General features: G+C 60.0%; 58 protein-coding genes and 1 pseudogene (2 of these 59 only partly in view). 16 read left to right on the plus strand and 43 right to left on the minus strand.

Going from position 1 to position 56,269, the window contains the following annotated elements:
* The 17 genes from I6E51_RS08865 to I6E51_RS08945 all read right to left on the minus strand — a co-directional run.
* Positions 1-173, minus strand: partial view of a DivIVA domain-containing protein gene (locus I6E51_RS08865; protein ID WP_197105531.1) — the beginning only. 643 nt of this gene lie to the left of the window's left edge; 173 of the gene's 816 nt are visible here — the first part of the coding sequence; the start codon lies at positions 171-173; its stop codon lies beyond the left edge, outside the window.
* 126 nt (positions 174-299) lie between these two features.
* Positions 300-593 (minus strand): YggT family protein, encoded by a 294-nt coding sequence (locus I6E51_RS08870; protein ID WP_197105530.1) that lies wholly within the window; start codon positions 591-593, stop codon positions 300-302.
* Between the two features lie 44 nt (positions 594-637).
* Positions 638-1,099: a cell division protein SepF gene (locus I6E51_RS08875; protein ID WP_197109999.1), complete on the minus strand. Its 462-nt coding sequence runs from the start codon at positions 1,097-1,099 to the stop codon at positions 638-640.
* A 36-nt stretch (positions 1,100-1,135) separates the two neighbouring features.
* Positions 1,136-1,822 (minus strand): YggS family pyridoxal phosphate-dependent enzyme, encoded by a 687-nt coding sequence (locus I6E51_RS08880; RefSeq protein ID WP_197110000.1) that lies wholly within the window; start codon positions 1,820-1,822, stop codon positions 1,136-1,138.
* Between the two features lie 5 nt (positions 1,823-1,827).
* On the minus strand, positions 1,828-2,985 hold the full coding sequence (ftsZ, locus tag I6E51_RS08885) for a cell division protein FtsZ (protein WP_197105527.1): 1,158 nt from the start codon (positions 2,983-2,985) through the stop codon (positions 1,828-1,830).
* Positions 2,986-3,162: 177 nt separating this feature from the next.
* Positions 3,163-4,164 carry an FtsQ-type POTRA domain-containing protein gene (locus I6E51_RS08890; RefSeq protein ID WP_307783885.1) on the minus strand — a complete coding sequence of 334 codons (1,002 nt, stop codon included), beginning with the start codon at positions 4,162-4,164 and terminating at the stop codon, positions 3,163-3,165.
* Entirely contained in the window at positions 4,151-5,596 is a 1,446-nt protein-coding gene (murC, locus tag I6E51_RS08895; RefSeq protein ID WP_197110002.1) for a UDP-N-acetylmuramate--L-alanine ligase, read from the minus strand. Before murC ends, I6E51_RS08890 begins: the two co-directional genes overlap by 14 nt.
* Entirely contained in the window at positions 5,593-6,687 is a 1,095-nt protein-coding gene (locus I6E51_RS08900; protein WP_197110003.1) for a glycosyltransferase, read from the minus strand. Before I6E51_RS08900 ends, murC begins: the two co-directional genes overlap by 4 nt.
* A complete protein-coding gene (ftsW, locus tag I6E51_RS08905) occupies positions 6,684-8,081 on the minus strand; it encodes a putative lipid II flippase FtsW (protein WP_197105523.1) in 1,398 nt (465 codons plus the stop codon). The genes I6E51_RS08900 and ftsW overlap by 4 nt, the downstream gene beginning before the upstream one ends.
* A complete protein-coding gene (gene murD, locus I6E51_RS08910) occupies positions 8,038-9,582 on the minus strand; it encodes a UDP-N-acetylmuramoyl-L-alanine--D-glutamate ligase (RefSeq protein WP_197110004.1) in 1,545 nt (514 codons plus the stop codon). Before murD ends, ftsW begins: the two co-directional genes overlap by 44 nt.
* Positions 9,567-10,664: a phospho-N-acetylmuramoyl-pentapeptide-transferase gene (gene mraY, locus I6E51_RS08915; RefSeq protein ID WP_197105521.1), complete on the minus strand. Its 1,098-nt coding sequence runs from the start codon at positions 10,662-10,664 to the stop codon at positions 9,567-9,569. Before mraY ends, murD begins: the two co-directional genes overlap by 16 nt.
* Complete coding sequence (murF, locus tag I6E51_RS08920; RefSeq protein ID WP_197110005.1) at positions 10,661-12,064, minus strand: UDP-N-acetylmuramoyl-tripeptide--D-alanyl-D-alanine ligase; 1,404 nt, start codon at positions 12,062-12,064, stop codon at positions 10,661-10,663. Before murF ends, mraY begins: the two co-directional genes overlap by 4 nt.
* A gap of 36 nt (positions 12,065-12,100) precedes the next feature.
* Positions 12,101-13,834, minus strand: coding sequence for a penicillin-binding protein 2 (locus I6E51_RS08925; protein WP_197110006.1), 1,734 nt, complete (start codon positions 13,832-13,834; stop codon positions 12,101-12,103).
* Positions 13,835-13,862: 28 nt separating this feature from the next.
* On the minus strand, positions 13,863-14,471 hold the full coding sequence (locus tag I6E51_RS08930) for a hypothetical protein (protein ID WP_197110007.1): 609 nt from the start codon (positions 14,469-14,471) through the stop codon (positions 13,863-13,865).
* The gene (rsmH, locus tag I6E51_RS08935; RefSeq protein ID WP_197110008.1) at positions 14,468-15,421 is read right to left on the minus strand and encodes a 16S rRNA (cytosine(1402)-N(4))-methyltransferase RsmH; all 954 of its coding nucleotides are present in this window, start codon (positions 15,419-15,421) and stop codon (positions 14,468-14,470) included. The genes I6E51_RS08930 and rsmH overlap by 4 nt, the downstream gene beginning before the upstream one ends.
* 99 nt (positions 15,422-15,520) lie before the next feature.
* Entirely contained in the window at positions 15,521-15,952 is a 432-nt protein-coding gene (mraZ, locus tag I6E51_RS08940) for a division/cell wall cluster transcriptional repressor MraZ (protein ID WP_129071303.1), read from the minus strand.
* A 244-nt stretch (positions 15,953-16,196) separates the two neighbouring features.
* Positions 16,197-16,580, minus strand: coding sequence for a DUF3040 domain-containing protein (locus I6E51_RS08945; RefSeq protein ID WP_197105516.1), 384 nt, complete (start codon positions 16,578-16,580; stop codon positions 16,197-16,199).
* A 73-nt stretch (positions 16,581-16,653) separates the two neighbouring features.
* Between I6E51_RS08945 and I6E51_RS08950 the strand changes: the two genes are divergently transcribed.
* On the plus strand, positions 16,654-17,772 hold the full coding sequence (locus I6E51_RS08950) for a polyprenyl synthetase family protein (protein ID WP_197105515.1): 1,119 nt from the start codon (positions 16,654-16,656) through the stop codon (positions 17,770-17,772).
* 54 nt (positions 17,773-17,826) lie between these two features.
* Here I6E51_RS08950 and I6E51_RS08955 read toward each other — a convergent pair whose 3' ends face one another.
* Entirely contained in the window at positions 17,827-18,168 is a 342-nt protein-coding gene (locus I6E51_RS08955) for an Rv2175c family DNA-binding protein (protein ID WP_197105514.1), read from the minus strand.
* 203 nt (positions 18,169-18,371) lie between these two features.
* On the opposite strand from I6E51_RS08955, the gene I6E51_RS14225 reads away from it, so the two are divergent.
* Both I6E51_RS14225 and pknB read left to right on the plus strand, forming a co-directional pair.
* Entirely contained in the window at positions 18,372-19,826 is a 1,455-nt protein-coding gene (locus tag I6E51_RS14225) for a LysM peptidoglycan-binding domain-containing protein (RefSeq protein WP_231599706.1), read from the plus strand.
* A 58-nt stretch (positions 19,827-19,884) separates the two neighbouring features.
* Positions 19,885-21,858, plus strand: coding sequence for a Stk1 family PASTA domain-containing Ser/Thr kinase (pknB, locus tag I6E51_RS08965; protein ID WP_197110009.1), 1,974 nt, complete (start codon positions 19,885-19,887; stop codon positions 21,856-21,858).
* A 115-nt stretch (positions 21,859-21,973) separates the two neighbouring features.
* On the opposite strand, the gene I6E51_RS08970 is transcribed toward pknB, so the two are convergent.
* Together I6E51_RS08970 and I6E51_RS08975 are read right to left on the minus strand one after the other, a co-directional pair.
* Positions 21,974-23,344 carry a class II 3-deoxy-7-phosphoheptulonate synthase gene (locus tag I6E51_RS08970; RefSeq protein ID WP_307783887.1) on the minus strand — a complete coding sequence of 457 codons (1,371 nt, stop codon included), beginning with the start codon at positions 23,342-23,344 and terminating at the stop codon, positions 21,974-21,976.
* 141 nt (positions 23,345-23,485) lie between these two features.
* Positions 23,486-24,169, minus strand: a complete 684-nt coding sequence (locus tag I6E51_RS08975) for a 1-acyl-sn-glycerol-3-phosphate acyltransferase (protein WP_197105512.1) — start codon at positions 24,167-24,169, stop codon at positions 23,486-23,488.
* A gap of 161 nt (positions 24,170-24,330) precedes the next feature.
* On the opposite strand from I6E51_RS08975, the gene I6E51_RS08980 reads away from it, so the two are divergent.
* The gene (locus tag I6E51_RS08980) at positions 24,331-26,154 is read left to right on the plus strand and encodes a long-chain fatty acid--CoA ligase (protein WP_197105511.1); all 1,824 of its coding nucleotides are present in this window, start codon (positions 24,331-24,333) and stop codon (positions 26,152-26,154) included.
* A 141-nt stretch (positions 26,155-26,295) separates the two neighbouring features.
* On the opposite strand, the gene I6E51_RS08985 is transcribed toward I6E51_RS08980, so the two are convergent.
* The 3 genes from I6E51_RS08985 to I6E51_RS08995 all read right to left on the minus strand — a co-directional run bounded on the left by I6E51_RS08985 (position 26,296) and on the right by I6E51_RS08995 (position 31,630).
* On the minus strand, positions 26,296-26,787 hold the full coding sequence (locus I6E51_RS08985; protein ID WP_197105510.1) for a peptide deformylase: 492 nt from the start codon (positions 26,785-26,787) through the stop codon (positions 26,296-26,298).
* Positions 26,788-26,791: 4 nt separating this feature from the next.
* The gene (locus tag I6E51_RS08990) at positions 26,792-28,117 is read right to left on the minus strand and encodes a MinD/ParA family protein (protein WP_197105509.1); all 1,326 of its coding nucleotides are present in this window, start codon (positions 28,115-28,117) and stop codon (positions 26,792-26,794) included.
* A gap of 108 nt (positions 28,118-28,225) precedes the next feature.
* Positions 28,226-31,630, minus strand: coding sequence for a pyruvate carboxylase (locus I6E51_RS08995; RefSeq protein ID WP_197105508.1), 3,405 nt, complete (start codon positions 31,628-31,630; stop codon positions 28,226-28,228).
* A gap of 121 nt (positions 31,631-31,751) precedes the next feature.
* Between I6E51_RS08995 and I6E51_RS09000 the strand changes: the two genes are divergently transcribed.
* On the plus strand, positions 31,752-32,558 hold the full coding sequence (locus I6E51_RS09000) for a ParA family protein (RefSeq protein WP_197105507.1): 807 nt from the start codon (positions 31,752-31,754) through the stop codon (positions 32,556-32,558).
* A gap of 78 nt (positions 32,559-32,636) precedes the next feature.
* Here I6E51_RS09000 and I6E51_RS09005 read toward each other — a convergent pair whose 3' ends face one another.
* The 4 genes from I6E51_RS09005 to I6E51_RS09020 all read right to left on the minus strand — a co-directional run bounded on the left by I6E51_RS09005 (position 32,637) and on the right by I6E51_RS09020 (position 35,247).
* Positions 32,637-33,185 (minus strand): MerR family transcriptional regulator, encoded by a 549-nt coding sequence (locus tag I6E51_RS09005; RefSeq protein WP_197105506.1) that lies wholly within the window; start codon positions 33,183-33,185, stop codon positions 32,637-32,639.
* Between the two features lie 225 nt (positions 33,186-33,410).
* Entirely contained in the window at positions 33,411-34,109 is a 699-nt protein-coding gene (locus tag I6E51_RS09010) for a MerR family transcriptional regulator (protein ID WP_197110010.1), read from the minus strand.
* Complete coding sequence (locus tag I6E51_RS09015) at positions 34,109-34,618, minus strand: FHA domain-containing protein (RefSeq protein ID WP_197105504.1); 510 nt, start codon at positions 34,616-34,618, stop codon at positions 34,109-34,111. The genes I6E51_RS09010 and I6E51_RS09015 overlap by 1 nt, the downstream gene beginning before the upstream one ends.
* Before the next feature lie 44 nt (positions 34,619-34,662).
* The gene (locus tag I6E51_RS09020; RefSeq protein ID WP_197105503.1) at positions 34,663-35,247 is read right to left on the minus strand and encodes a CDP-alcohol phosphatidyltransferase family protein; all 585 of its coding nucleotides are present in this window, start codon (positions 35,245-35,247) and stop codon (positions 34,663-34,665) included.
* Positions 35,248-35,330: 83 nt separating this feature from the next.
* Here I6E51_RS09020 and I6E51_RS09025 point away from each other — a divergent pair, with 83 nt between their 5' ends.
* Both I6E51_RS09025 and I6E51_RS09030 read left to right on the plus strand, forming a co-directional pair.
* Positions 35,331-35,774, plus strand: coding sequence for a hypothetical protein (locus tag I6E51_RS09025; protein ID WP_197105502.1), 444 nt, complete (start codon positions 35,331-35,333; stop codon positions 35,772-35,774).
* The gene (locus I6E51_RS09030) at positions 35,774-36,181 is read left to right on the plus strand and encodes an RNA-binding S4 domain-containing protein (protein ID WP_197105501.1); all 408 of its coding nucleotides are present in this window, start codon (positions 35,774-35,776) and stop codon (positions 36,179-36,181) included. Before I6E51_RS09025 ends, I6E51_RS09030 begins: the two co-directional genes overlap by 1 nt.
* Here the strand turns inward: I6E51_RS09030 and I6E51_RS09035 are convergent.
* The 10 genes and pseudogenes from I6E51_RS09035 to I6E51_RS09075 all read right to left on the minus strand — a co-directional run bounded on the left by I6E51_RS09035 (position 36,178) and on the right by I6E51_RS09075 (position 42,102).
* Positions 36,178-37,065 carry a cytochrome c biogenesis CcdA family protein gene (locus I6E51_RS09035; RefSeq protein ID WP_197110011.1) on the minus strand — a complete coding sequence of 296 codons (888 nt, stop codon included), beginning with the start codon at positions 37,063-37,065 and terminating at the stop codon, positions 36,178-36,180. The genes I6E51_RS09030 and I6E51_RS09035 overlap by 4 nt on opposite strands.
* A 2-nt stretch (positions 37,066-37,067) precedes the next feature.
* Positions 37,068-37,661 carry a thioredoxin domain-containing protein gene (locus I6E51_RS09040; protein WP_197110012.1) on the minus strand — a complete coding sequence of 198 codons (594 nt, stop codon included), beginning with the start codon at positions 37,659-37,661 and terminating at the stop codon, positions 37,068-37,070.
* Positions 37,662-37,691: 30 nt separating this feature from the next.
* Complete coding sequence (locus I6E51_RS09045; protein ID WP_197110013.1) at positions 37,692-37,829, minus strand: hypothetical protein; 138 nt, start codon at positions 37,827-37,829, stop codon at positions 37,692-37,694.
* Positions 37,830-37,958: 129 nt separating this feature from the next.
* Positions 37,959-38,063 (minus strand): annotated as a pseudogene (locus tag I6E51_RS14230) (DUF4287 domain-containing protein); the annotation flags it as partial.
* 22 nt (positions 38,064-38,085) lie between these two features.
* The gene (locus tag I6E51_RS09050) at positions 38,086-38,571 is read right to left on the minus strand and encodes an SRPBCC domain-containing protein (RefSeq protein ID WP_197110014.1); all 486 of its coding nucleotides are present in this window, start codon (positions 38,569-38,571) and stop codon (positions 38,086-38,088) included.
* 15 nt (positions 38,572-38,586) lie between these two features.
* Positions 38,587-38,982 carry a helix-turn-helix transcriptional regulator gene (locus tag I6E51_RS09055; RefSeq protein WP_197110015.1) on the minus strand — a complete coding sequence of 132 codons (396 nt, stop codon included), beginning with the start codon at positions 38,980-38,982 and terminating at the stop codon, positions 38,587-38,589.
* A gap of 81 nt (positions 38,983-39,063) precedes the next feature.
* Positions 39,064-39,849, minus strand: a complete 786-nt coding sequence (locus I6E51_RS09060; RefSeq protein WP_197110016.1) for a thioesterase family protein — start codon at positions 39,847-39,849, stop codon at positions 39,064-39,066.
* A 76-nt stretch (positions 39,850-39,925) separates the two neighbouring features.
* On the minus strand, positions 39,926-40,192 hold the full coding sequence (locus I6E51_RS09065; RefSeq protein WP_197105495.1) for a Rho termination factor N-terminal domain-containing protein: 267 nt from the start codon (positions 40,190-40,192) through the stop codon (positions 39,926-39,928).
* A 202-nt stretch (positions 40,193-40,394) separates the two neighbouring features.
* The gene (locus tag I6E51_RS09070; protein WP_197110017.1) at positions 40,395-41,486 is read right to left on the minus strand and encodes an Rv2578c family radical SAM protein; all 1,092 of its coding nucleotides are present in this window, start codon (positions 41,484-41,486) and stop codon (positions 40,395-40,397) included.
* A gap of 52 nt (positions 41,487-41,538) precedes the next feature.
* Entirely contained in the window at positions 41,539-42,102 is a 564-nt protein-coding gene (locus I6E51_RS09075) for a TetR/AcrR family transcriptional regulator (protein ID WP_197110018.1), read from the minus strand.
* An 82-nt stretch (positions 42,103-42,184) separates the two neighbouring features.
* Here I6E51_RS09075 and I6E51_RS09080 point away from each other — a divergent pair, with 82 nt between their 5' ends.
* Entirely contained in the window at positions 42,185-42,541 is a 357-nt protein-coding gene (locus I6E51_RS09080) for a sulfur reduction protein DsrE (RefSeq protein WP_197105492.1), read from the plus strand.
* Positions 42,542-42,617: 76 nt separating this feature from the next.
* On the opposite strand, the gene I6E51_RS09085 is transcribed toward I6E51_RS09080, so the two are convergent.
* Positions 42,618-43,088: a hypothetical protein gene (locus tag I6E51_RS09085; RefSeq protein WP_231599707.1), complete on the minus strand. Its 471-nt coding sequence runs from the start codon at positions 43,086-43,088 to the stop codon at positions 42,618-42,620.
* Positions 43,089-43,284: 196 nt separating this feature from the next.
* On the opposite strand from I6E51_RS09085, the gene I6E51_RS09090 reads away from it, so the two are divergent.
* Positions 43,285-43,821: a GNAT family N-acetyltransferase gene (locus I6E51_RS09090; protein WP_307783889.1), complete on the plus strand. Its 537-nt coding sequence runs from the start codon at positions 43,285-43,287 to the stop codon at positions 43,819-43,821.
* Positions 43,822-43,859: 38 nt separating this feature from the next.
* Here I6E51_RS09090 and I6E51_RS09095 read toward each other — a convergent pair whose 3' ends face one another.
* A complete protein-coding gene (locus I6E51_RS09095) occupies positions 43,860-45,224 on the minus strand; it encodes an LLM class flavin-dependent oxidoreductase (protein ID WP_197110019.1) in 1,365 nt (454 codons plus the stop codon).
* Between the two features lie 144 nt (positions 45,225-45,368).
* Here I6E51_RS09095 and I6E51_RS09100 point away from each other — a divergent pair, with 144 nt between their 5' ends.
* On the plus strand, positions 45,369-45,956 hold the full coding sequence (locus tag I6E51_RS09100; RefSeq protein WP_231599708.1) for a flavin reductase family protein: 588 nt from the start codon (positions 45,369-45,371) through the stop codon (positions 45,954-45,956).
* Positions 45,957-45,965: 9 nt separating this feature from the next.
* Here the strand turns inward: I6E51_RS09100 and I6E51_RS09105 are convergent, their stop codons facing one another.
* Positions 45,966-46,487, minus strand: coding sequence for a hypothetical protein (locus I6E51_RS09105; protein ID WP_197110020.1), 522 nt, complete (start codon positions 46,485-46,487; stop codon positions 45,966-45,968).
* 146 nt (positions 46,488-46,633) lie between these two features.
* Here I6E51_RS09105 and I6E51_RS09110 point away from each other — a divergent pair, with 146 nt between their 5' ends.
* Positions 46,634-47,722, plus strand: coding sequence for an NYN domain-containing protein (locus I6E51_RS09110; protein ID WP_197110021.1), 1,089 nt, complete (start codon positions 46,634-46,636; stop codon positions 47,720-47,722).
* 57 nt (positions 47,723-47,779) lie between these two features.
* Here I6E51_RS09110 and I6E51_RS09115 read toward each other — a convergent pair whose 3' ends face one another.
* Positions 47,780-48,829, minus strand: a complete 1,050-nt coding sequence (locus tag I6E51_RS09115) for an MsnO8 family LLM class oxidoreductase (RefSeq protein WP_197110022.1) — start codon at positions 48,827-48,829, stop codon at positions 47,780-47,782.
* 102 nt (positions 48,830-48,931) lie between these two features.
* Here I6E51_RS09115 and I6E51_RS09120 point away from each other — a divergent pair, with 102 nt between their 5' ends.
* The 4 genes from I6E51_RS09120 (at position 48,932) to I6E51_RS09135 (ending at position 52,708) form a co-directional block, all read left to right on the plus strand.
* Positions 48,932-49,555, plus strand: coding sequence for a MerR family transcriptional regulator (locus I6E51_RS09120; protein WP_197110023.1), 624 nt, complete (start codon positions 48,932-48,934; stop codon positions 49,553-49,555).
* Between the two features lie 79 nt (positions 49,556-49,634).
* A complete protein-coding gene (locus tag I6E51_RS09125; RefSeq protein ID WP_197110024.1) occupies positions 49,635-50,585 on the plus strand; it encodes a hypothetical protein in 951 nt (316 codons plus the stop codon).
* A 43-nt stretch (positions 50,586-50,628) separates the two neighbouring features.
* A complete protein-coding gene (locus I6E51_RS09130) occupies positions 50,629-51,456 on the plus strand; it encodes an alpha/beta hydrolase (RefSeq protein WP_197105472.1) in 828 nt (275 codons plus the stop codon).
* Positions 51,449-52,708, plus strand: a complete 1,260-nt coding sequence (locus I6E51_RS09135) for a cation:proton antiporter (RefSeq protein ID WP_231599709.1) — start codon at positions 51,449-51,451, stop codon at positions 52,706-52,708. The genes I6E51_RS09130 and I6E51_RS09135 overlap by 8 nt, the downstream gene beginning before the upstream one ends.
* Positions 52,709-52,754: 46 nt before the next feature.
* On the opposite strand, the gene I6E51_RS09140 is transcribed toward I6E51_RS09135, so the two are convergent.
* Positions 52,755-53,267: a hypothetical protein gene (locus I6E51_RS09140; protein ID WP_197110025.1), complete on the minus strand. Its 513-nt coding sequence runs from the start codon at positions 53,265-53,267 to the stop codon at positions 52,755-52,757.
* Between the two features lie 196 nt (positions 53,268-53,463).
* Entirely contained in the window at positions 53,464-55,830 is a 2,367-nt protein-coding gene (locus I6E51_RS09145) for a phosphoketolase (RefSeq protein WP_197110182.1), read from the minus strand.
* Positions 55,831-56,065: 235 nt separating this feature from the next.
* Here I6E51_RS09145 and I6E51_RS09150 point away from each other — a divergent pair, with 235 nt between their 5' ends.
* Positions 56,066-56,269: the 5' portion of a DUF1294 domain-containing protein gene (locus tag I6E51_RS09150; RefSeq protein WP_197110026.1), read on the plus strand. Its footprint extends 492 nt past the window's final position; 204 of the gene's 696 nt are visible here — the first part of the coding sequence; it begins with the start codon at positions 56,066-56,068; its stop codon lies off the right edge, out of view.

Consider the following 56,269-nt stretch of genomic DNA (forward strand, 5'->3'; position numbering starts at 1 on the left):
CGAGCCTCTGCAGCGCTCAAGCGCTGACGAAGCTCGTCGTTCTCTTGGTTAAGACGGCGCAATTCAACAACAACCTCGTCGAGGAAGTCATCGACGTCATCTTGGTCGTATCCCTCGCGGAATTTAGTTGATTCAAACCGCTTGTTGACCACGTCTTCTGGAGTCAAAGCCATTTCCGCCACCTCTAACACTTTCTTTCAACGTATACACAACGTTCAACGTTCGCATCACATCGTAGTAACGAAACCTGATTAGTTGCCGCATGCTCTCCGATAAGAGTACATCTGTCGCGGCTAGTTCTAAAAGCCCCGCAAAATGGAGGTAAGGATGATGCATACGAGCATGACCAGCATCCACGACAGATCGAGTGCTCCGTTGCCGATTCGAATCATCGGGACAACTTTGCGAACCGCCTTGATCGGAGGATCAGTGATCGTGAACACAAGCTCAGAAAGAACCAGTCCAATGCCGCTGGGGCGCCATCCTCTAGCGAAGACGACGACGAGATCGAGAATGAACCGAGCCCACATCGCGAACATGAACAAAGTGATGGCGTAGTAAGCCACCAGGGCGATAACAGAAACGGGATTCACCCCTCTAGATTAGCGGGCTTCACATCACCCGCCGTGCAGTGCGGCTACTGAGCGAAGAAGGAAGCGTCGACGTCAGACTCAACTTCAGCCTGTTCGCCGCTCACGGCAACGTGTGCCGGAGAAAGCAAGAAGACCTTGCTGGTGACGCGCTCGATCTTGCCGTAGAGGCCCTGCGAGAGTCCGCTGGCGAAGTCCACGAGACGACGAGCATCCGGCTCGCTCATCTGCGACAGGTTGATGATCACGGGGATGCCCTCGCGGAAGTTCTCAGCAATGAGCTGAGCATCCTTGTACTGGCGCGGGTGCACCGTCAAAATCTCGTTCATCTCTGCCTCCGCAGTGCTGGGTGCAGCGCGACGCAACGGAGTAACCGGGGCACGGTTAGAACTCGCTGGTGCGGGTGCTGCTGCAACAGGAGCAGCCGGCGTGGCTGGTCCCTGCTCGTACTCGTAGTCCTCATCGGCGAGGCCGAGGTAGACCATTGTCTTGCGCAGTGGGTTGGCCATGATAATCCTCCGAATGGTGAAGCTTCTGCTTCGAGATTAACCATGGTCGGGTCGTTTTCCCGTGATTGCCGTGCCAATTCGTAGGTGTGTCGCGCCTTCGGCAATAGCCTCGGCGAAGTCTCCTGACATGCCCATAGACAACGCTGCAGCCTCGGGATGGTTCAGCTGCACGCGCTCGGACAACGCCCGCAGAGCGGCGAAGGCAGGCCTTGGGTCGCCGTCGAGCGGCGCAACGCCCATGAGGCCGCGCAGCCGCAGCCCTGACGCGGCAGCGACGCGGTCGGCGAAGGCTTCCAGCTCAACGGGCACTACGCCACCGCGACCGGAATCATCGGTGAGGTTGACTTGAACGAACACATCAAGCGCAGCGTCAGCGTCGTCGTTGGCCAGCGCGGTGATCAATGAATCACGATCTACGGAGTGCACCGCCTGACAATAGGCCCGCACCTGGCGTGCTTTCTTGCTTTGCAACTGACCGACAAAGTTCCACCGCAAATCGAGGTCAGCCAACTCGGCCGCCTTCGGTTGCGCTTCCTGATGACGATTCTCGCCAATGTCACGAACGCCCAATCCGTGCAGCTCTCGGACGAGGCTCGCCGGATGGAACTTGGTGATGACGATGCGCGTGATTGACGACAGATCGCGGGATGCCGCGCGTGCGGCATCCGCGATCGTGTCGTCGACCACTGCGAGTCGTTCGCCTAACGGAGTCAGGTCGACCATTGCGACTACTTCAGGAAGTCAGGAACGTCGAGATCGTTGTCGTTCTCGTCGTCATCATCGAAACTGCGATCGATCGGTGTCGCGGGAACTGCACTCGGCTGCGACTTCCAATCGGCTTCCTTGCTCGGAGCCTTCTCGTCAGCTGCGATGTGCTCGGCCGGGGGCTCGGGAACAACGTAGTTGGTGCGGCGACCCTCAACAGGCTTAGCCGAGGGCTCTCCCCCGTCGAAGCCAGCGGCAATGACGGTGACGCGAACCTCGTCGCCCAGAGTGTCGTCGATGACGGCACCAAAGATGATGTTGGCCTCACGGTGAACGGCTTCTTGAACCAGACGAGCGGCATCGTTGATTTCGAAGATACCGAGGTTTGATCCGCCCTGAATCGAGAGCAGCACGCCGTGCGCTCCGTCAATGCTGGCTTCGAGCAACGGTGACGCCACAGCAAGTTCTGCTGCTTTTATCGCCCGGTCGGCCCCGCGTGATGAGCCAATACCCATCAGTGCAGAACCGGCACCCTGCATGACCGACTTGACGTCGGCGAAGTCGAGGTTGATCAGACCCGGGGTCGTGATGAGGTCGGTAATGCCTTGAACGCCAGCAAGCAGAACCTGATCGGCGGTCGAGAATGCTTCGAGCATGCTGATGCCGCGGTCGCTGATCTCAAGGAGGCGGTCGTTGGGAACGACGATCAGGGTGTCGACCTCGTTCTTGAGGGTCTCTACACCGATCTCTGCCTGAGACGAACGACGCTTGCCCTCGAAACCGAACGGCTTCGTGACAACACCAATCGTGAGCGCGCCGATCGACTTAGCGATGCGGGCGACGACGGGAGCACCACCGGTGCCCGTTCCACCACCCTCGCCTGCGGTAACAAAGACCATGTCGGCGCCCGCAAGCGCCTCTTCGATCTCTTCGGCGTGATCCTCGGCAGCACGACGGCCAACCTCAGGATCGGCGCCGGCTCCAAGTCCGCGCGTGAGTTCGCGACCGACGTCGAGCTTGACGTCTGCATCGCTCATGAGCAGCGCCTGGGCGTCGGTATTGATCGCAATAAACTCGACGCCTCGCAGGCCGAGCTCGATCATCCGGTTGACAGCGTTCACGCCACCGCCACCGATGCCGACTACCTTGATGACTGCGAGGTAGTTCTGGTTTGATGTCACTTTTCGGCCTCCACTGGAAACTATCAACCTCGACTTGAGGTTTAAAGTTATGCTCAGTATGTATTTCTTTTGTTGAGAGTATGCGGACAGCACCCCACACGGATGCACAACTGGCCGCGTGTCGGAAAGTGTTCTGGCAATTAGCGGCCTTGCCGCACGCTCAGCGCTCGCGAAGGGCTAGCTGGGACGGAAAATGCCATTGCTGGGAGCCGACACGTCGAACTCGCCCGCTTCATCCGACGATCGAGTAGAGATGAGTGCTTCGAGCAAAGCTGCCTTTTCGTCCGAATCGCTAGCGCTGCCCCACACCACACGCTGACCTACCCCGGTCAACACAAAGGACACGTCATCCTTGGTGGTCGCAGAAACGCTTTCGACCCGCGCTCGAAGCTCCGTTGGCAGAGATAACAAAACCTCCGTCGCCGCGGTAAAGGCAGAACTCGAGACATCCGCTCCCCCAATATCGATCAGCGGCACTCCGGGGATCCGTTCTGCTGATTCCTGGATGGTGATTCCAGCGGGATCGAGCAACGTGAACACTCCGTTGATCTTCACTGACCCAATCGGTTCGCGTTCAACAATGTGCACGAGCAAAGTATCGGGCGGCACAATTTCGGTGACATAACTGCGGATCAACGGGAAGACCGACAGTTCTTCGTTGATGGCATCAAAGTCTAGGAGCGCGAGCGGCGTTCCCTGTTGGGTCTCCACGGCAGCTTGAACCTCAGCGGGATCGATGCGGTTCGTTCCGTCAACAACTACCGTGCGCAACGCCAGAATCGGCGAGAACACAGCGACCGCGATGAGGGCGAGCAACACGGCGACGAGCCCAGAAACCGAGAGCCACACAAACTTACGCGTGCGTGCGCGACGCGTAAACCGGCGAAGCTCCGCTTTTTCTGCACGCTTGCGAGCCCGCGCAGCACGACGAAGCTGTCGCTTCGCGTGAACTTCAGGATTGGGTTCTCTGCGCTGCTTTGTGGGGCGCGGACGCGGGTCGGCCGCGGGCTTCGGCGCCGCTGTGGGCTTCGCTTCCGGCTTCGCTACGGATGGCCCGGGCTTCGGCGTGCGTGCGGATGTGGCGTCTTTCGCCGGCTGCGGCGAACGCTTTCGGCGAGACTTAGCCGGAGGCGGATCCGGCTGGGCAGCAGACTTATCGAACCCTTCAGGCCTCTTCACTCGGCACCTGATCTGCGACCGTCTCGGATGCCTCGACAACGGGATAACGATCGATCGCTGCGACAAGCTGCGGGATGATGCGATAAACATCACCACAGCTCAGGGTCATGACGATGTCACCCTCCTGAGCAATCTCAGCGACACGTTGCGCCGCCAACTCCCAGTCGGGCTGGTAATCAACCCGCGAAGGATCAACGAAACCAGACGAGACGAGTTCTCCGGTGACACCAGGAATCGGGTCCTCACGCGCACCGAACACTCCGAGAACAACGGTGTGGTCTGCCAAGCGTTCGTAAACCTCGGCAAATTCAGGTGCCATGTCGCGGGTGCGACTAAAGAGATGCGGTTGGTGCACAGCGATCAGCCGGCCGTTGCCCAACACACTGCGGGCGCCGCTGAGTGCTGCTTCGACCTCGGTGGGGTGATGAGCGTAGTCGTCGTACACGCTCACTCCGTCGACGACAGCATGCAGCTCGAAACGGCGCTGCGTGCCCGCAAAAGTGGAAACCGAATCAATGGCGGCTCCCAGTTCGTGACCAAGCCCGATCAGTACCGCAATCGCGCCTGCAGCGTTGAGAGCGTTGTGGTGCCCAGGAACAGCGAGTTGCACCCGCTCTTCGCGACCGTCGACAACGACGGTGAATGCCACGGGCCCGAGAGACGTGACGGAATGGATGCGCACGGTCGCGTCATCCGCTTCACCAAACGTCACCACGTTGTCGTGCGTGAGTCGTTTGGTCACCCGAATTGCGCCAGCATCATCGCTGGAAACGACGACGGCTTCAGTAGCCCGCGACGCAAACTCTACGAAAGCGTCATCGAAGGCCTCGTGGGAGCCGTAGTGGTCGAGGTGATCCGCATCGACGTTGGTGATCAGGGCGACAGCGGTGGAATAGAGCAAAAAGGAGCCATCAGACTCATCTGCTTCGACCACAAACAAATCATCGGTTCCTGAGCCCGAACTAGTGCCCAAGCCCTGAATTACGCCGCCGTTCACAAAGCTCGGAGACGTGCCCAGTTCGCGCAGCGCGGTGATGATCATTCCTGTCGACGTTGTCTTGCCGTGGGCGCCCGCGACGGCAACCAGACGAGTCGAGCCCACGAGCCACGCGAGAGCTTGAGAGCGGTGGAGTACAGGAATGCCACGCTCAAGCGCAGCGAGGTACTCGGGGTTATCGGGCCAGAGCGCGCCCGTGTACACCAGCGCTTCCGCTTCACCGAGGTGAGCGGCGTCGTGGCCGATCGAGATCGTTGCACCCGCTGCGTTCAGCGATGCGGTGTTTGCGTTCGCGGCCTTGTCAGAACCGGTGACCGTAATTCCGGCATCCAAAAACATCTGGGCGATGCCGCTCATACCCGCGCCACCGACACCAACGAAGTGCGCCGAACGCAATGGTCCGGGCAACGGCATAGACAAGTCGGGAAAGATCATGATGTCAATGGTAGATCGCGGCCGAGGGCCAGATCGACGAGTTCAAGCATCCGGTCGGTTCCGTCGAGGGAACCAACGCTCGAGGCGCGGGCAGCCATGTCCGCAATAAGGGCACGTTTGCGCAGCATCGGAACGAGTTCGGAACTGACCCATTGGGGCACGAATCGGGAATCCGTGACGAGCACTGCGGCTCCGGCCTCTACTGCTGTACGAGCGTTGTATTTCTGCTCGCCATTGCCGACAGGGTACGGAACGTAAATCGCGGGGACGCCGAGCCCGGTGAGTTCGGCGACAGTTGATGTGCCCGCCCGCGCAATCGCAAGATCGGCCGCCGCGAGGGCGAGCTCCATGCGGTCGCAGTATTTGACCACGATGTAGCCGGGGAGTTGCTGATCATCGACAGCGTCTCGGTACTCCCCCGTAATGTGAAGCACTTGCCAGCCCGCGCCCAAAATGCGCGTGATCGACGCGGAAATAGTGTCGTTGATGCGTTTCGCTCCCGAGGAACCACCCGTCACCAGGAGGGTTGGCTTCTTGGGATCAAGGCCGAAAAAGGCATCCGCCTCGGTGCGCGCCGCAAAGCGGTCGAGGTTCTCAATTTCGGCACGCAAGGGCATACCGACGACTACGCCGCCACGAATCGGAGTGCGGTCGAAGGCTGTGCCCACAAACTTCGTAAAGAAAGAGCCGAGACGGTTCGCGATGCCCGGGCGGCTATTGGCCTCATGGATGACGAGGGGAACCCCCGCCTTGCGCGCACCCAAGTAGGCCGGTGCCGCAACGTAGCCGCCGAACCCGACGACCACATCCACGCCGCGCTCGGCAATGATCGAGACGACCTCGTCAATAGTGGCGCGCAGCCGAGCCGGAAACTTTAGTGCAGCGCGGTTTGGCCGACGCGGAAACGGAAGCTTCGCGATCGTGAGAAGCTCAAAGCCGCGGGCCGGGACCAAGCGGGCCTCTAGCCCCTCCTTCGTGCCCAGAATCAACACCTCAGAGTCGGGTTCGCGCAGGCGAATCCGTTCGGCTACTGCGAGCAAAGGATTAACGTGGCCGGCGGTACCCCCACCGGCAAGGAGGTAAGTAGTCATCGGCGTCCTCGTGCTCGATTAGCCGCCAGCATGCGGGAACGGTCGGCTGCAGTTTGAGCAGGAGCAGCAGCGGGGGTCGCGGCACTCGGGGCCGCCGTAGGAGCACTCGCCGGCCCCGAAGGCCGAGGCGCAGCGGAGGCCGCCTTGTGGTCAGACCTCGCGAACGACAGCACAATTCCGATAGCCAGCAGCGTCGCGATGAGCGCAGAGCCACCCGTGGATATCAAGGGCAACGGAACTCCAAGAACGGGAAGAACTCCCAGCACCACCGCAAAATTCACGAACGCCTGGCCGACCGTCCACACCATAACGCCCGCGGTCGCGATGCGAACGAAGCTGTCGTTGGTGGTGCGGATGATGCGGATAAAGGCAACTGCCAACACGACGAACAACAGCAGAACGACGATCGCGCCAATAAGCCCGAGTTCCTCGCCGATGATCGCGAAAATATAGTCGTTGTCGGCGTGAGGCAGCCATCCGCGCTTGGCAACCGAGTTGCCAAGCCCGCGGCCAAAGAGACCGCCGCCGGCGAGAGCCCAATTCGCGTGATCGATTTGCCAGCACGAATCCTGATAGTCGAGCTCGGTGCATCCGTTCAACCAGATATCAATGCGCGAGGTACGAGAACTACTAGTGGTGGCGAACAGCAGCGCCCCGACAACAACGGCAAGGACACCGATCGACAGGAACTTCAGCCGCACACCGGCGAAGAAAAGGCACGCGAAGACGATGAGAAGCATGATGGATGCTGTTCCCAAGTCATTACCGATAAGCACGAACCCGATAGCGGCGCCGGCAACCGGCACAACAGGCAGCACTACCTGACGCCACTCACTCAGCACGTCTTGCTTGGTCGAGAGCACCCAGGCCACCCAGATGATCACGGCGACCTTCACGAACTCAGACGGTTGTGCGCTGAACGATCCGATTTGAATCCAGTTTCGGTTACCTCCGTACTCCAAACCGATACCGGGGACGAAGACGAGAAGCTGCAAGACCGCGCCAAGCACAAGCCCAGGGAACGCCCACCGCTTCCAGAATCTTGTCGGCGCGCGTGACGCAATGAGCATCAGCGGGATGCCCAAAAGAGCGAACAACCCCTGACGCAAGAAGCTGCCGAAGAATCCTTGATCGGCGGCGTAGGACTCCACCGATGACGATGAGAGCACCATCACGAGCCCAAAGATTACGAGGAAGAGCGTTGTTCCCAAGAGCAGGAAAAAGTTGCTCGATTCTCCCGAGAAAATGCGTTTGACCGGCACGCGAGCCGCGACAGGCTCCTGCTGCTTCGGAGATGCGTCCGCGGATGCGGCGTCAGGTTGCGAGGCTTTCGGCCCGTTGGTCGGCCCGCTACTCGGCCGCTGGGGTCGGTGTGGTCGCTGAGGAGGCGTCATCGTCGTTCCCTCCTACTCGTTCGAGCACTGCTGCTGCGAACTTGTCTCCGCGATCTGCGTAACTCGTGAATTGATCCATGGATGCTGCCGCTGGCGCCAACAAGACGGTGTCGCCTTCGGCAGCGATTCCGTGCGCCATCTCGACAGCACGGGGCATCACGTGATCAGTGTCAGTCGAGTCAACCTCGAAGACCGGAATCTGGGGCGCGTGTCGCTGGAATGCGGCCTGTATTGCCAGCCTGTCGTTACCAATGACAATTGCTGCCTTGAGCCTCGGTGCATGTTTTGCGATCAACGGTGCGACATCAATGCCCTTGAGGAGGCCGCCCAGAATCCACACCACAGGGTCGGCCGCGGAAAGCGATGCACTCGCGGCGTGCGAATTAGTGGCCTTGGAATCGTTGATCCACGTCACTCCCCCGCTGACGAGCACAACCTGATTACGGTGGCCATCAATTTCGAAACTAGCTACTCCCTCACGCACTGCGTCGATGCTTACGCCAGCGGCTCGAGTGAGTGCACTCGCCGCGAGAATATTGGCGACCATGTGAGGCGCCGCAAGGTTGCGCTGGCGCAGCTCATCAAGCGTGAAAAGTTCGAGGGCAGCGTTGTGGCGGTCATCGCCGAACGCGCGGTCAGCGAGCAAGTCGCTCACAATCCCGAAATCGCTGGGACCCGGCGTATCGAGTCCAAAACCGATCGCCCGGCATCCCTCGACCACTTCAGCATTTTCGACCATGGCGAGCGTCTCGGGCACCGCACGATTGTAAACAGCGGCAATCTTCGTGTTGGCGTACACAGTCGCTTTCGCGTGCGCATACGCGTCGCGAGAACCGTGCCAATCGAGGTGGTCGTCGGCAAAATTGAGACAGACACTGGCGAGCGGTGAGATCGCACCAGCGCCCTCTCGCGGCATCCCATGAAGTTGAAAACTCGAGAGCTCAACGACGAGAAAGTCAAAGCCATCGGGGTAACGAATAGCGTCAAGTACCGGGATCCCAATATTGCCGACTGCACCAGCTCGGAAGCCTGCCGTTGTCAGAATGTGGGCGGTCAGCTGAGCCGTGGTCGTTTTGCCGTTGGTGCCTGTGATGGCGATCCATTCGGCAGGCGTGCCTGTTTTGTCGCGCAGACGCCAAGCGAGCTCAATTTCGGTCCACATCGGCACAGCGTTTGTGCGGCACCACTCCACGAGAACGTGATCGAGCGGATAGCCAGGTGACACGATGACGACGTCCGGGGCGTGAGCGGTGAGCGCGGCCAGTTGTTCGTCGGCGCTTCCGCCAAGTGCCAGCTCGGCACCGATGACCTGCGTCATTTCAACGCGGTTCGCGGATGCGGCGTCTGCGACCACCAGCACGCGAGCCTTGAGTTCGGTGAGGGTGTCAGCCGCCGAGAAGCCGGTTGCACCCAGCCCGAGGACCGCGACGCTCAGTTCGCTCCAGGCCGAGTTCCAGCTGGTGAGTGAGGTGAGATCGCGCACGACTACTGATTGATCCATTCGAGATAGAAGGTTCCGACGCCGGCCGCGACGAAGAGCGCCGCAATAAGCCAGAAACGCACCACAACAGTGACTTCTGCCCAGCCTTTGAGCTCGAAGTGATGATGCAGCGGGCTCATGAGGAAAATACGCCTACCGCCGGTGATCTTGAAGTAAGCCCGTTGCAGAATCACGGAACCGGTGACGATAAGGAAGAGTCCACCGATCAGGATGAGCAGCAGCTCGGTGCGGCTCATGATTGCGAGAGCAGCAAGCGCGCCACCAAGGCCAAGTGAACCGGTGTCGCCCATGAAGACCTGTGCCGGTGACGTGTTCCACCAGAGGAAGCCGATGAGAGCACCAACGATCGCGGCAGCGATGATCGCGAGGTCGAGCGGGTCGCGGACTTCGTAGCACTTGTACAGCACTTCGCGATCAATGGTGGGGTTGCTGCACGACTGATTGTTCTGCCAGAAACCGATGACAATGTACGACGCGATCGCGAAGATCGCTGAGCCGGTCGCGAGACCGTCAAGACCGTCGGCCACATTCACACCGTTAGACGTGCTGACGATGATGAGAGTCACCCAAATCGCAAAGAGAATCGCGCCGGTAACCACACCAAAAGTGGCGAGGTCGAGCCAGCTGATGTCGCGAAGTCCCGAGATCATCGATGATGCTGGTGTGAGTCCGCCAGGATCGGGGAAGTTGAGAGCGAGAGCAGCAAAACCTGCGGCGACGATGACCTGCCCAGCGACCTTCGACCAACCGCCAAGGCCGAGACTGCGCTGCTTGCGAGTCTTCATGAAGTCATCGATAAAGCCGATGATGCCAAGGCCAACCATGAGGTAAATAACCAGGAGGCCCGACAGTGTCACGTCCTCGCTGGCGACCCAGTGTCCGACGAAATAACCGATCGTCGCGCCCAGAATGAAGACGATTCCGCCCATTGTCGGGGTGCCACGCTTGGTGTGATGGCTCTCGGGACCGTCGTCACGAATGAATTGGCCCCACTTGAGGCGCACAAAGAGCTTGATGAAAAGCGGCGTGAGCAGCAGCGTGAAGAAAAGGGAGAAGCCCGCTGCAACGAGAAGCGCGATCATGCGGTCACCCCGGCGATCCGGTCACCCAGGTGCCGCAAGCCAGCAGAGTTCGACGATTTCACTAGCACGACGTCGCCCTCTCGCAGTTCTTCACGCAGCACAGCGTATGCCTCTTCGACGCTATCCACGAGGACCGACTCTCCATCCCACGAACCTTCAAGACCCGCTGCATTGTGGATGTGGCGCGCTTCGTGCCCGACCACAATGAGCTTCTGCACGTTCAATCGCACGATCAGCCGACCGATACGGTCATGCTCGTCGTTCGCATAGTCGCCGAGCTCAGCAAGCTCACCCAGCACCGCAACGGAGCGATTTTCGGGTCCAACGATCTGAACAAGCGTCTTGAGTGCAGCCGCCATCGAGTCAGGGCTCGCATTGTAGGCATCATTGATGACGGTGATGCCGCCGGGAGCCTCCAACAGCTCCATCCGCCAACGTTCGGCGCGCTCGATGGATTCGAGCGCCGCGACCGCGCGCGCGGGATCGATGCCCAGAGCGCGTGCTGCCGAAATCGCCGCCAGAGCGTTCGTGACATGGTGTTCGCCGAGGATACGCAACTGCACGGGAATCGTCGCGCCTCCGACGTGCAACTCAAACGCGGTTCCGTGGACCGTAGCCTGAATGTCGTCAGCCCACACCTCAGCACTCGAGTCGAGCCCGAACAGGGTGACGTTAGCCTCCGTCTGCTGCGCCATAGCTTTGACGCGACCGTCGTCGTTGTTCAAGACGGCAGTCGCGGACGAAGGCAGATGGGAGACCATCTCGGACTTTGCTCGGGCCGTGACTGCGGCATCCCCGAATTTGCCGATGTGGGCCAGACCCACCATCAGGACGATGCCGACGTCGGGCATGACAATCGACTGAAGGCGCGTGATGTCGCCAAGGCCGTCTGCTCCCATCTCAACAACGAGAAATTGAGTGGAATCAGTGACGTTGAGCATGGTGATGGGCGCACCGACATCGTTGTTGAACGAGCCCTGAGGCGCAACAGTTTCACCCTCGTGCTCCAGAATCGCGCGCAGCATGTTCTTCGTCGTCGTTTTACCGTTGGAACCGGTCACCGCGACAACTTTGAGATGACCCTTGCTTCGGACGGAAGCAACGACTGCGCGCGCGAGAGCTTGGAGAGCGATTACCCCGTCGGCAACAATGATCTGCGGAACGTCAAGATCGAGTAGTCGTTCGGCGACAACGAGCGTTGCGCCATTCGCTACTGCGGTGGCCGCGAAGAGGTGACCATCAGTGCTTTCGCCGCGCAGAGCAAAGAAGATGGAGCCTGCAGTGCTGAGCCGGGAGTCAGTTTGCACGCTGCTCGCGGGGAGGCGTTGCTGACCGTCGCTGCCATCACGGAGTTCTCCGCCAACGGCGGTGGCAATCTCGGCAATGCTCAGTTCGATCACGTGATGTGCTCCAGGGGTAGGTGACGCGGGGGAAGCTCACCAACGCAGCGGCAGATCCGGTCCCGAAGTGTTTGACGGGGTAACACGGTAGGTGGTGAGCGTTTGGGCCATGATGTCGCGGAAAGTCGAGGCAATGGCTCCGGAATATATGCTATCCGGGATCCCGGCTGTCGCGATCACTATGTACTCAGGGTCATCTGCTGGGGCGAGCCCCGCATAGGAAATCACTACGTTGCTGCCATAGGCACCGTTCTCGGCAACCTGCGCTGTTCCACTCTTTACGGCGACCCGATAGCCGGGAATCTGAAGATTCGGAGCCGAACCACTAGCGCTGTACACCATCTCCATCATTTGGAGAGTCTGATCAGCAGCCGTCTCGGAAATAACCCGAGTGCCTTCAGTTGACGGTGTATCGGTGACCGTGCCGTCAGGCCACGTGCAGCCCTCAACAAGAACGGGAGGAAGTCGAACACCATCGTTGCCGAGCGCCTGGTACGCGCTCGCCATCTGAATGGATGTCGTGCTGAGACCTTGGCCGAATTGAACGGCGTAGTTCGTACGCGCGTCCCAATCCTTGGCTTCGTAAAGAGTGCCGCTCGATTCACCGTTGAAGCCGATACCGGTTGCTTCACCGAGCCCGAACTTCTGAAGGTAATCATGTCGAGACGCGGCATCGAGAAGATCCGTGTACTGAGCAATGGCTGTATTGGAAGATTCCACAAGTGCTCCCGCGAGAGTCAACTGTTGGTCTTCGTGATAGAAGGAGTCGCTGATCGTTCCGCCGCCGTTGGTCAGCTCTAGCGCGTAGGGCGAGACAACTTGCGTTTGCTGGTTGGCCACGCCCGCATCGATCAGAGAGGCAGCAGTCAGTGCTTTCACGGTCGAACCGGGCTCATAGGGCGTACTGAATGCTCGCGAGCCCAGGGCGCCACGCTCAGCGAGGTCGACGTTGTTGGGGTCCACGGTCGGCCAGTCGCTGACGGCAAGAAGGTGAGCATCACTGACGCGCATCACGACACCCGTTGCCCACGTAGCGCCGAGCGACTCCGCGGTCTGCGCCATCCGCTGCTGAACGTAGAACTGAAGATCTCGGTCTATCGACAGCGCGAGCGTGCCACCGTCTTGCGGTTCGATCGATTCCACCGCGCTTCCGGGCAACGCGACGCCATCTTCACCACGCGCGTAACTCGCTTCAACGTCTTGACCGGCGAGGCACTCATCGCCTGTCAGCTCGACGCCGGCCTGCGGTCCGTCGGTACCGATGAATCCCACGAGGTTGCCGGCGATTTCGCCGTTCGGGTAACTGCGCTCTGGACTCAGTTCGTAGTAGAGCCACGTGATGCCTAGCTCGCCAACGGTCTGATACTGCTCGAGAGTGATGCCCTTCGCCAAGTACTCGAAGTCTGACTCTGGGTTGTCCAGAATCATGGCGAGCAATTCATCAGGATCTCCCCCAATGATGTCCGTGATCTTCGTCAAGTCCTCAAGCACGACCACAGAAGCGTTCTCACGCAACAGGGTCACCCGTGGTGAGATGACGATATCGAAACGTTCGACACTGTCAGCGAGAACGGCGCCCTTCGTGTCAACGATGTCCCCGCGCGTTCCGTACGTCACCCGAGTCAGGGTTCGTTTGGTATCGGCTTCAGCGTTGAGCGTTTCTGCCTGCACGATCTGCAGGTCGACGAGACGAACCATGAAGACACCCGTCAACACCACGATGGTGAGGATGACAAATGCCACTCGCGCGCGAGTTGAGCGTGGTTTCATCGAGTCTCCCCCAGAAGGTTCATCTCAATCATCGCGTGACAGGTGCCGGAATCGCGTTATTGGAAGGCTGTGGCGCGGCGGTAGCCGAATCCGCAACAGCAGTTCCTGACGTGCTCGCAGCAGTCGTTGCGGCAGCAGTCTTGGCTGCGGCGGCGGCCGCAGCATTTTCCGCACTCACGAGCGGAACATCAGAAAGCAGCGTGTTGCCGACAAGGCCACAGTTGCCACCACATCCGGTGGGATCCGCGCTGCCCGGCAGGCGGAATACCGAACCATCCGAGATGTTCAGCGAATATGGCGTCGTGTTGGGAACCATGCCGAAGCCTGCTGCCTGAGCAGCGAGATTCTGTGACGACGACTGCAACGAGAGCGACTCAAGCAAGCTTTGCTCGGTGCGGATCAGCACCTTCTGCTCGTACTGCAACGAATCGATCTGGTAGGCACCCTGGGTGACCACGATGCTGAGCAAGAGCTGCGCCGCAAGGATCACAAACAGGCTGCCAACGGTCACCACGGCGTAGAGCATGCGCGGTCGAGCCTTGCGCTGTGCCTTCGTCGTGACGATCTCAATATGAGACGGGCGTTCCGTGGGCTTGTAAAGCGGCTGTGGCTGCGCATAAGCGAGGTTGGTGCTCATGAGATGACTCGCATTCGTTCTATTGCTCGCAGTCGTACGGGCTTTGCTCGAGGGTTAAGGGCTTGTTCTGCTTCGCTCGCTTGCTCAGATCCACGAACAAGGAGTTTGAGCTCGGGCTTGTGCTCCGGAAGTTCAACCGGAAGCCCTGCCGGCGCAGTGGACTTGGAGCGGCGCTGTAGCTCACGCTTGACGATGCGGTCTTCCAGCGACTGATAGGCGAGCACGACCATTCGTCCGCCGAGGGCGAGCGAGTCGACGGCAGCGGGAATCGCCCGCTCGAGCACCGAGAGCTCTTGATTGACTTCGATTCGCAGCGCCTGGAACACGCGCTTTGCGGGATGTCCCGCACGCTGTGCCGCCGCCGGCGTAGCCGCAATGACCAGTTCCACCAGTTGAGCGGATGTCGTCAAGGGCTGCTGCTCACGAAACTGGACGATGCGGCTGGCGAAACGCGGCGCTAGCTTCTCGTCGCCATACGCGTAAAAGATGCGGCGAAGTTCGAGCTCGCTGTACGTTGCGAGGATGTGCTCGGCCGTGACCGGCGTCGAGGCATCCATCCGCATGTCTAGCGGAGCGTCTTGAGAATAGGAAAACCCGCGCTCAACACGGTCGAGTTGGAGTGAGGAGACTCCGAGGTCGAAGAAGATGCCCTCGACTGACGAGATTCCCAACGTAGCGAGTGCCTGCGGAATTTCGTCGTAGACAGCATGAACAAAGTGCGTGCGGCTAGCGAAAGGCTCAAGCCGGCGTCTAGCGATAGCAAGAGCGTCCTCGTCTCTGTCGATGCCCACGAGCGTGAGGTCCGGGAAACGCTGCAGGAAAGCCTCCGCGTGCCCGGCCATGCCGAGGGTGCCGTCAACAAGAACGGCTCCAGGAGCGTTCAGCGCCGGCGCGAGCAACTCAATCGAGCGCTCAAGGAGTACTGGGGTGTGGATGGTGTTGTCAGCCATGGCGTAAGGGCCTAGTTCTTGGATGCTGATCCCCATCCGATTCGACCTGATATCGGGGAAGAAAATCAGGGCGTTCGGCTGGGAGTCAGCGTCGAAGAGCTAGAAGAGTCCCGGAATCACCTCCTCGGTGGTGTTGACGAAATCGGCCTCGGTGGCCTCGTAGTAGTTGTTCCAGGCTTCGGTGTCCCAGATTTCAGCGCGGTTACCCGCACCGATCACAGTCAGGTCTCGCCCTAATCCGGCGTACTCACGTAGCCCAGCGGGGATCGTTACCCGGTGCTGCTTGTCAGGCGTCTCTTGGTTTGCACCAGAAAGAAAGAGACGCAAAAAATCGCGCCCCTGCTTGCTCGTGACAGGCGCCTTGCGAATCGCCTCGTGCATTACTTCGAACTCGCGCTGGCTGAAGACGTAGAGGCAACGTTCTTGGCCACGAGTGACCACGACGCCGGACGCGAGCTCCTCGCGAAACTTCGCCGGAAGGATGATGCGGCCCTTGTCGTCGAGCTTGGGGGCGTAGGTGCCTAGAAACACGGCGCCCTCCCCTCAATCTCCGGCCCGGATTCTGGTTGCCTCCACTTTACTCCACTTTCAACCACATATCTAAGGTTTTCGCGCACATTGCGTAAAAGTTATCCACAGAGGCCAATGAATATAAGGAAATTAGGGGTGGAGGAAAATGGAGCAAAATCGACCTAATTCACGTTTCCAACCCCGTTCTGGGCACAAAAAAAGGACCAGCCCGAAGGCTGGTCCTTGAAAGTGGAGAAGGTTGGAGTTAGCTATTGCCGTCCTGGCGGCGATCCCAACGCTGGTTGATTGTGTCCATAAATGACGTGCCGCGCTTGGCGGAGCGGCCCGATGAAGCCGACGACGGCTCCGGTACTTCGTGGTCGTCTCCAGCACGAGGAGGCGCCACGAAAAGCAGAACACCAACGAACATGACGACGAACCCAAGCACGCCCACGAGAGGCTGCTGAATGATCACGCCTGTCAACAATGCAATGATTCCAGCGACCCCGACTAGGACGCCAACAACCATCATTCGATAGTTGGGCTTGCCTTTGCGAGGGCTGACTGCGCTGACGAAATCGGCGTCGTTTTGATAGAGGCTGCGCTCCATCTCATCGAGGGCCCGCTGCTCTTGCTCTGAAAGCGGCATTCCGTTCCCCTCTCTCTGGGATTTACGGCTAGGTCTCTATAGTACGCCCCCATTCACTAGGTAGGCTAGACGAGTGCCTGAGAGTAACCAGTTAGTTGACCTTGTCCAGCTGAAAATCGATGAATTTCTCGCCGAGAAGCGCAATGAGCTTGACGCAATCGCCCCCGAGTTGACCGCCCTCACCGACGTTGGTAGCGCGCTCTTGTCTGGCGGCAAGCGTTTTCGGGCGCTTTTTTGCTACTGGGGATGGCAGGCAGTCGCCGGGCTCGCCTCGTCTGATGACCCGTTTGCTGAGAACTCCGTGAGTAAAGACCTCACGGGCGTACTGCTGTCAGCCTCCGCCCTCGAGCTCTTCCACGCCGCAGCGCTCGTTCACGACGACATCATGGATCGCTCCGACACCCGCCGCGGTGCGCCTTCAGCCCATCGTCGCTTCGAGAAGATGCACCTCGACGGCGGATGGAGCGGCAACGCCGAGGCGTATGGAGAGTCATCCGCACTCCTGCTTGGTGATCTACTCCTGGGCTGGAGCGACGAGCTCTTGGGCCGTGGGATCGCGACACTCCCCCGCCCTTCGGCTTTGGCCGCGCGTAAGGAATTCATGACGATGCGCACGGAGGTCATGGCCGGACAGTTCTTGGACATCCATGATGAAAGCGCATGGGCAAGCTACCCCGAGTCAGAAGCCCTTGACCGTGCGCAGCGCGTCTTGATCTACAAGTCTGCGAAGTACAGCGTTGAGGCCCCTCTTGCGCTTGGCGCCAGCCTGGGCGCCGGCACTGACGAACAAATGGCAACTCTTCGCGCCTTCGGTTTACCTCTGGGCGTTGCTTTCCAGCTGCGCGACGACGTGCTTGGTGTTTTCGGTGACCCGGAAGTGACGGGCAAGCCCGCCGGCGACGATCTTCGTGAAGGCAAGCGCACCGCCATCATCGCAATCGCTCGCGAAAAGCTCTCGAAGAGCGCCAACGCCATCCTTGACGAACTGCTGGGTGACCCCGATCTCAGCGATGAGCAAGTGAACATGATTCGTTCGACGCTCGAAGAGTCGGGCGCCGTCGCGAAGGTTGAGAAGGCGATCTCGCGCAATCTCGAACGTGCGTGTGAGGCAATCGAGAACGCGGACCTTGCACCGACAGCGCGCGCACGCCTACTCGAGCTGGCCGAAGCGGCGACCACAAGATCGTTCTAGAGCGCTGGTGCGCAAGCGCACCGTGCAGCTAGTGATCTGGCGCGCTACGAGATCTTAGAAGCCGAGGGCCTGAGCGACGCGGCGGACTTCGGCCTTACGTCCAGCCCGGAGTGCTTCAACCGGCGCTACACCCAAACTCGGCTCGCTCGAAAGCAACCAGTTCATTGACTCATCGAGCGAGAAGCCCGCGTCAGAAAGCACGACAACGGTTCCCCTGAGCTCGCGCAGCGGCGCTCCGTCGACGATGAACACGTCGGGAACCTGCCACACTCCATCGATTTTGCTCGCGAGGAGAGCGCCTTCTTCAATGAGGCGACGCACTTGGCTCACCTTGAGCCCGAGAAGCTCGGTGAGGTCTGGAACAGTAAGCCAGTTGATGGTGGGTGATTCAGTCACACCTTAAGACTGCCACGACACTGGAGTTAAACCTGACAGTTCGCACGGCATACCCAGAATATTCACTAGCAACTTAGGTAACACCAGTCACATTGGCAACACCAGCCACAATGGTTGACACTAATAAGCTTCTGTGACAGCGTTGAGCCGGTGATCTCAGTGATCGCATGTACCTTCTCGGGGCCGGGAGCAGGAAGAACGCTATGACACACTTCATGATGGACGACACAGACAACATTGCTGCGACCGTTTTTGCGGGGCTAGTGCCCGCACACGCAGTCGACACGCCTGATCGCGCTCGACGGATCGCCCAGCAGCGCTCCCGCATGAACCGCAGCGTCATGAACACGGTTCCTGTTCTCTTGGTTGGGTCCCTTGCCGCTGCGACCTTCAACCTCACCGGGCCCGTCGAACCGGTCAACGCCAAGACGCCTGATGACCCCCGGCTCTCCACTGAACGTGCCACTAAGCCTTCTCGTGTGACGACTCCCACGATCAGCGAGGCTTCGACAACGATCATCGGGCCCGCTCCGGCGAGCTACCGCGTTGCCGAAGGCGACACCGTCAGCGACATCGCTTCTCGCTATGGCCTCTCTACCGCATCCGTTCTGGCGCTGAATGGGTTGAGCTGGTCGTCAATGATCTTTCCCGGCCAGGAACTCAAGCTGACCAAGGATGTCGTCAACACCGTTCCCAGCGTGAACCACGTCAAGACCACCAATGGTCAGTACACAATCGTCGCTGGTGACACGATCAGCGGCATCTCGCACAAGTTTGGCGTCTCGACGATCTCGGTGATGTCGGCAAATGGCCTCGGCTGGTCGAGCATCATCTACCCGGGTCAATTGCTGATTATTCCCGGGAACTTGAGCTCTCCCACGCAAGAAACCGAAGAATACGATTTCACTGCGGATGAGGACGACGCCCCGAGCGACAGCGCTTCTTCGGCAGAGAGCGAGGATGCCGCAGAGGATGCCGCAGAGGCTCCAGTCGAAGTTGTGGTTGAAGCGCCGGCGCCGGTAGTTGAACCAGAGCCAGCACCGGTAGCCGAAACGGCCCCCGTCGAAGGAAGCACCTACCTCGTTGTTTCTGGCGACACCGTATCGTCGATCGCATCACGCGTCGGCATCTCGACTCAAGCGCTACTCGACGCAAACGGCCTGTCATCGTCAACCGTTATCTTTATCGGCGACAAACTGACGATTCCGTCATCGAGTTCTGTGCCGGCCAGCACAGGTGGAAGTGTCACCTACCTCAACTCCGAGATGCGGGCGAACGCAGAAGTCATCATTCAAGTCGGTCGCGATCTTGGCGTTTCCGACTATGGCATCACTATTGCCCTCGCGACTGCGATGCAAGAGTCGAGCCTACGCAACCTCACCTGGGGCGATCGCGACTCCGTTGGTCTCTTCCAGCAGCGCCCAAGCTCAGGCTGGGGAACTGTCAGCCAACTCACGACACCTTCCTATGCTGCGAAACTTTTTTACGGCGGACCGAGCAACCCAAATAAGGGAATCACGCGCGGATTGCTGGAGATCTCAGGCTGGCAGAACATGAGCGTAACGAAAGCGGCACAGGCCGTGCAGATCTCAGCTCACCCGGATGCCTACGCAAAATGGGAGACTTCCGCCCGATCTTGGCTAGAACAGCTCGGCTAAGAGCCAGAACAGCCGTGTCTAGCGGCACTCTCGAAGCTCAGAACTTTAGACTCTGAAGGTGAATGCGAACTCTACTGATCCGATGATCGGCCGTCTGCTCGACGGTCGGTATCAGATTCGTTCGCGGATCGCGCGCGGCGGTATGGCAACCGTGTACCTTGCTACTGACCAGCGTCTCGAGCGCAAAGTCGCCATCAAGGTCATGCACGGTCACCTTGCTGACGACAGCAAGTTCAAGGAACGCTTCGTGCAAGAGGCTCGATCCTCAGCGCGGCTAGCCCACCCCAACGTCGTCAACGTCTTCGATCAAGGTCAAGACAGCGATATGGCCTACTTGGTGATGGAATACCTGCCTGGCATCACGCTGCGCGATCTGCTGCTGGAACACCGCATCCTCACTACCGAGCAGACGCTCGACATTATGGAAGCCGTGCTCGCCGGCCTCGCCGCCGCCCACAAAGCTGGCATCGTTCACCGCGACCTCAAACCAGAGAACGTCTTGCTCGCCGACGACGGCCGCATCAAGATTGCTGACTTCGGACTAGCGCGCGCCGCTAGCGCCAACACCGCCACCGGCGCCTCGCTACTCGGCACAATCGCGTATCTCTCCCCCGAACTCGTGACTCGTGGACTGGCAGACACCCGCAGCGACATCTACGCCGTCGGCATCATGATGTACGAAATGCTCGTAGGCGAGCAGCCTTTCAAGGGCGAGCAGCCCATGCAGATCGCTTACCAGCACGCCAATGACGCCGTGCCGAGCCCGAGTTCACGCAACCACCTGGTGCCCGCCGAACTCGACGACCTCGTACTGTGGGCTACCGCGCGCGAGCCGGACGACCGCCCCAAAGACGCACGCGTGCTGCTCGACCAGCTGTACCAAACGCACAGCTCACTCATGACCGCCCTGCCGCCCACGGCATCCACCGCTGTACAACGAACGATGGTGCTCCCGAGCGCGCCGGCAGAAGAACCACAGAACTCGACGGCAGACACCCAGGTGTTCGGCGCAGAACTTCAGCAGGTTGCAGCTCCGGCTCCTACCCAAGTGTCCGAGAACACCACCACCCTGTCGACACGTGCCACGAAACGAAAGTCACGCGGCTGGTGGCTGCTCATCCTCATCGTTCTACTCGTCGGCGGTGCAGCCGGTGCTGGCTGGTACTTCGGGGCTGGCCCTGGCTCACAAGTGACGATTCCTGACAGCATCCGCAATGCAACGCCGGAAGAAGCCCAAGCAATCTTGGAAGATCTCGGGCTTGTTGTCAGTGATGAACTTGGCGAAACCTACGACCCCGTAGTCGCGGTCGATCTTGTGGCGAACTCAGCTCCCGAAGTGGGTGCGAGTGTGCCGAATGGCTCTCCCGTGCAGCTGCTGATCTCGCAAGGTCCGCGCCCGCTCGCTGTGCCTGACTTCTCTGGAATGACGGAAGAAGAAGCGCGTGCTGCTATCGAAGCAGCCCCCTTCACTCTCGTAGAGCCCATCATCAAACAGTTCGATAGCGATATCGCCGCCGGTCTCGTCGTTGATGTACTTGGTGCAGACTCTGCATCAATTCTCGGAGCCGAAAACTACGGTGAGCTTCAAGACGTAACCCTCGTCATCTCCGCAGGCTCACTGCCCGATGTCACGTGCTCTACCGTCGACGAAGCAACGCAAACTCTTGCCGGCGTCGGGCTGAACGCGGAGACCGGCATCGAAGTGTTTAGCGATTGCCAAGAAGGCAGCGTCGTAGCCATCGACTCCGAAAAGAATGCGGATGGTGTTCCCCGCACATTCCGCGAAGGCGACACTGCGACTCTCATCACCTCGAAGGGCCCTGACCTCGTGCAGGTTCCCGACGTTTCTGGAGAGACAATCAACGGTGCCATCGCAGAGCTCGAGGAACTCGACTTCATCGTCAACGTCGAGACCGACCTGCCGCAGGGGTTCTGGGGTTCCGGCCTCGCCATAGTTTCCGGCACTGACCCATCAGCGGGCGAGGCGATCAAGCGCGGCTCTGAAGTCACCGTTTACGGTCCGCAGATCTAGCTACGGTTCCCGCCACTGCACCAAGTGGGCTGTGGCTCACTACACCGCGAAAAACGCCCGCCACCCGTGACGCTCTCCTGAGAGAGTGTGGGGATGGCGGGCGTTTTCAGTGATGCTAGAAAGCGCGAAGCTCCTCGGCTACCAAGAAAGCGAGTTCAAGCGACTGCATGTGGTTGAGTCGCGGGTCACACAGCGACTCGTAGCGAGTTGCGAGAGTAGCCTCATCGATCTGCTCTGAACCGCCCAGGCACTCCGTGACATCGTCGCCGGTGAGCTCAATGTGGATACCGCCGGGGTAGGTTCCCGCAGCGCGGTGCGACTCAAAGAAGCCCTTAACCTCATCAACAACGTCGTCAAAGCGACGTGTCTTGTAGCCAGTGGGTGTGGTGAGCCCGTTGCCGTGCATCGGGTCGGTGATCCACAGCGGCGTCGCGTCCATCTCCTTGATGGCCTCAAGCAGCGGCGGAAGCGCATCGCGAACCTTGCCAGCACCCATGCGGGTAATGAAGGTCAGACGGCCGGGCTCGCGCTCAGGGTCAAGCTTGTCGATGAGCTGCTTCATGGTCTCGGGCGTCGTCGTCGGACCGAGCTTGACGCCGATCGGGTTACGCAGTCGCGAGAAGTAGTCGATGTGAGCACCATCGAGGTCGCGCGTGCGCTCCCCGATCCACAAGAAGTGGGCGCTCGTGTTGTACGGCGTGCCAGTGCGCGAATCAATGCGCGTCATCGGACGCTCGTAGTCCATGAGGAGACCCTCGTGACTCGAGTAGAACTCGGTGCGCTTGAGCTCGTCGAAGTCAGCGCCTGCCGCCTCCATGAAGCGCACAGCCTTGTCGATCTCTTTAGCGAGGCTTTCGTACTGGCGATTCGCCGGGTTAGCAGCGAAGCCCTTGTTCCACGAGTGCACCTGGCGAAGGTCAGCAAATCCACCCTGCGTGAACGCACGGATGAGGTTCAGTGTCGACGCTGCGGTGTGGTAACCCTCGACCAGACGGGCGGGGTCAGCAGTGCGAGACTCCGGCGTGAAGTCGTAACCATTAACGATGTCGCCGCGGTAGGCCGGCAACGTCACGTCGCCGCGCGTCTCAGAATCACTCGAGCGAGGCTTAGCAAACTGGCCAGCCATGCGGCCCATCTTCACGATGGGCTTCGAAGCGCCATACGTGAGGACTACAGCCATCTGCAGAATTGTCTTAACACGATCACTAATCTGCTGCGCGGTCGCGCCCGCGAAAGTCTCGGCGCAGTCACCGCCCTGCAGCAAGAATGCCTCACCCTGAGCTGCGCGCGCGAGGCGCGTACGCAGACGATCTACTTCGCCCGCGAAAACGAGGGGCGGCAGCGACGCAATCTTGCTGGAGGCTTCGCCAACGGCGTCGGCATCCGGCCATTGCGGCTGCTGCTTGATGGGGAGGGTGCGCCAGTTGTCTAGCCCCGCAAGCACGGCGGGATCAGCGAGCACGACTGGTTCTGACGGGTCGACCACGAGGAGTTTCCTTCATACAATTACTGCGAAAATGAACGGGTTTGTGACCCACTACGAGCCTACCGGCACAAGTGGGTGCTGAGTGTCACCGTTACGGCACTGCCCCACGGTGAGGTGTTGCACCACATAACCGACCGGCTGCTACCGGCGAGCGGCGCGATCCTTCACTGATGTTGCGTAGACATCGACGTACTCTTGACCGCTGATGCGGTTGAGTTCATACATGATCTCGTCGGTAATCGAACGAAGGATGAACCGGTCACCCTCCATCCCTTCGAAACGGCTGAAGTCGAGGGGCTCACCGAACACAATTCCGATGCGGCCCATACGAGGGATCTTCGTGCCGATCGGCATCACTTTTTCGGTGTCGATCATGGCGACGGGAACAACAGGCACGTGGCCTTCAAGAATCATGCGTGCGACGCCGGTGCGGCCGCGATACATTTTTCCGTCGGGGCTGCGCGTTCCCTCGGGATAGATGCCGAGCACCTCTCCGCGAGCCAACACGGCTAAGCCCGTGTTCAAGGATGCTTCTGATGCTTTTCCGCCGGAACGGTCGATCGGCAACATGCCCGTGCCATTGAAGAAGGCACGCGAGAGCCAGCCCTTGATGCCTCGGCCAGTGAAATAGTCACTCTTGGCGAGAAAGAAGATGCGGCGGTCCATGATGAGCGGCAAGAACACCGAGTCGATGAACGACAGATGATTGCTAGCCAGAATGACGCCACCCTTGCGCGGGACGTTCTCCAGACCGGAAACCCACGGACGGAAGACGGTCTTCAAGATGGGACCGGCAACCAGATTCTTCATAAACCAATAGAACATGGCACCTCAATTCCTCGTCGCGGGACTCCCCACTCTACCGTTTGCCGGAACGTACCCCACAAACGGGTGCAAATTTTCTCCCGCGCCAATGCGCACGTGGTTAGGCGTGCCTGACCTCGCTAGAGTGGAGTAGACCACCTACCGGTGCCAAAGGAGTTGCCGTGAAACAGTTTGATGTACCAGCCATAGTTGAGGCTGACCCGGAAGCAAACGCTACCGATCTTTTGATGGATCGCGTTGCGGCCACACCCAATAACGCGTTGTTCTCGCTCCCCACCGCCAATGGTGGCTGGAGCGATGTGACTTCGTCAGAGTTTCTTACCCAAGTGAAAGCCCTGGCCAAGGGACTCGTCGCTGCTGGCATTGAGCCCGGCGACAAAATTGGCCTCATGTGCAAGACCCGCTACGAGTGGACGCTCATTGACTTCGCGACTTGGTTTGCGGGCGCAGTGCTCGTGCCAATTTACGAGACCAGCTCGCCCAGCCAGATTCTGTGGAACATCACGGACTCCGGCGCAACAGGGATGATCACGGAAACGCCCGATCACTTCGCACGCTTCGACGAGATTCGTGCCGACGTGCCGGGCATCGCCAATCTGTGGCAGATCGATTTGGGAGACCTCGACAAACTCGCCAAGTCGGGTACCGACGTCAGTGACGACGAGATCGAACGTCGCCGCAATCTGGCCAAGGGCTCCGATCTCGCGACGCTGATCTACACCTCGGGAACTACTGGAAAGCCCAAGGGCTGCATCATCACGCACTCCAACTTTGTTGAGCTGTGCCGCAACTCGCAAAAGGCGATCCCCGAGGTCGTTAACCCCGATTCGAGCACGCTGCTCTTTATTACGACAGCGCACATCTTTGCTCGCTTCATCTCGATCCTCTGCGTCCACGGCGGCGTCAAGGTCGGCCACCAGCCTGACACCAAGTTGCTGCTGCCCTCGATGGCGTCGTTCAAGCCGACGTTCCTCCTGGCTGTGCCGCGGGTATTCGAGAAGGTCTACAACTCTTCCGAGCAGAAGGCCGAAGCTGGCGGCAAGGGCAAGATCTTCCGCAAGGCTGCCGATGTCGCGATCGCACACTCGAAGGCGCTGGATGAAGGACACGTGCCGCTGGGGCTCAAGATCCAATTCGCTGTCTTCGACCGTCTCGTGCTCTCCAAGATTCGCGCAGCACTCGGCGGGCGCGTTAAGTACGCGGTCTCCGGATCCGCGCCTCTCGGATTGCGTCTCGGTCACTTCTACCGCAGCCTCGGCCTCACGATCCTCGAGGGTTATGGGCTCACCGAGACCACCGCGCCGATTTCGGTGAACAAGCCGTCCAACTTCAAGATCGGCAAGGTCGGCCCGCCGCTCCCCGGCGTTTCGGTGCGGATTGCCGAAGACGGCGAGATTCAGGCCAAGGGCGTGTGCGTCTTCGAGGGGTACTGGAACAACCAGGCTGCCACCGACGACGTCTTTGAAGACGGGTGGTTCAAGACCGGAGACATCGGTCAGTTTGACGAAGATGGATACCTCGAGATCACCGGTCGCAAGAAGGAAATCATTGTGACCGCCGGCGGCAAGAACGTTGCTCCCGCAGCACTCGAAGACCCCATCCGCGCAAACCCGATCATCGGCCAGGTAATCGTCGTGGGTGAACAGCGTCCGTTCATTTCGGCCCTTGTCACTCTTGATGAAGAAATGCTGCCCGTGTGGCTCGCCAACAATGGGCTCGACGCAACCTGGACGTTGGAGCAGGCGGCGAAAAACCCCGCCGTCCTCGCGGAAGTCCAGCGTGCGATCGACGTGGGAAACTCCCGCGTCTCTCGTGCCGAGTCGATTCGTAAGTTCCACATCCTCGATGCGGACCTCACCGAGGAGAGCGGTCACCTGACGCCCAAGATGAGCATCAAGCGCAATGTGATTCTGGCTGACTTCGCCGATGTGATCGAGTCACTGTACTCAAACTCGCCGGCGACAGAAGGAATCTCACTGAAGTAGCACGACAAACGTTGAAGGCCCCGTCATACGCAAGTATGGCGGGGCCTTTGTCGCGTAGATCCCCCCCACAGCATGCGCTAGCGGGCGCACTCGATTACACGCCCTTTCTCTAAACGAGAGGGCGCGTGACGCGGGTGAGGTTTAGTACCAGGGTGCCTGACGGATAGCGCGCATCGCTTCGCGCTTAGCCTCAGGTTCGAGGCCCTCGATATACAAATGGCCATCGAGATGATCCGTCTCGTGCTGCAGCGCCTGAGCCATAAGCCCTTCGCCGCTGAGCTCAACAGGCTCGCCCGCGAGATCGACTCCGGTCACTCTGGCGAAGGGATAGCGGCGACGCAGGAAATAGAAGCCGGGCACAGATAAGCAGCCCTCATCCACCAGCTCCGACTCCCCCGAGACTTCGGCAAGCACCGGGTTGATGATGTAGCCGATATCGCCATCGATGTTGTAGCTGAATGCGCGCAAGCCGACGCCGATTTGGTTAGCGGCGAGCCCGGCGCGGCCGGGCAGCTTGACCGTCTCAATGAGGTCGTCGATGAGCGCAGCAGCACGGGCATCACCGATAACAATGGGATCGCATGCTGAGCGAAGGACGGGATCGCCAAACAGGCGAATCTCACGAACAGCCATAGTGTCAGTTAGCCCGAACTGCGGGAAGACCATCCATGACAACCGCCGCGAGTTCGCGAGCAGCAGCCTTGGTCAACCGGTTGAGGTCACGGTAGTGAACGACCGATCCCGTAGCCAAGCTGGGGTCGTAGGGCACGCGAACGATCTCACGAACGCGCGACTTGAAGTGAGCCTCGATCTCCTCAAGCTTCACCAAGTTGGTGCCCTGAGTGGCGGTGTTGATAGCCACGACAGCATTCTTGACGAGATCTTCGTGCCCATTGGATTCGAGCCACGTGAGAGTCTCTGATGCGAGACGCGCTTCGTCGACGCTGCCACCGGAAACGATGACAATCGAGTCAGCACGCTGCAGCGTTGCCCGCATCACCGAGTGAACAATTCCGGTTCCACAGTCAGTGATGGCGACCGAATAGAAACGTTCGGCCATATCGGCAACGACGTTGTAGTCGTTTTCGTCAAATGCTTCTGACACGTGTGGGTCAGTGTCGGATGCCAAAACGTCGAGACGAGTCTCGTCACGAGACACCACTGTTTGGAATTCGCTAAACGTGTGGAGCGACTCTGCACGCATCACGACATCGCGAACCGTTGCACGGGTTTGCTTATCGATTCGCTCGGCAAGCGTCCCGCGGTCGGGGTTGGCGTCGATCGCAATAATGCGGTCCTCGCGGGTATCTGCCAACGCCATTCCAAGAAGGGCTGTGATGGTGGTCTTACCGACCCCGCCCTTGCGGGTGAGAACAGGGACGAAACGCGTTCCACCGACGAAAGTCTTGGTAACACGAGCCTCAAGAGCCTTGCGCTCTTTCACGCGGTACGAATCGCCGAGGTTTACAAGATGGAACGTCGCAGCGTAAACGAGTTCTTGGAAGAATCCCTCGGGTGCTGCGGTGCGATTCTTCTTGCCAGGCTTGATGAGGCGCTCAGCGGTCAGCATCGTCGCCGTCTCTGGCGTCGTCGCGCGAACCTCGGTGCGCTGGCGACCGCGACGAGTCGTCGGGCGGTCTGCCGGTGGAAGCTCCGGAATAACAGCCACCTCGGGCACGGACTCGGGCGGGATAGTCACGACCGACTCCGGCGCAAACGTAATTGTGGTGGTTGCCATGGTTGCGACATCCACTTGATGAGCGTTGACAGCAACGTCGTCGATCGCCACGGCAGCTTCATGCTCGGGCGTCTCGCGAACAGCGACCGGCAGCGAGAGCGTGAACGTCACGTTATCGGGGTTCGGAGCCTGCTCGACTGTCGACTCCTTCGCATCGTGATCGGTCGACGTATCGCGCTCGTCGACGGACGGCTGCACATCAGGTTCATTGCGCTTCGTAGTCACGTATCGATCCCCTCCAGAAAGCAAACACACCACTTTACCGCGTTAACGAGCGAGACGTGACCGATGTGCTTACAACGATCACGTCCCTACCCTACAAACTTCTGCGGATTAGCTGGGTTCGATTTCCACAAGCAAGTCGCCGCCGTCTACCTGCTGCGTCTTCGGAATGGCCAATCGCTTGACCGTTCCTGCAACGGATGCCGTGATTGCGGCTTCCATCTTCATCGCTTCGATCGAAGCCACAGTGTCGCCAACGGCAACGGTTGCGCCCTCTTCTACCTGCAACGTGACAACGCCGGAGAACGGTGCCGCGACGTGGCCAGGCTTAGACGCATCAGCCTTCTCAGCCGCAGTCGAGTCGACCTTGATGCTCTGATCGCGAATGAACACCGGACGCAACTGGCCGTTGAGGGTCGCCATTACTGTGCGCATACCCTTCTCGTCAGCTTCACCGATCGCTTCGAGACCGACGAACAATTGCACGCCCTTCTCGATCTCGACAACGTGCTCGTGACCCTGCTGGATGCCGTAGAGGTAATCCTTGCTATCGAGGGCCGACAAGTCTCCATAGGTTTCGCGAGCCGTCTCAAAGATCTGGGTGGGACCAGCGAACAGCAACCGGTTGAGCGCTGAGCGTCGTTCCTGAGGTTCGCCATCGAGCGCGGCCTGATCGTCAGCACTGATTTCCTCAATGCCGATCTTGACGTTGCGCCCCTTCAGCACCTTCGAGCGGAAGGGCTCAGGCCAGCCACCGGGCAGTTCGCCCAACTCGCCAGCCATGAAGCCAATCACCGAATCAGGGATGTCGTACTTGTCGGGGTTCTCTTCGAAGTCGGCAGGATCGGCGTGCGCCGCTGCTAGAGCCAGCGCAAGGTCACCGACGACCTTCGACGACGGGGTGACCTTCGGCGGACGGCCGAGCATCTTGTTGGCCGCAGCGTAAAGGTTCTCAATTGTCTCGAACTGGTCAGCGAGACCCAGCGCAATCGCCTGCTGACGCAGGTTCGACAGTTGACCACCAGGGATTTCATGGTGGTAGACCCGCCCTGTCGGACCGGGAAGGCCCGATTCGAACGGCGCGTAGGCGTGACGCACTGCCTCCCAGTAGGGCTCAAGATCGGAGACGGCGTCAAGCGAGATGCCCGTGTCGCGTTCGGTGTGGGCGAGAGCCGCGACCAAAGCCGACATGGATGGCTGGCTAGTCGTTCCTGCCATGGGAGCGCTCGCGACATCCACTGCGTCTGCGCCGGCACGGGATGCCGCCAGCAGGGTAGCCAGCTGGCCGCCTGCCGTGTCGTGAGTGTGAACGTGCACTGGAGCATCGAAACGCTCACGCAAGGCCGTTACAAGCTTCTCAGCGGCTTCCGCCCGCAAGAGACCAGCCATGTCCTTGATCGCGAGCACATGGGCGCCGCTCTCCATGATCTGGTCGGCAAGCGTGAGGTAGTAGTCGAGCGTGTAGAGATCCTCATTCGGGTCAAGCAAGTCACCCGTGTAGCAGAGGGCAACTTCAGCAACAGCAGTGCCCGTGTTCAGCACAGCATCGATCGCCGGTCGCATCTGCGAAACATCGTTGAGCGCGTCAAAGATGCGGAAGATATCGACACCGGTATCAGCGGCCTCACGCACGAAGGCATCCGTAACTTCGGTCGGATACGGCGTGTAGCCAACCGTATTGCGACCGCGCAACAGCATCTGGATCGCCACGTTCGGCAGAGCTTCGCGCATGGACGCGAGACGCTCCCACGGGTCTTCAGCGAGGAAGCGCAGAGCGACGTCATACGTTGCTCCACCCCATGCTTCGACCGAGAGCAATTCTGGCGTCATGCGAGCGACGTGTGGCATTACCGCGACAAGGTCACGAGTGCGCACTCGAGTGGCGAGCAACGACTGGTGGGCGTCGCGGAAAGTGGTTTCGGTCACGGCAAGCGACTTCTGCTCGCGGAGAGCCGAGGCGAACCCGGCCGGGCCGAGCTCCAACAAACGCTGACGCGACCCCGCCGGAGCTTCTACCGAAAGATCGACCTCGGGCAGCTTCAATTGCGGGCTGATGATGCCAGCGCCATCGCCATTGGGCTGGTTGACCGTCACATCGGCCAACCACGTGAGGATCTTTGTTCCGCGGTCCTTGGAGCGATGCGAGTTGACGAGCCACGGGCGCTCGTCAATGAACGCGGTGCTCAAATCGCCCGCAATGAACTCGGGGTCATCGAGCACACCCTGAAGGAACGGGATGTTCGTGGTCACTCCGCGAAGGCGGAACTCAGCGAGTCCACGGCGGGCGCGACGCACAGCCGAGGCGAAGTCGCGTCCACGGCACGTCATCTTGACGAGCATCGAGTCGAAGTGCGGAGAAATCTGCGAACCAGCAGAAACCGTTCCACCATCCAGACGGATGCCGGCGCCGCCAGGCGAGCGGTAGGTCGTGATTTTGCCGGTGTCGGGTCGGAACCCGCTGGCCGGGTCTTCGGTCGTGATGCGGCACTGCAGCGCCGCTCCACGCAGCTTGAGCTCGTCTTGACGCAGCCCCAGCTCGTCGAGGGACTCCCCAAACGCGATTCGCATCTGCGATTGCACGAGGTCAACATCGGTGACTTCTTCAGTCACCGTGTGCTCAACCTGGATGCGCGGGTTCATCTCGATGAAGACGTGCTCGCCCTTGCGCTCCCCCGCCGTGTCGAGCAAGAACTCGACTGTGCCGGCATTGACGTAGTCAATTGACTTCGCAAAAGCGATCGCATCGCGGTACATCGCTTGACGCGTGTCTTCGTCGAGGTTTGGTGCCGGTGCGATCTCGACAACCTTCTGGTGACGACGTTGAACCGAGCAGTCACGCTCGAACAAGTGGATGGTGCCGCCATGGGCATCAGCGAGAATTTGGACTTCGATGTGGCGAGGGCGAACAACCGCCTGCTCAACAAACATCGTGGGGTCACCGAAAGCGCTGTCAGCTTCACGCATCGCCTCTTCGAGGGCGCCGCGCAAATCTTCCTTCTTCTCGACACGGCGCATACCGCGCCCTCCGCCGCCAGCTACAGCCTTGGCGAAGACCGGGAAACCAATCTCGTTGGCACCCGCGATGAGTTCATCGAGATCGGTGCTGGCCGGAGTTGACTTGAGAACGGGAACTCCCGCTGCAATTGCGTGTTCCTTGGCCGTGACCTTGTTGCCGGCCATCTCAAGCACCCGGGTCGGCGGTCCGATGAAAGTGATTCCCGCTTCCGCCGCTGCGCGAGCGAGGTCAGGATTCTCCGAAAGAAAGCCATAACCGGGGTAGATCGCGTCGGCGCCGGATTCTTTGGCGACGCGAATAATCTCCGAAACATCGAGGTATGCGCGGACAGGATGCCCCTCCTCACCGATCTGGTAAGCCTCATCAGCTTTCAGACGATGAACCGAATTTCGGTCTTCGTAAGGGAAAACGGCCACAGTTCTTGCCCCGAGCTCGACAGCCGCACGCATTGCGCGGATAGCAATCTCACCTCGGTTGGCAACGAGAATCTTCTTAAACATTCGGTCCTTCCTGACAAAAACCAAGCCTAGAGTGATTGAACTCTGGCAGTTTCCTCAAGGGTGCGCAAAAGTTGGCGGTGTTTTAGGTTTCTTAACAGTAGTGAAGGTATCGTCGTTACTCGTGCACGTACTTAGCGTTAGCTCCCTCAAGGGGGGCGTGGGAAAGACGACCGTCACGCTTGGGCTCGCTTCGGCAGCTTTCGCTCGCGGTCTTCGAACTCTCGTCGTCGACCTTGATCCCCAGTCCGATGTTTCGACCGGAATGGACATTGATGTCGCCGGTCACCTCAATGTGGCTGACGTGCTCGCGTCTCCGAAGGAGAAGATCGTGCGTGCCGCGATCGCGCCGAGTGGCTGGACCAGGGGCCGTCCCGGCAAAGTGGATGTGCTGATCGGTTCACCGTCCGCCATCAACTTCGACGGACCGCACCCCAGCATCCGCGATATTTGGAAGCTTGAAGAAGCCCTTGCCAATGTCGAAGCCGACTACGACCTCGTGCTCATTGACTGTGCACCGTCTCTCAACGCGCTCACCCGCACCGCGTGGGCTGCCAGCGATCGTGTAGCGATTGTTACCGAACCCGGCCTGTTCTCCGTTGCGGCTGCCGACCGAGCCCTCCGCGCGATTGAAGAAATCCGCCGCGGACTCTCCCCTCGCCTTCAGCCGCTCGGCCTCATCGTGAACCGACTGCGTTCGCAGTCGCTTGAGCACCAGTTCCGCATCAAAGAACTACGCGACATGTTTGGACCGCTCGTGCTGTCGCCACAGCTCCCCGAGCGCACATCGCTTCAGCAGGCACAGGGTGCCGCGAAGCCGCTCCACGTGTGGCCAGGCGAGAGCGCTCAAGAAATGGCGCGCTACTTTGACCAGCTCCTTGATCGCGTCATGCGTGCGGCACGCATGGGCGAATACAGCAACGGCCAGTAGCGCACATTCGGCTTCACCGAAGCCGGCGTAAGGCCGCGGCTGTTATGGCGAGCCCGAAGAGGCTCTGGCGAGCGCTGTCTAGGAAGCGCGGGATGCGCGGCGCTTAGCCAACTCATCCATGGGGTCTTCACCCTTGACCGTGTCGAGGTCGATGAGGCTTGTTTCGACTTCACGCAGGACCTTGCCTACGGCGATGCCAAAGACACCCTGGCCGCGGCTGACGAGGTCAATAACTTCGTCGTTTGACGTGCACAAATAGACACCGGCACCGTCACTCATCAGAGTGGTCTGCGCGAGGTCGTGAATGCCTGACTCACGAAGTTGGTTGACGGCGATACGGATCTGCTGAAGCGAGATTCCCGTGTCGAGGAGACGCTTAACAAGTTTGAGCACCAAGATGTCGCGAAAGCCATAGAGTCGCTGCGAACCTGACCCTGCCGCGCTACGGACAGTGGGTTCAACGAGCTGGGTGCGAGCCCAGTAATCGAGCTGACGATAGCTAATGCCGGCCGCACGGGCAGCGACGGCGCCACGGTAGCCAGAGTTGTCGTCGAGGTCTGGCATTCCATCGGTAAAGAGGAGCCCAAGATCGTAGCGTGACTCTTCGCTACGGTTCACTTCACTCATGGCTTTGCCCCTTTAGTTCTGATTGATCAGCACGAAAACAACGAACCTTCATGTTGAAGTTGACGCTTAATGTTTCGTGTTACCCCACGGTAGTCACGCCCACTGCCTCTATCAACGACATTCGCAAAAAATCGGCGGCGTGTCGGAATCAGTCGGGTAAAACTGGGCCAACCTCGCGAAACCGCGTTCGGTGCGAGCCGAAAAACGGTCAACAGATCGACCGTACTACGAATCCAACCGACTGAGTGCGGATCGGATAAGACTGCTTCGAACAATCTCCAACTGGCCCGCAATTTCTCGCGCCATCTCCGCAGCACGTGCTCGACTTGACGCATCCTTGCGACGAGCAACCGGCATAAGAGCACTCTCGATAAGCCCCAGCTCCCGCTCTGCCGCCGCGCGGAAGCCACGAAGGTGTCGTGGCTCAATACCGCTGCGTTGGAGCTCTACAAGCGACTTGAGAACCGCAAGGGCATCTTCACCAAAAACATCGGAGGCAACAATGAGAGACGACGAAATAGCATCGCCCAACAGCATGGGGCTGGCGCCGGCTTCGCGGATCAGCTCATCGCGCGTGAGCTTGCGCTCGGCCGACAACATGGACGCGGCAGCAACCGCCCCGCCAGGCAGCTCAGGAGTGCGCCCGGCATCCATCTCTTCTAAATAGCCACGAATGACCTTCAGCGGAAGATAGTGGTCACGCTGCATCGTAAGAACGAAGCGCAAGCGCTCCATGTCTGCCGCAGAAAACTTGCGGTAACCCGAAGCAGTACGCGCCGGGGACACCAACTTGCGCTCTTCAAGAAAGCGCAGTTTTGAGGGAGTTAGATCAGGAAACTCAGGACTGAGCTTGGCGAGAACCTGCCCAATGCTCAGAAGCGCTGGTGCAGGAGTTGAACGCGTTTGACGCGCGACCCCAGCCACTAATTACCAGCCGCTGGCGCAAGATCGCGACGCGAAGGATAAAACGTGAGCTTGTACTTGCCGATCTGAACCTCAGCGCGGTCGCGAAGAACAGCAGTGGACTCAATGCGGTCGCCGCCAAGATAGGTGCCGTTGAGCGAGCCGAGGTCTTTGACCTCGAAGGCTGTGCCCGAACGCAAAAACTCGACATGGCGACGGGAGACCGTGACATCGTCAAGGAAAATATCGGCCTCAGGGTGACGGCCCACCGTGGTGACGTCAGCATCTAAGAGGAAACGGGCACCCACATTCGGGCCGCGACGGACAATCAACAGCGCAGACCCCGAAGGCAAGGCCGCGATCGCGTCTTGCTCGTCGACGGAAACGTCAACACCCATAGCAGCTACCTGCGCCGCGAACTCGTGACTGTACGTAGCAGTGGTGTCGATCCGCTCGACAATAGGCTGCGCGGACGTCTCATTTGCCGACTCTACGTCGGCGCCGTGACCATTATTCATTGACTCAACCATCGCAAACCTCCCTGACTGACCAGCGTATCGGATCAGAACACAACTCAGACCCTCGGAAGACGAGAAATACGGACGGATTGCGCAACATAAATGAAGCCAGCCCACCAATACAAGAACGCGCCCCAGAGCGCGAACGCCCACCCGATTGGATCAGTGACCCCGGCGATAGCCGGGAAAGCTTGGCCCAGCATCAGAATCGGCAACGCATAGAACAGTGCCGCCGTGGCAACTTTGCCCAAATGGTGCACCGGTAGCGGGCCAAAACCGTAGTTCGCCGAGATAATTCCCAAAATCACCAGCATGATGTCGCGCCCGACGATAACCAAGAACATCCACCAGGGGATGACGTCGCGCGCGGCGAGACCAATCAACGCGGCAAAAATAAACAGTCGGTCGGCCGCCGGATCAAGCAACTGGCCGAGCCGCGTGATTTGGTTGAAACGACGAGCAATCACGCCATCGAGGTAGTCGCTCAGACTGGAGAACACAAGAACGATCAAAGCCAACGCGTCTTGGGCAGAAATGATCAGATATAAGAAGACCGGAACCAACGCGAGCCGGATGAAGCTCAAGACATTGGGCACAGTCCACACACGATCGCTGATCTCGGGTGAACTACGGGTGGCCACCTTCTGAGTCTAGCCAGCATCCGCACGCAAAATGCCGCGAATGCAACGCAAACTTGGCGCGACGCAGGCGTACCCTTGAATGCATGTCATGCATCCGCTTCAATACCCCAGCCCAGCGGGAACAAATGCGAGCAATGGCCCCCTCGATGCTCACGGCCGAGGAAGCCGCGGAACTTCACCCTGCGCCCGAGGTAACCGCGAGCAAAATCGCGAGGATCCGCATACTGGCGGCCGACCCCAATCCGAAAATTCGCGAGAGTGCCGCGAGTAACCACAACACGCCCATCGACGTGTTCGAAACGCTCGCCCGCGATACTGACGACGGGGTGCGCGCCTGTGTGGCTCGTAACGAATACGCTCCCTGCGACGTGCTTCGGATGCTCGCCGACGACCCCTCGGAGACCGTGCGCGGTTTCTTAGCAATCAACTTCTTTGTTCCCGAAGACACCATGCTCACACTCGCCGCGGACACCAGCGCCACTGTGCAGCGACTCGTGCAGTGGAAAACTGAACTCGCCTCCGTCTAATGGCTGCCGGAACAGTTCGCGTTGACAGCTGGTTGTGGGCGGTGCGCGTCTACAAGACTCGCTCTCAAGCGACCACCGCGTGCCGTGCTGGCCACGTAAAGATTGGTGGAGCGAGCGTAAAGGCAGCGCAAGCTGTAAAAGTCGGTGACCAAGTGCGCGTTCGTATCGCCGGATTCGACCGCATTTTGGTCGTCAAACAGACCATCGTGAAGCGCGTTTCGGCAGTGACCGCTGCCGAGAGCTATGTCGACGAGACTCCCCCACCGCCCACTCGCGAAGAGCGTGCCTTCGCACCGATGCGTGATCGTGGCGCCGGTCGTCCCACCAAACGTGAGCGACGCGAGCTCGAGAAGCTACGCGGCCGAGACAGCGCAGACACCGGCGACGAATGGATGACCGAGCTTTAGCTCGCCTCAGTCCGATCCTCGGGCGCCCCCGCGTGCGCTTGAGCCTGATGTTGCGCCTCCGAGCGGGCCCGACGTGACACTAGCCACACAACTACAGCGGCAGAGGCAGACACCGCAACCACCCCGAGCAAGAACACCACGTTATCGATGCTCGCGCCCGTTGTGGCGGCCCATGACTCTGCACGGTACTGAGCGGTAATCGGGACGAAACCGCCCAGCGACGCGGTTCCGTCGCTGACCAGCAGAAGGACGCCGATCCCGATCGTGAGCGCGCCAGAAATAATCATGGTCCACGAATTTGACCAGTTGCGGATCCTGAGCGTGCGCGGACGCAGCCAGGAACGCCCACGAGATCCCACCCGCTTCCACACCGCAGCAAGCACGAGTAGAGGCACCGTGAGCCCGAGCGCATAGAGCGTAAGCATGATGGCGCCGTAGGCAGCGTTTCCACTCAGAGCCGCAACCGCAAGCACCGAACCAAGGATGGGGCCAGCGCAGACACCGGCGACCGCGTAGACCATGCCGAGCGCGAAGACGGAAACTGCAGAGGTTCGATCCGTCGCGGCATCCGCTTTTTCTGTTCGGCTGAAACCGGGAATCGGGATGCCGAACAGCTGAATTGCTCCAGCGAAGATCACCACGATTGCAGCGCCAACCACGAGAGCACCGCGATGCTCGTTAACGAGTGACCCCAGCGTGGCCGAGAACACTCCCAGCGGAACCAACGTGGTCACTAAACCACCAAAGAACAACCCCGTTCGGGCGAAAAGCTTTGCCGCTGAACCAAACGCATAGGCAAAAAACGCCGGCAGCAGCATGACCGAGCACGGGCTCAAGAGCGCAAATAACCCGCCGATGAACGCCCCGGCGTACCCGATGTCCACCGTTACTGGCCGGCCAATCGGAGTTGCTCATCAATCACGTCACGGAACACCTGAAGAGGCTGAGCACCCGCAATCGGCACATCGTCGATCACGATGGACGGCACACTCGAGACACCAATTTGCTGCGCTTCGGAAACGTTCGCTTGAACCCGAGCAATCAGAGCCGGACTGCTGAGGTCTGCCTCAAACTGAGCAAGGTCAGGAACCCCAATGTCGCGGGCGTACGCAAGAAGCTTTTCTCGGTCAATCTCGAGATGTCCCGTTTCGGGCGCCGATTCATACACCGCTGTGTTGTATTCCCAAAAAAGACCTTGCTCGCCCGCCGCGTGGGCTGCAACAGCCGCCATCACCGAGGTTTCACCAAAAATGGGGTAATCGCGCCATTCGATGCGCAGCTGCCCAGCGTCGACGTATTCGCTGATCAGCTCAGGAAGCGTCTCGCGCGACAACACACCGCAGAACGGACAGCGATAGTCCGCATATTCGACGAGCACGACGGGAGCATCAATCGCTCCCATTGCCGTGGGGTCTCCTTCGATTCGACGCGCCAAGTCGATCGTGGGCTCGCTGCCCTCTTCGGCGGAGACCGACGGCAATGCCTGAGGCGTTGACGATCCGGAGTTTGCCTAGGCCCCGGCTACGAACGCGACGGTGAGCAGCGCCAGCGCGCCGAGACCGCCGAGCAACATGCCGAGTTGCTTGCGAGAATACTTGCGGCGGCCCCGTGGAGCTCGGTTCGACTGTGGCTGGCCGCTGTTTTTCACGCTACAGATCCTCTCGGGGCACTCAAATACCCTGCTGCTCGACCCCAAGAAGAGTCATCCTCCACCCTACCCAGTGACGACGCACAGAAGCACCAGAGCACTGCCCGTCGGCATGCTCAGACCGCGCGGTTAGACCGGTTTGCTTGCCGCACCATCGAGCCACAGCGTGTCTGACTCGTCGCTATGCGTGCCCGAAGTGCCAACATGTTTGGAGTCGATACGAGCACCCTTTCTCGATGACTCGAGAAGCCTCCTCTTAGTCTGCGGCGAGCAGGGCGTCGATCTGGCCGATAGCCTCTCGCATGCCTTCTTCCATACCCATCTTCACCATCTCTTCGAGCTGCTCTGCTGACTCGAAGCCCGACAGGATCGTCAGCCGGGTGCCGGCGTCAATGGGCTCGAAGGTAAGGAGAGCGGTCGTAACACCGATATCCCCCGATGGTTCGCCCTGGTCATCCGCAAACTCATCTTCGATGGAAACTTCGCGCGGCTCGGTAATCGACAAGATGCGCCACATACCGTGCATTCGCTCACCATCAGGACCTTGCATGAAGTAATGAGCGCGCCCACCCGGCACAAACTCGTAGCGCACGAAAGTTGCCGGCCACTCGGGCGGCCCCCACCAGCGCTCGAGCTGACGCGGATCGCTCACCAGCTGCCAAGCGCGCTCAAGAGACGCGGCAAGTTCGGTGGTCGTCGTCAGGGTGAGTGCTTCAGGATCAGTGTGAGTTGTGACGTTCATTGCTTCACCATTTCTTTAGTCGTGAGGGATATCGACCCGAGCCCCTGAACTCGTGGGGCTCGGTGGTGCCTCAGTGGTTGCGTCATCCCGCAACACGTCAGCCATGTGCAGTGCACGCTGCTTCCACACCGCTTCGAAGTGAGAAAGAAGCTTTTGGATGTGATGAATGGACGCGAGATTGCCGCTGACAATCTGCTCGCGACCCTGCCGGGACTTTGTCACCAACCCTGCTGCCTGCAGGACGGCCACGTGCTTTTGCACTGCGGCGAAACTCATGTCGTAGCGCTCGGCGAGACGCGACACTGAAGCATTTTCGTGCAACACGCGATCGACGATGTCACGTCGGGTGGCATCGGCTAGGGCGCGGAACATCGCGTCAACTTCGGAGTCTGTCAATTCATATACAACCATTTGGTTGTATATTATGGCAGCGGGAAAATCAGCGCAAGGGGTAGCGAGAAAACTCTCGCCGCAGGCGCGCGCTGGGGAACGCTAGACCTTACGCAGCGTTAAGATTTGCTCGGCGCGACCGAACGGCCCCCGCTCGTCGTGGAGCACCGTGGAGGTCAGGCCAATGCCATCCGAGCCAAAGTTCACCGCATTCTCGAGACCAAGCCACTCACCAGCCGGCAGTCGGTACAAGTGCACCTGCAGGTCGACGTTGGGGAAGGCATAACCGCCCGCCCCCGGTTTGACGCGAGTGGCGATGCCGTTGCTTGTGTCAACGAGGCCAGTCAACCGAGCAAAGTCGCTCACCGGCTCATCAGCGAGTAAGGGATAAGGCGTGCGCAACCACACCCGGCCGCTGCCGGCGACATGTTCGGAAAGCGCCCGCGCTTCAATCGATTGGATGTAGCCGCCGGGCCACTCGGAGAGGTTCACTGGTTCCCCCGCGAGCTCACGGCCGGGCATCCGTTGGTCAACGATTCCCTCAACCTCTGAGGTATCCGAAATTTGCAGACGCCACGCCGTCGCGCGCACGGCAACGCGGCCGCCCGCACTGAGCTCCGCCTGCACTAGTTCAATCGTTCGCCCTGGCCGCACCACCGACGCCACGATCTCGAAGTCGCCGGCAGGGATGAGACCCAAGATCTCGTAACTAATGCGAGCGATGCGGAGGCCTTCGCGTGCCTCAAACGCTTCGAGGACGTGCGCCAGAATGCCGGCGACCGGAGCCATGTGCTGCTCGTGCGGATTCCACGCACCCTGCGCGTGAATGGTCGACTCGAAATGGGTGGAATCGTGTCGGAGATAGTAAGACTCTGCTTGTGGGGTCACTCCCCCAGACTAGTTAGCTCGTCGCGCGCCGGCATCATTTCGAAGCCCGCACTACCCACCGACCACGAGCGCACCTCTAGTGCGATCGAAGTAACTCGATCAATTCAGCCTTCCTGAGCGCCGAATACCCCTGGAGACCCAGTTCTCGGGCTCTCTTCTTAAGATCTGCCACGGTCCAATCGTCATAGGAACCTGCCTCTCCCCCGCGGTGCCCCACCTCGGAACGCCCGTCCCGCGCGGCAGCGTTAGAGATGCGAGCCGCCTTCTCCGCGGAAGCGCCGTCATCCCTCAACGACTCGTACAGTTCAGGATCCTTGAGACGGGAGTTTTTGTTCTTAGGCATCTGCCTTCACCTTCCTGACGTTACCGACCACGGCGATAGTGAGTAAGTCGCGCTCTGGGCCGGGCGCCGCCGTTCGTGTTCTGCGAAACGTTACGCACCGCATCCGGCGTTGTTGGCGATTGTGCGAGAACGCTCAGCGAGCACGGACTGGATACCCAGCAAGATGGTGACTACAGCGAGAGCGAGAGCGACGAAGACAGCGCTAGAAGAGGGTCGGTTGCGGCATTGCGCGCGCCGCCAGCTCGGGTGGCATTTCCTCGGCGATGAGCGAACGACCGACTAGACCGGAATGCACCGGCGTATGGGCACGGGAACCGACGATTCCTGTCGCGGGATCGAGCAGTGTTCGCTCCAGCCCGTGATGACGGATGATCGGCTTTAGCTTGGCGGCCAACCACTGGCGATATTCCTTCGGGGCATAGTTGCCTCGCGAATACATCGAACGATATTTGCCGAGCAGTTCAGGATGCGCCTGCTCAAGCCAACCGAGGTACCACTCCTTTGTTCCCGGCTTCAAATGCAGTGCCGAGTACGTAATTGAGGTTGCCCCGGCCTCTTTAGCCTGAGAAACGGCACGCTCAAGATGGTCTCGCGTGTCGGTCAAGAACGGCAGAATTGGCATCAAAAAGACAGCGCAATCGAGTCCAGCATCGCGCACAGCGCTCACCGTCGCCAAGCGAGCCTTCGCGGTAGGCGTGCCAGGCTCGACGGACTGCTGTAGCTCGTCGTCGTAAATCGCGATCGACATGCCCACATCAACGGGAACATGCTCGCTTGCCTCGGACAAGAGGGCAAGATCGCGCCGCAACAACGTGCCTTTCGTCAAAATTGACAGGGGTGTTCCGGATGCCGCGAGGGCGGCAATGATGCCGGGCATCAGCCGATAACGACCCTCAGCGCGCTGGTACGGATCCGTATTCGTGCCGAGCGCGACCGGATGCCGCCCCCAACTGGGTTTGCTGAGCTCCTTAGCCAGAACCTCAGCCACGTTCACCTTGACGATGATCTGCGTGTCGAAGTCTTTGCCCGCGTCAAGATCGAGGAACTCGTGGGTCGGACGAGCGAAGCAATACGTGCACTGGTGCAGGCATCCGCGCATCGGATTGATCGTCCAACCGAAGGGCATATCGCTGGCCGTTGGCACTTTGTTGAGGGCGCTCTTGGCAAGTACTTCGTAAAAGGTGACGCCGTCGAACTCCGGGGTTCGCACCGTGCGCACCAAGTTGTTGAGCTTGGCGAGACCAGGCAGCGCGTCGGGGGCCTCGCTATTGACCTGCTGCCCACTCCATCGCATACCGTTTATTCGAACACATGTTCGAATAGTGCGCAAGCCGACGCGCGCGAGCCTAGGCCGCAGACACCAGCTCCCGCGCGAACTGCGCAATATCGCGAACCTGGGCCGAATCTCTCGTGAGCTTGGCCGTCGTGAGCGCGCCGTCGTAAAGAACAATGAGCCGCGTGATCACGCCCTCGGCCGCATCCTGCCCCATGATGTGGGTCACATGAGTGCGAAGCACCCGACGGTATCGGGCAATTGATGACTGCACGTCAGCCATGTCGGGGCACTCGATGGCCGCATTAGTGAAGGGGCAGCCGTAGAAAGTGCCCTCATCGACTTGATCAGCGACCGCGGTGAAGAGACGCGCGACGCGTTCTGCGGTCGAGGCGCGCTCGTCGTCGAACTCCGTCACCCGGTCCAACCAGGCATCCGCCTCTTCATCGAGGTAGGCCGCGATGAGAGCTTCTTTGCTCGGGAAGTGGTGATACATGCTGCCTTTGGCAACTCCCGCTTTCGCGATCACCGTATCGATTCCGGTGGCATTGATGCCATGCGTGTAGAAGAGATCCGCCGCGGTAGCGAGGAGTTTCATTCGCGAAGTCACGCGGATCTGAGGAGTTTCTGGGGCCATGTTGCAATTCTAGACGAATCCGTCTATATTTTCTAGACGGATCCGTCTAGAAGCGCTGGATGGCCAACACAAGGAGTTTTCAATGTCAGACCTCAAGATCGCCGTCGTCATCCTCGAAACGCTCGAGAACAACAACGCTCGCGTCTACCGCGGCCTCAAGACCGCCCTCGAATTCAAGGCCGCTGGCGACGACGTGATCGTCATGTTCGACGGTTCAGGCGTTGAAACCCTCGCGAAGATTGCTGACGCTAGCCACCCCATGCACGGTCTCGTTACTGCTCTTGGCGACACGATCATCGGTGCCTGCGAGTTCTGCTCCAAGTCGCACAACGTCTTCGAGCCCATTCGCGATGGCGGCTTCCCCCTGCTTTCCGACAACGGTGGCGAAGCCAGCGTTCGTAAGCTCGTCGTCGACGGCTACCAGATCTTGAACTACTAGCGCCAACTCCCCCGAGCAGCGCAACGGCCCGGCGTGACCCACCACGACGGTGGGCACCCGGGCCGTGCACAGTTCTTCATCGACGTGAAGCGAGAACGCGCACTGCAACCAATCCGAGGATGACACCGAAGATCATGTGGCCCATCAAGGACAAGAGCGCCGCGGTATCGATAGCGAAGAGCGCACCGCCGAGCATGAGCGGCATCATCATGAGGGGTCCAAGGACCCACCAGATCGCGCCGTAGACGAAACCGACGACCGCACCACGGGCGTAGTTCGTGAGAAGCAGGTTGCCGAAGAGGACCGTTAGCCCGATTCCGATCATGATCGAAATCATGAGGTGAACGAGGAATCCCACGACGGCCGATTCAGAACCAACCATCATGGCGAGCGTGGGCAGCATGCCCATCATTGCCATCATCATCCCGAAGACGACACCACCGGCAACACCGCCGACGACACCCGCCAGGATGCGACGACCGAACGTGGCGGAGGAGTGAGAGGTGGTGGATTTGTTCGCGGTGGTGGAATCATTTGTTGCAGTCATTGAACTACCTTTCCCGTAGGTGTTGCGTGTAATTGGCGACACTACGGAAGGGGTGAGACGAGTTCAGCAATCTCGAATACACAGCGGCGATTGAAGCAGAGTGCGGTGTTGTCAACACCGAGGGCTGGCGATAATTAGCCACACGATCGAGCACCGCTGGCTCGCGAGCAGCGCTAGCGCTGCTATCGTCGTGGGAGTGTTTTCTAAAGTGACTGTTCCGACAACTCTCCAGACGCGAGACGGCGAAATGATTCTTCGCTACTCCGCTCTTGGCGACATCGACACCATTCTGCAGCTCCTCGCAGACGACGCGATTAGCGCGCTTCGAGGCGACAACGCACGACCAGAAGACCGCCCCGCCTACGAAAAGGCGTTCCACGCCATCGCCACGACGCCCGCGAATGCCCTCCTCGTTGTCGAAGCGCCCTCAGGGGATGTCGTCGCCACCATGCAATTGACCGCCATTCCCGGAATGGCCCGCCGTGGCTCGCACCGCCTTCAAGTCGAAGCCGTGAGAGTAGCCGCGAGCCAGCGTTCGAGCGGAATCGGCGGCGCAATGATGCGCTGGGTTATCGATACCGCAGCGCCCACGCTCGGTGCCTCCCTCATCCAGCTCACTTCTGACGAAGCCCGCACCGACGCCCACCGGTTCTACACGAAGCTTGGCTTTGAGGCGTCTCACATTGGTTTCAAGTACGCCGTCGACCTGCACCGCGAAACCCCAGCTCAGTAAACGCGGGTTCGCGGTGCACTAGCCACGGCAGGTGACCCCTAACGCCGATAGCGTGCGCCCGCATGCTCCGCCGGCAGCCTGTTGCCACGCCCATGCAGCTTGTGGCGCAGCGTGCCTTCGACGTATTCCTCGGGATAGGTTCCGCGAGCCCGAAGCACCGGAATGACGTGCTCGACGACATCCTCAAACGTGCCCGGCGTGATCGCGTAGGCAAGGTTGAAGCCGTCGACATCCGTCTCTGCCACCCACGCCTCGAGCTCATCGGCGATCTCTTCGCCAGAGCCAATGATGAACGGCCCTAAACCACCAATCGCACCAAGCCGCGCGATGTCCCGAACCTTCCATTCGCTGCCGTCGTCATTGGCCTGCTGAAAGTTCGCCACCGTCGACTGGATTGCGTTGCTCTTGACATTGCCAATGGGCTCATCGAGGTCGTACTGCGAGAGGTCGATGCCCATCCATCCCGACATGAACACCAGCGCACCTTCTTCGCTGGCGTAGCTCAAGTAGTCGTCATACTTGGCGTGAGCCTTCTCCGTTGTGTCGTCCGTGATGATCGTCAGAAGCGTATAGATGCGCGCCGAGTAGCGATCGCGCCCTGCCTCTTCAAGAGCATCCCGGATGCGGCCCACCGTTGCTTTGAGCCCTGCCTTGGTCGATGCCGCGACGAAGATCGCCTCAGCGTTTCCTGCGGCGAACTGGATTCCTCGCGGCGAAGCACCGGCCTGGTAAATGACCGGTGTTCGCTGCACCGACGGTTCTGACAAGTGGATGCCGGGAACAGTGAAATGTTTGCCCTTGTGCTCGATGTCATGCACCTTGCTGGGGTCAGTGAACACACCGGACTCCCGGTCACGAATCACAGCATCGTCTTCCCACGACCCCTCCCACAACTTGTAGAGCACCTCAAGATATTCGTCAGCGTGGTCGTAGCGATCATCGTGTTCGAGCTGATCGTCATTACCCATGTTGCGGGCAGCCGAGGGCAGGTAGCCGGTCACGACATTCCAACCGATCCGACCCTGCGTGAGGTGATCGAGCGTCGACATACGACGAGCAAAGGGGTAGGGATGCTCGTAGGCGGTTCCCGCCGTGATGCCGAATCCGAGGTTCTCCGTGACATGCGCCATGGCCGAGACGAGCAACAGCGGATCGTTCACCGGAACCTGGGCACCGTGGCGAATGGCGGCCTCATTCGAGCCGGCGTAGACGTCATAGGTGCCGAGGACATCCGCAATGAAGATGCCGTCAAAGGTTCCCTTTTCGAGCAGCTGCGCGAGTTCGGTCCAGTAATTGAGGTCTTTGTAACGCCACGATTGGTCGTCGGGATGGCGCCACATTCCGGAGGACTGGTGAGCGACGCAGTTCATATCGAAGGCGTTGAAGCGAATTTGTCTAGGCATGCCCTTATGGTGCGCCGCAGCATCCGATAGCGCACCTGAGCACGAAACAATCGGCGAAACAGAAGGACACATATCGACATATTCTCGCTTCGTCGCGTGCTCGGGTGCACGCTTGTCCGCATCCCCGAAACATTGGATGGACGAATGCACACGATCACCGAAAAACCACCGGCCGCCGCTAGCCAGAGCCCTGCCCACGAGGTCGAGGTCGAGGTCGAGGAGACGATGTCGGGAATCAGCGCCGCGGAATTCTCGAGCGCATTTCGTCACTACCCCGGTGGCGTCGCCGTTGTCACAGCGCAGTCACCGCTCGGGCCAGTCGCGCTGACGGTGACGTCGGTGGTGTCGGTGAGCGCCGAGCCGCCACTACTGGCGTTCTCGATCGGACACCGAGCATCTACTGCTCCTGGGATCCGCGCGGCTGAATCGTACGTCATCCACTTTCTCGGAAGCGAACAACTTTCCCTTGCGCAACTGTGCGCGACGAGCGGGGTTGACCGATTCGCCGACCGTGGACTGTGGGCACGTCTGCCCACGGGAGAGCCCTATTTTCCGAGTGCTCCGGCACGACTTGTGGGCACGCGCATCGACCAACTTGATACCGAATCCGCATCGCTCATTCTCGTGCTCGCACAGGAAGCCCACATCACCCCGGAGGCCGATCTCGCTCCCCCGCTGGTTCACCACAATCGGGCGTGGCACCGGTTAGGAGAGCACTCTCACCTCGACTGAGGCGTGTCGCTAACCGGCGTGTGACTCGACACTAGCGTCGTCGTCCCAGCTCTCCACGAGAGTGACCCGACCGCGTGAATCCTTGACCGCAAGCACCAACGCAATAATGGCCGTCGCTAGGCCCACAACGCCGAGTGGGTTTGCAATGCCAATCGCGATACCGAGCGCCGGCTCATCCGGGCCACTAATGATCGTCTGAAGACCGATGGGTGTGGAGTCAGGAATCGTCAAACCAAGCAAAAACGCGCAGACGCCGGATGCAATGAGCATCGTATGTGTGAGAGGTCGCGTTACGAAGCCGCGGAGTTCTGTGCGCCGCATGGCTAGCCCAATGAGGACCAGTAGCACGCCGAAAAGGACACCCAACGTCGTCGCGTAGATGATGGTGAGATCGCCGCCGATGCCAAAAAGGTGTCGTCCGAACGAAATCCAGCCAGCGACCGCAATACCGAACACGATCGCGGCAACACCTACTCGACCAGAACCAGGTGTACTCGGAGTCGCGCGAACTCGAATAGCGCTATACGTCACGTGAGGTTCCCTACTCTTGCTGTGTTGACCTCAATGGTATCGATCGAAACCATTTGCCCAGCACGTCACACGACGAACGCAGTCTGACTGCTAATGTGAGCCGAAGAACCCTCACTAACAGAGGACAACTCATCCCGGGAGATCACATGGCCACCGTTACCGAGGGCCGTGTGGCCGTCTACATCGATTTCGACAACATTGTCATCTCTCGATATAACCAAATACATGGAAACGGGCAGTTTTCCAAAGACAAAGCCCGCTTCTTCACCTCGATCCGCGCAGCAACGAGCGCGATCAGCGCCAAACTCCTCGAAGCCAATGTGGATGTAGAAGCCATCCTTGATTACGCATCATCCTTCGGAACTGTTGCTTTCAGCCGCGCCTATGCCGACTGGTCGGTGCCGGTCAATGCGAGCTACCAGAAGCAACTCATCAATCGCGCCGTGGAACTAGTGCAACTTTTTCCGCTAACCGCGCAGATGAAGAATGGTGCGGACATCCGGCTCTCTGTCGATGCGATGGAAGACATGTTTCGTCTGCCCGATATCACGCATGTCGTGATCGTCGCCGGCGACTCGGACTACGTGGCACTCGCCCAACGCGCCAAAACGCTCGGCCGGTACGTTATCGGCATCGGTGTCGCTGGCGGAACCAGTGATGCGCTCACCTCCTCGTGCGACAAGTTTGCGGACTACGATTCACTCCCCGGTGTCGAGTTCGCAACACAAACGGCGTCTCCACAAGCCACCGAAACCATGCAGCCGACCACTCCACCAATGAGCCCACAACCCGCGGTGGCAACAGCTCCTGTCGCCACCGGTGCGACCAACGTCGCGGAACCAGCAGCTTCACACGAAGCCGAAGTTTCCACCGCAAAGAAGGCGACCGCTCCCCCTCAAGCCGGCCCAGCGAAGGCGGGAACAGCAAAGAAGACCGTTGGCATTGCAAAAACTACAACTCAACCGTTGGCTGATGCACCCGCTAACGGCATGCGCCCGTTCAAGATGCTCGTGCGAGCTTTGCGCCTTGTTCAGCAAAAAGAGGACTCAGAATGGTTGAACAGCTCGGGTGTAAAGAATCAGATGCTGAGAATCGACCCGTCGTTCAACGAGGCTGCACTCGGGTTTAAGACCTTCAGCGAGTTTGTCGCCTCGCATAGTTCGCACGTGGAAATGCGAGAACGTGAAGGCGTGCGAGAGCTGCGATTGCGCGCGAACGCGACTCAGCTCAAGTAGCGCTCGGCGGCGAAAGTTTGGGCGCACGCGGTCCACGACCACAGCGAAACGCACGAGTTAGCTAAGCAACTGCTCCGCAAGCAGTTCGAGAGCGCGCACGCGCACAGGCGAGGTGTTCGCCGCGTCCGCATTGTGAGCCGACAACCCAGGCACGACCATTACTTCGTCTACACCGAAGCGGGTCGCGAGCGAGCGAATGCGTTGCGCTGCAGCCACAGGTTCGTCGATGACCCACCGTTCGGCCATGTCATCCACCATCTGTTGCTGCGGCGCAGCGAGTTCGGTGGCGGCGGCCTCTTCGATTGTCGAGAGCGGGCCGAGCGGCATGCCGCTGAGCAGGCGCGCCATTTGCTGAAGTTGGGGCAGGGCTGCGGCACGCGCATCCGCCGCCGTTTCGGCGACAGCCACGTTCAAGGTGAGGAACGTCTTGGGGGCCTTCAGCAAGTCTGACGGCACAAAGTTGTCGCGGTAGAGGCCAAGAATGCGCGCGGTTCCTTCGCCCGAGAAGTGGTGGGCAAAAACATACGGCATGCCCTGAGCTGCGGCCAGACGGGCCGAGTAGTCGCTGGAGCCGAGCAACCAAAGATCAGCAACGGATGCCGCGTTCGGCGTTGCCGTGAGTTCGTAGCTGCGTCCTTGCTGCAGTTGCAACGTGGCGCCCTCGGGATTCATGAGGCTGCGGATATCGGCCACGTTGCGCGGGAACGCGTCGACGTCGCTAGTGGTGCCGGTCATCCGCAAGTAAGAAGTGATTACGGGGTCGCTGCCGGGAGCGCGACCAATACCAAGGTCGATACGACCAGGGAATGCCGCTTCAAGAATCGCGAACTGCTCCGCGACGACGAGGGGCGCGTGGTTGGGAAGCATGACTCCGCCAGAACCGACACGAATGCGCTTCGTTTGGGCGGCAAGAATGCCAATCAATACTGCAGGGTTCGTGGACGCCACTGCCTTCATATTGTGATGCTCGGCGACCCAGTACCGCGAGAAACCGAGGTCGTCGGCGCGCTGCGCGAGCGCGGTTGTCGCCGCCAGCGCGTCGGCCGAAGTCTGGTTGCTGCGAACAGGAATGAGATCAAGAACAGAAAGGCGAAGTGGTGTAGTCATCACTAGTATTCAACGCTCCCTAGGCGCGGATATTCCTGAGTGTGGCTGTGAGATTCGGTCCGTCGCCCCCATGACCCCCGAACAGATAGCTATGGTGTCCAAATGAAGATTTCGGAGTTGAGCCAGCAGACCGGGGCTTCCGTGGCCACGATCAAGTACTACCTGCGCGAAGGCTTGCTGCCCGCGGGCGAGCGCTCGGCACCGAACCAGGCGACCTACGACGAAACTCATGTGCGCCGCATCCACATGATTCGTGCATTGACGGATGTGGGCGGGCTGTCTGTCTCCGATGCAAAACGAGTCACGAATGCAATCGACGGCGAGCTGCCCCTCACCCGCGCGTTTGAGATCGCCCAGAGCACCGTGTCGGAACACGTGCAGACCGAGTCGCTGGAGGCAGACGCCCTGGCCGCCGTGGATGAGGCCGTCGCCGGCTGGGCATGCGGCCCTGACGACCCCGGACGTTTAGCTGCAGCGCGCGTAGTGACGACTTTGCGCCAAGCCGGCCAGGGCGCTGAGGCGCCCTGGCTCAAGGCCTATGCGCAGGCGGCCGAGTTGGTGGCTGAGGCGGACCTCGACCTTGTGGACACCCGCAGTGACCTTGCGTCACAGGCAGAAACAGTGGTGGTGGGCACCGTTCTTGGCGACACACTTTTTGCGGCGCTGCGTCGGAGCGCGCAAGCGGCGGCGACCATTCGTCGCTACGGAGACCCCGGTCGGTCGTAACGCCGACCAATTGCAGGAAAAAGGTACTTACGGATAGTGAAACTATCCGATAGTGTTGCTATCGACTTGAGGAGCAACCATGACCGCCACGCCCATCGCACCGTTCGGACTCAACCGCGCACTACTCCACGCACCGTTGCTGTGGCTCGCCATTCTGATGGCCATAGCGAGCATCCTGGCCGCGATCGGACTCGTTGTAGATCCGCGCCTTGTCACCGGTGCTCCCCTGTGGGCTAAACCCCTCAAGTTTTCCCTGTCGATCGGCCTGTACGCACTGACCTTGGCGTGGCTACTCGGAATGCTGCAACGACACATACGACTGACTTGGTGGCTCGGCACAATCACCGCCGTCTTTTTGGCAGTTGAAATGTTGGTCATCGGCGGCGCCGCTGCACTCGGCACCACGAGTCACTTCAACGTAAGCACCCCGCTCACGACGACACTCTGGTCGGTGATGGCAGTGTCGGTCGTGATCGTCTGGAGTGCCGCTATTTTCGTGGCGATCTTGCTGTGGCGTCAGCAGCTTTCGGACCGTGCTCGCGCCCTTGCTATCAGGGCTGGCCTCGTCATTGGCGTGGTCGGCATGGGATTGGCCTTCTTCATGACGTCGCCCAATGCTGAACAACTCAACGATTTTCAGGGCATCGCCGGTGCACACACGGTTGGTCTCCCCGACGGTGGCGAGGGGTTGCCCCTTCTTGGCTGGAGCACCGTCGCCGGCGATCTCCGCGTTCCGCATTTCGTTGGGATGCACGCCCTGCAGCTTCTCCCCCTCAGCGCACTCTTCTTAGAGCTCCTCGGGCGCCGCTTCGGCGCGCTCCGCAACGAGGCCGTGCGACTCCGCATTGTGGCGATCCTCACGGCTCTCTATGGCGCGATTACCGTGGTCCTCACCGCGCAAGCGCTCAGCGGGCAATCGATCATGCAACCGGATGGCGTCGTGATCGCAGTCACCAGCGTGTTGTGGGCGAGCGCTGCTACCGCAATCGCATTCTCGCTGAAAGCGCAGCATCCGGTCGCCGCGCACTAGTCCGCCTGCGCGGCGCTGGCCCCTCACTCCCTAGACTGGGGCGATGCACGCTGCTGATTCGCCGCCATCCGATCCGACTTCGCCCATTGCGTCAGCGGAGCCGACGTCGACGGATGACACTCGAGAGCCGAAACGAACGCGGCGCCTCACCCGCACCATCTTTATTTCACTCGCCGCAATCGTTGTGCTGCTCGTGGCCGGAATGCTCGTGTGGGCGAACGTGGGGGTGATGCAGGCAGAGCCGGACGCACTGGAGAGCGTGCGCACGAACCCGGCCGTACACATCACCGAAAATCAAAACTCCTTCATCCTCACTCCCACCGGTGACGCTTCAGGCGAAGGTCTCGTGTTCATCCCGGGAGCAAAGGTCAGCGCGGATGCCTACCTCTACAAGCTCTCTGGAGCGGTGGCCGAATCGGGGCTCACGGTTGTCGTGACGAAGCCCATCCTGAATCTCGCATTTTTCGACCAACGGTCACTTGACACTTTTACGGCGGCGGCGCCCGACGTCGATGAGTGGATAGTCGGCGGACATTCGCTCGGCGGCGTTCGAGCATGCCAATACGCCGAACAGCCCGACGTGAGCGGCCTCATTCTCTTCGGAAGTTACTGCGCCAACGACCTTTCTGAGGTTGACGCTCGCGTTCTGAGCATCAGCGGAAGCAATGACCTCCTGAGCACGCCCGAGAAAATCATGGATGCGGCCGACCTGCTGCCGACATCCACCACCTTCTTTCCCATCGACGGTGCCAACCACGCCAGCTTCGGTGACTACGGAGTGCAGGCCGGAGACGGTATCGCGACGCTCGATACGTCCGTAGTGCGCGACGTGATCGCCGCCGAAGTGAACAGTTTCGTGACCAATGGATAGCACCGAAGAAGCTATGGAAGTAGCGAACTGGGGTCTCGTGCTGATCCCAATTCTGGCGGTCATGGCACCGTTGCTGGCGCGCGCGCTGTCTCCCCTAGTCCGCATCTCGATCGTTGTCTTCGAGCTTCTTCTCGGCATCCTGATTGGGCCGAGCGTTCTTGGCTGGGTTGGCGAGTCAGAGTTTGTCGAACAACTTTCTGACTTTGGCCTCGCCATGCTGTTTTTCATGGCCGGGAACGAGATCCGGCTCAGCAACATTCGTGGTCGGAATGGTCGGCGTGCGTCGCTGGGTTGGCTTATCGGCTTGGTCGCCGGAATCGCCGTTGGTTTTCTCATCGAGCCAGGCTTCGGCGCTGTAGTCATTGGCATCGCATTGTGTTCGACTGCGCTCGGAGCGATCATGCCCATCCTGCGCGATGCCGGCGAACTTCCCACTCGCTTCGGCGGCTCCGCAGTCGCACTCGGCGCTGTCGGTGAATTCGGTCCGCTGATCGCGATCTCTATTTTTCTCGGCGCTAGCTCGCTCGGAGTCTCAACTGTCGTGCTTGGCGTATTCATCCTGATTGCGATGACCCTGTTGTTCCTCGCGGCGCGCATCGAACACAACTCGCTCCACCGCCTCGTGACCGCAACCCTGCACACCTCAGGTCAGTTCGCGATCCGGCTCGTCATCTTTATCGTTGCTGCGCTTGTTGTGCTGAGCATCGTTCTCGACCTAGATATGCTCCTCGGCGCATTCGTTGCCGGATTGCTCTGGCAGGTCATGATGCGCCAAGCGCCCGAGCGCGACCGCGCGATGGTCGACTCGAAGTTGGATGCCATTGCATTCGGATTCCTTGTTCCGATCTTCTACATCAACACGGGAGTGTCTTTCGAGCTCAGCGCTCTCACCTCAGACTGGAGCGTTGCGGCGCTCGTTCCGGTCTTCCTCGTGCTGCTGCTCATTGTGCGCGGAGTGCCATCGATGTTTGCTGCCCCGAAGGGCTCCAGCAAGCGTGATCGCGCCGCCCTCGGCCTTCTCGGAGCAACAGGGCTTCCCATCATCGTCGCCGTTACCGCAATCGGCGTCGACAGCGAATACATCGACTCCGGCACTGCTGCCGCTCTGGTCGGTGCCGGCCTGCTCTCCGTGCTCATCTACCCCGTAATCGCGATGGCCTTGCGCGGAGACGCAGCGGAATTGAAGTCGAGCAGCGCCGGGGACGGCGTTGAAGATTCTCCCCACGAGCCGCACATCGTCGAAGAGGCGTAAGAACCGCCGCGACCGGCGCCGCCGAGCCGCCGAGCCGCCTCCGTGCTTACGCGAGGATCGGGATCGTGCCCGTCGCGGTGTACCCCGCGGAGTGCGGCAATGGCTCGCCAAGAACATCCGACGTGTCGTGCGCGCTAACAGCCGCTTCGGCAGGAGTCTCGACGTGGGCGTGAATGATCGGAATGGACTCGGTGAGCGCCACCAGGCCGTCGCTGATCGTGACGAGCGGATCGGCATCCGTGCTGGAGAAAATCGGGAACGATCGACCCTCATCGGGCAAGCGGCGACCGCGGCGAATGACCACAATCGTGGCGGCGGCAAGCGGGATGGCGACAGCGCTGGGAGCAGCAACCCAGAACGACGAGCTCATGAGCCCGTAAGCGCCCCACACGCTGTAGCCGAAGACCAACAACCACTGGGTCGTTTCGGAAATACCGGCAAGACGCACCGCGTCGTTGCGGCTCTGCCACGTGATGCGTGCCTGAGGAACCCACATGAGGAACGAGAAAACGGTGCCCGCGAATCCGAGTGCGTTAATAGCGATTTCGGTGATGTTCATACCGGTTGATCTGATCTTTCTGACGGCCTAGGGAAGAACTCCCGAGTGGGCACGATTGCCGGGCATCAACGCGATGTCACGCTCATTCTAAACACAAATTATGTCGTGCACCAGCACCCCAAATGCGGCACTTTTTCGCTGCTCGCCAGCGTTACAGAATTGCGGTGGACTCGAGGGCCACCGCTCCCTTTGCTCGTCAGGACGCGTTCCACTTCCAATCAGCGACTTCGGGCATGTCTTCGCCGTGTTCGCGGGTGTATTGCTGCGCGTGCAGACGGGTGTCGTGCATCTCTTGCCAGAAGGCAGCATGCCTCGAGGTGAGGCCCGGCACGCGCTCGAGCACGTCAATCACCAAGTGATAGCGGTCGAGGTCGTTGAGCATCACCATGTCGAACGGTGTCGTCGTCGTGCCCTCGTCTTTGTATCCGCGCACATGCAGGTTGGCGTGCCCGGTGCGCTTATACGTGAGGCGATGGATCAGCCACGGATAACCGTGGTGCGCAAAGATCACAGGCTTGTCTGTTGTAAAGATCGCATCGTATTCGGCGTCGCTGAGACCATGCGGATGCTCCGACTCGCTGTGCAGACGCATCAAGTCGATGACGTTGACGACGCGCACCCGCAGCTCGGGGATCCGCTCGCGCAAGATTTGCGCGGCCGCCAACGTTTCTAGGGTCGGGACGTCGCCGGCGCAGGCGAGTACGACATCCGGTTCTTCACCAACGACTTCGGTGCCTGCCCAGTCGAACAGGCCGATGCCGCGCGTGCAGTGCTCGATGGCAGCCGGCATATCGAGCCAGTTATTTTCGGGATGTTTGCCCGCGATGACGACATTGATTTTGTCGACGGAACGAAGGCAGTGGTCGTAGGTGGCGATGAGGGTGTTGGCATCACACGGCAGATAGGCGCGCACCACATCGGGCTTTTTGTTCATGACTAGGTCAAGGAAGCCGGGGTCTTGATGCGAGGCACCGTTGTGATCTTGACGCCACACGTGCGAGCTCAGCAGATAGTTGAGCGACGACACTGGTCGACGCCACGGGATCGCGTTCGCCCCCTCAAGCCATTTGGCGTGCTGGTTGAACATCGAATCGACGATATGAATGAACGCCTCGTACGAATTGAACATGCCGTGGCGGCCAGTGAGGAGGTATCCCTCGAGCCAGCCCTGACACTGATGTTCGCTGAGCATCTCCATTACGCGCCCCGCGCGAGCAAGATGATTGTCGGCATCGATGGGCAGGAACTCGGCATCCCACTGTTTGTCGGTCACGTCGAAGACCGCGCTCAGTCGATTGGATGCCGTGACGTCGGCCCCAAAGATGCGGAAGTTGTCGGGGTTGTCGCGCACCACATCGCGCAGCCACTCCCCTAGCGCGCCCGTTGCCGAGCTAGTCGTTTCACCCGGATTCGGCACGTCAACGGCATAGTCCCGAAAGTCGGGCAGCCGCAGCGGTGCTCGCAGGAGTCCGCCATTGGTCACCGGGTTGGCACTCATACGACGATCGCCAGTCGGCGCGAGCGCGGTCGTTAGCGCGTTCGGTGCGCCACTCTCGTCGAAGAGTTCCTCAGGACGATACGAGGCCATCCATTCGTGAAGCTGCAGGAGGTGTTCCTCGGTATCGCGGACACTCGCGAGCGGCACCTGATGAGAACGCCAGTTGTTTTCGACAGGATGCCCGTCGACCACTTGGGGTCCCGTCCAGCCCTTGGGCGTGCGCAGAATGAGCATCGGCCAGGCCGGACGCCCCTCGAGCGTTCCCGCCGCCGCATCCGCTTTGATCTGAGCGATGTGATCGACGATGTCATCAAGCGTCGCCGCCATGCGCTCATGCACGGCACGAGGATCTTCGTCATCGAACCCGCCCGAAACCACGTAGGGCGTATGCCCGTACCCGCGCATCAGGTCGCACAGTTCATCTTCGGGGATGCGGGCCAGCACTGTCGGGTTCGCGATCTTGTAACCGTTGAGATGCAAGATCGGCAGCACCACACCATCGCGTTCGGGGTCGATGAACTTGTTCGAATGCCAGCTCGTCGCGAGCGGCCCGGTTTCGGCCTCGCCATCGCCCACGACTGCCGCGACAAGAAGATTCGGGTTATCGAAGGCGGCGCCGTAGGCGTGCGACAGGGCATAGCCCAGCTCGCCACCCTCATGGATGGAGCCGGGAGTTTCGGGAGCCGCGTGGCTCGGAATGCCACCCGGGAACGAAAACTGTCTGAACATCTTGCGGATGCCATCCGCGCTCTTATCAATATCGCCGTACGTTTCGCTGTAGGTGCCGTCGAGGTACGCACTCGCGACAACAGCGGGGCCGCCGTGTCCGGGGCCAGCAACAAAGATCGTGTCGGTGTCGCGTTCCTGAATAATGCGGTTCAGGTGAGCCCACACAAAGTTCAGGCCGGGCGTTGTGCCCCAGTGACCGAGGAGTCGGGGCTTAGTGTGCTCGCGGCGGAGGGGTTCACGCAACAGAGGGTTGTCGAGCAGATAGATCTGGCCGACCGCAAGATAGTTTGCTGCTCGCCACCACGCGTCCAGTTGGTCGAGAGTGTGGGGCTGCACTTCGGCGGCACGAGGGCCACACCAAGGCTGACGGGCGACGGGTTCTTGAACAGGCACGAGATTCTCTCTTTTCTTCACGATGATGTGGTTGAGGTCATCCGTTCGATCGCTACTCAACTCTCGTTGAGGGCGCACCGCCAGTGTAGGAGCAGACCTCAGCTCTGTGGGCCGAATTCAGCGAGTCTGAGGGTACGCCGATACCGCGCACAGCGGCTCAGGCAGTTACCCTCAATACATGAGTTCCCGAAGCGCACGACAGCAGGGTGCGCTGGCGTCATGGAACGACGAACGTGGCTTTGGTTTTATTACCGTTGACGGCCCGAGCAGCGCCAACGGCGCGGGCAGCACTGGTAGCGGCAACCGCACCGGCGAAAGCGTCTTTGCCCACATCTCTGCCTTCCCACGCCGCGACGCCCGCCCGGCGCCCGGCGAACGGGTC

Origin of the sequence: Salinibacterium sp. NSLL17, assembly GCF_015864935.1 — a bacterium.
Classification (GTDB): domain Bacteria; phylum Actinomycetota; class Actinomycetes; order Actinomycetales; family Microbacteriaceae; genus Rhodoglobus.

Coding starts and splice junctions, on each gene's coding strand:
- I6E51_RS08875 (WP_197109999.1), bottom strand. CDS start 1,099: ATGGCCAACCCACTGCGCAAGACAATGGTCTACCTCGGCCTCGCCGAT.
- I6E51_RS08880 (WP_197110000.1), bottom strand. CDS start 1,822: ATGGTCGACCTGACTCCGTTAGGCGAACGACTCGCAGTGGTCGACGAC.
- murC (WP_197110002.1), bottom strand. CDS start 5,596: ATGATCTTTCCCGACTTGTCTATGCCGTTGCCCGGACCATTGCGTTCG.
- I6E51_RS08900 (WP_197110003.1), bottom strand. CDS start 6,687: ATGACTACTTACCTCCTTGCCGGTGGGGGTACCGCCGGCCACGTTAAT.
- ftsW (WP_197105523.1), bottom strand. CDS start 8,081: ATGACGCCTCCTCAGCGACCACACCGACCCCAGCGGCCGAGTAGCGGG.
- murD (WP_197110004.1), bottom strand. CDS start 9,582: ATGGATCAATCAGTAGTCGTGCGCGATCTCACCTCACTCACCAGCTGG.
- mraY (WP_197105521.1), bottom strand. CDS start 10,664: ATGATCGCGCTTCTCGTTGCAGCGGGCTTCTCCCTTTTCTTCACGCTG.
- I6E51_RS08925 (WP_197110006.1), bottom strand. CDS start 13,834: ATGAAACCACGCTCAACTCGCGCGCGAGTGGCATTTGTCATCCTCACC.
- I6E51_RS08930 (WP_197110007.1), bottom strand. CDS start 14,471: ATGAGCACCAACCTCGCTTATGCGCAGCCACAGCCGCTTTACAAGCCC.
- rsmH (WP_197110008.1), bottom strand. CDS start 15,421: ATGGCTGACAACACCATCCACACCCCAGTACTCCTTGAGCGCTCGATT.
- I6E51_RS08945 (WP_197105516.1), bottom strand. CDS start 16,580: ATGCCGCTTTCAGAGCAAGAGCAGCGGGCCCTCGATGAGATGGAGCGC.
- I6E51_RS14225 (WP_231599706.1), top strand. CDS start 18,372: ATGACACACTTCATGATGGACGACACAGACAACATTGCTGCGACCGTT.
- I6E51_RS08975 (WP_197105512.1), bottom strand. CDS start 24,169: ATGTTCTATTGGTTTATGAAGAATCTGGTTGCCGGTCCCATCTTGAAG.
- I6E51_RS08985 (WP_197105510.1), bottom strand. CDS start 26,787: ATGGCTGTTCGTGAGATTCGCCTGTTTGGCGATCCCGTCCTTCGCTCA.
- I6E51_RS08995 (WP_197105508.1), bottom strand. CDS start 31,630: ATGTTTAAGAAGATTCTCGTTGCCAACCGAGGTGAGATTGCTATCCGC.
- I6E51_RS09005 (WP_197105506.1), bottom strand. CDS start 33,185: ATGAGTGAAGTGAACCGTAGCGAAGAGTCACGCTACGATCTTGGGCTC.
- I6E51_RS09015 (WP_197105504.1), bottom strand. CDS start 34,618: ATGGTTGAGTCAATGAATAATGGTCACGGCGCCGACGTAGAGTCGGCA.
- I6E51_RS09025 (WP_197105502.1), top strand. CDS start 35,331: ATGTCATGCATCCGCTTCAATACCCCAGCCCAGCGGGAACAAATGCGA.
- I6E51_RS09030 (WP_197105501.1), top strand. CDS start 35,774: ATGGCTGCCGGAACAGTTCGCGTTGACAGCTGGTTGTGGGCGGTGCGC.
- I6E51_RS09050 (WP_197110014.1), bottom strand. CDS start 38,571: ATGAACGTCACAACTCACACTGATCCTGAAGCACTCACCCTGACGACG.
- I6E51_RS09055 (WP_197110015.1), bottom strand. CDS start 38,982: ATGGTTGTATATGAATTGACAGACTCCGAAGTTGACGCGATGTTCCGC.
- I6E51_RS09065 (WP_197105495.1), bottom strand. CDS start 40,192: ATGCCTAAGAACAAAAACTCCCGTCTCAAGGATCCTGAACTGTACGAG.
- I6E51_RS09070 (WP_197110017.1), bottom strand. CDS start 41,486: ATGCGATGGAGTGGGCAGCAGGTCAATAGCGAGGCCCCCGACGCGCTG.
- I6E51_RS09075 (WP_197110018.1), bottom strand. CDS start 42,102: ATGGCCCCAGAAACTCCTCAGATCCGCGTGACTTCGCGAATGAAACTC.
- I6E51_RS09080 (WP_197105492.1), top strand. CDS start 42,185: ATGTCAGACCTCAAGATCGCCGTCGTCATCCTCGAAACGCTCGAGAAC.
- I6E51_RS09085 (WP_231599707.1), bottom strand. CDS start 43,088: ATGACTGCAACAAATGATTCCACCACCGCGAACAAATCCACCACCTCT.
- I6E51_RS09095 (WP_197110019.1), bottom strand. CDS start 45,224: ATGCCTAGACAAATTCGCTTCAACGCCTTCGATATGAACTGCGTCGCT.
- I6E51_RS09100 (WP_231599708.1), top strand. CDS start 45,369: ATGCACACGATCACCGAAAAACCACCGGCCGCCGCTAGCCAGAGCCCT.
- I6E51_RS09110 (WP_197110021.1), top strand. CDS start 46,634: ATGGCCACCGTTACCGAGGGCCGTGTGGCCGTCTACATCGATTTCGAC.
- I6E51_RS09115 (WP_197110022.1), bottom strand. CDS start 48,829: ATGACTACACCACTTCGCCTTTCTGTTCTTGATCTCATTCCTGTTCGC.
- I6E51_RS09120 (WP_197110023.1), top strand. CDS start 48,932: ATGAAGATTTCGGAGTTGAGCCAGCAGACCGGGGCTTCCGTGGCCACG.
- I6E51_RS09125 (WP_197110024.1), top strand. CDS start 49,635: ATGACCGCCACGCCCATCGCACCGTTCGGACTCAACCGCGCACTACTC.
- I6E51_RS09130 (WP_197105472.1), top strand. CDS start 50,629: ATGCACGCTGCTGATTCGCCGCCATCCGATCCGACTTCGCCCATTGCG.
- I6E51_RS09135 (WP_231599709.1), top strand. CDS start 51,449: ATGGATAGCACCGAAGAAGCTATGGAAGTAGCGAACTGGGGTCTCGTG.
- I6E51_RS09140 (WP_197110025.1), bottom strand. CDS start 53,267: ATGAACATCACCGAAATCGCTATTAACGCACTCGGATTCGCGGGCACC.